Source organism: Gallaecimonas kandeliae (assembly GCF_030450055.1).
In the GTDB taxonomy this organism is placed as follows: domain Bacteria; phylum Pseudomonadota; class Gammaproteobacteria; order Enterobacterales; family Gallaecimonadaceae; genus Gallaecimonas; species Gallaecimonas kandeliae.
The window spans coordinates 3,258,107-3,312,598 of sequence record NZ_CP118480.1 but is presented as its reverse complement, the minus strand read 5'-3'; the positions used below and the strand labels follow the sequence as shown (position 1 = coordinate 3,312,598).

The 54,492-nt window shown below is 63.3% G+C and carries 56 protein-coding genes (2 of these 56 only partly in view); 35 read left to right on the top strand and 21 right to left on the bottom strand.

What is annotated here, in order from left to right:
• Positions 1 to 110, top strand: the 3' portion of a protein-coding gene (locus PVT67_RS16380) for an NADPH-dependent FMN reductase (protein ID WP_301495499.1). Its footprint begins 481 nt before the window's first position; the window shows 110 of its 591 coding nt (coding positions 482–591); its start codon lies beyond the left edge, outside the window; the stop codon is at positions 108 to 110.
• 263 nt (positions 111 to 373) lie between these two features.
• Entirely contained in the window at positions 374 to 2,335 is a 1,962-nt protein-coding gene (locus tag PVT67_RS16375) for a hypothetical protein (protein WP_301495497.1), read from the top strand.
• A gap of 26 nt (positions 2,336 to 2,361) precedes the next feature.
• Here PVT67_RS16375 and PVT67_RS16370 read toward each other — a convergent pair whose 3' ends face one another.
• Genes PVT67_RS16370 through PVT67_RS16350 form a run of 5 tightly spaced genes read right to left on the bottom strand, consistent with a single transcriptional unit; the run spans position 2,362 to position 5,033 of the window.
• Positions 2,362 to 2,808 carry a GNAT family N-acetyltransferase gene (locus PVT67_RS16370; protein ID WP_301495495.1) on the bottom strand — a complete coding sequence of 149 codons (447 nt, stop codon included), beginning with the start codon at positions 2,806 to 2,808 and terminating at the stop codon, positions 2,362 to 2,364.
• Positions 2,805 to 3,302 (bottom strand): NUDIX hydrolase, encoded by a 498-nt coding sequence (locus tag PVT67_RS16365; protein WP_301495493.1) that lies wholly within the window; start codon positions 3,300 to 3,302, stop codon positions 2,805 to 2,807. Before PVT67_RS16365 ends, PVT67_RS16370 begins: the two co-directional genes overlap by 4 nt.
• Positions 3,295 to 4,161: a phosphoribulokinase gene (locus PVT67_RS16360; RefSeq protein WP_301495491.1), complete on the bottom strand. Its 867-nt coding sequence runs from the start codon at positions 4,159 to 4,161 to the stop codon at positions 3,295 to 3,297. The genes PVT67_RS16365 and PVT67_RS16360 overlap by 8 nt, the downstream gene beginning before the upstream one ends.
• Positions 4,154 to 4,375 carry a YheU family protein gene (locus tag PVT67_RS16355; RefSeq protein WP_301495488.1) on the bottom strand — a complete coding sequence of 74 codons (222 nt, stop codon included), beginning with the start codon at positions 4,373 to 4,375 and terminating at the stop codon, positions 4,154 to 4,156. The genes PVT67_RS16360 and PVT67_RS16355 overlap by 8 nt, the downstream gene beginning before the upstream one ends.
• Positions 4,376 to 4,430: 55 nt before the next feature.
• Complete coding sequence (locus PVT67_RS16350; protein WP_301495486.1) at positions 4,431 to 5,033, bottom strand: LysE/ArgO family amino acid transporter; 603 nt, start codon at positions 5,031 to 5,033, stop codon at positions 4,431 to 4,433.
• 93 nt (positions 5,034 to 5,126) lie between these two features.
• Between PVT67_RS16350 and PVT67_RS16345 the strand changes: the two genes are divergently transcribed.
• On the top strand, positions 5,127 to 6,005 hold the full coding sequence (locus PVT67_RS16345; RefSeq protein WP_301495484.1) for a LysR family transcriptional regulator ArgP: 879 nt from the start codon (positions 5,127 to 5,129) through the stop codon (positions 6,003 to 6,005).
• Between the two features lie 101 nt (positions 6,006 to 6,106).
• Positions 6,107 to 7,168: a DUF3103 family protein gene (locus PVT67_RS16340; protein WP_301495482.1), complete on the top strand. Its 1,062-nt coding sequence runs from the start codon at positions 6,107 to 6,109 to the stop codon at positions 7,166 to 7,168.
• Between the two features lie 124 nt (positions 7,169 to 7,292).
• On the opposite strand, the gene PVT67_RS16335 is transcribed toward PVT67_RS16340, so the two are convergent.
• A complete protein-coding gene (locus PVT67_RS16335) occupies positions 7,293 to 8,270 on the bottom strand; it encodes a hydrolase (protein ID WP_301495480.1) in 978 nt (325 codons plus the stop codon).
• 281 nt (positions 8,271 to 8,551) lie between these two features.
• On the opposite strand from PVT67_RS16335, the gene PVT67_RS16330 reads away from it, so the two are divergent.
• Both PVT67_RS16330 and PVT67_RS16325 read left to right on the top strand, forming a co-directional pair.
• A complete protein-coding gene (locus PVT67_RS16330) occupies positions 8,552 to 10,273 on the top strand; it encodes a carbohydrate-binding module family 20 domain-containing protein (RefSeq protein ID WP_301495478.1) in 1,722 nt (573 codons plus the stop codon).
• A 47-nt stretch (positions 10,274 to 10,320) separates the two neighbouring features.
• On the top strand, positions 10,321 to 11,457 hold the full coding sequence (locus tag PVT67_RS16325; protein WP_301495476.1) for a PQQ-dependent sugar dehydrogenase: 1,137 nt from the start codon (positions 10,321 to 10,323) through the stop codon (positions 11,455 to 11,457).
• Here the strand turns inward: PVT67_RS16325 and PVT67_RS16320 are convergent.
• Positions 11,387 to 12,055, bottom strand: coding sequence for a glutathione S-transferase family protein (locus PVT67_RS16320; RefSeq protein WP_301495474.1), 669 nt, complete (start codon positions 12,053 to 12,055; stop codon positions 11,387 to 11,389). The genes PVT67_RS16325 and PVT67_RS16320 overlap by 71 nt on opposite strands.
• Before the next feature lie 49 nt (positions 12,056 to 12,104).
• Positions 12,105 to 12,974, bottom strand: a complete 870-nt coding sequence (locus tag PVT67_RS16315; RefSeq protein WP_301495472.1) for a LysR family transcriptional regulator — start codon at positions 12,972 to 12,974, stop codon at positions 12,105 to 12,107.
• 166 nt (positions 12,975 to 13,140) lie between these two features.
• Here PVT67_RS16315 and PVT67_RS16310 point away from each other — a divergent pair, with 166 nt between their 5' ends.
• Positions 13,141 to 14,406 (top strand): carbohydrate porin, encoded by a 1,266-nt coding sequence (locus PVT67_RS16310; protein ID WP_301495470.1) that lies wholly within the window; start codon positions 13,141 to 13,143, stop codon positions 14,404 to 14,406.
• Positions 14,407 to 14,434: 28 nt separating this feature from the next.
• On the opposite strand, the gene PVT67_RS16305 is transcribed toward PVT67_RS16310, so the two are convergent.
• The 3 genes from PVT67_RS16305 to PVT67_RS16295 form a co-directional block, all read right to left on the bottom strand.
• Positions 14,435 to 14,878 carry a hypothetical protein gene (locus PVT67_RS16305; protein WP_301495468.1) on the bottom strand — a complete coding sequence of 148 codons (444 nt, stop codon included), beginning with the start codon at positions 14,876 to 14,878 and terminating at the stop codon, positions 14,435 to 14,437.
• Between the two features lie 79 nt (positions 14,879 to 14,957).
• Entirely contained in the window at positions 14,958 to 15,338 is a 381-nt protein-coding gene (locus tag PVT67_RS16300; protein WP_336407769.1) for an MmcQ/YjbR family DNA-binding protein, read from the bottom strand.
• 47 nt (positions 15,339 to 15,385) lie between these two features.
• Positions 15,386 to 16,627 (bottom strand): TlpA family protein disulfide reductase, encoded by a 1,242-nt coding sequence (locus tag PVT67_RS16295; protein WP_301495466.1) that lies wholly within the window; start codon positions 16,625 to 16,627, stop codon positions 15,386 to 15,388.
• Positions 16,628 to 16,711: 84 nt separating this feature from the next.
• Here PVT67_RS16295 and pdxR point away from each other — a divergent pair, with 84 nt between their 5' ends.
• Positions 16,712 to 18,133: a MocR-like pyridoxine biosynthesis transcription factor PdxR gene (gene pdxR, locus PVT67_RS16290; RefSeq protein ID WP_301495465.1), complete on the top strand. Its 1,422-nt coding sequence runs from the start codon at positions 16,712 to 16,714 to the stop codon at positions 18,131 to 18,133.
• 39 nt (positions 18,134 to 18,172) lie between these two features.
• On the opposite strand, the gene PVT67_RS16285 is transcribed toward pdxR, so the two are convergent.
• Positions 18,173 to 19,789, bottom strand: coding sequence for an alpha-glucosidase family protein (locus PVT67_RS16285; RefSeq protein ID WP_301495463.1), 1,617 nt, complete (start codon positions 19,787 to 19,789; stop codon positions 18,173 to 18,175).
• A gap of 404 nt (positions 19,790 to 20,193) precedes the next feature.
• Here PVT67_RS16285 and PVT67_RS16280 point away from each other — a divergent pair, with 404 nt between their 5' ends.
• Together PVT67_RS16280 and PVT67_RS16275 are read left to right on the top strand one after the other, a co-directional pair.
• A complete protein-coding gene (locus PVT67_RS16280; protein WP_301495461.1) occupies positions 20,194 to 21,687 on the top strand; it encodes an MFS transporter in 1,494 nt (497 codons plus the stop codon).
• A gap of 9 nt (positions 21,688 to 21,696) precedes the next feature.
• Positions 21,697 to 23,346, top strand: coding sequence for an alpha-amylase family glycosyl hydrolase (locus PVT67_RS16275; protein WP_301495459.1), 1,650 nt, complete (start codon positions 21,697 to 21,699; stop codon positions 23,344 to 23,346).
• Here PVT67_RS16275 and PVT67_RS16270 read toward each other — a convergent pair.
• Positions 23,309 to 24,349: a LacI family DNA-binding transcriptional regulator gene (locus PVT67_RS16270; RefSeq protein WP_301495456.1), complete on the bottom strand. Its 1,041-nt coding sequence runs from the start codon at positions 24,347 to 24,349 to the stop codon at positions 23,309 to 23,311. The two genes, PVT67_RS16275 and PVT67_RS16270, sit on opposite strands and share 38 nt — an antisense overlap.
• Before the next feature lie 77 nt (positions 24,350 to 24,426).
• Here PVT67_RS16270 and glk point away from each other — a divergent pair, with 77 nt between their 5' ends.
• Together glk and PVT67_RS16260 are read left to right on the top strand one after the other, a co-directional pair.
• On the top strand, positions 24,427 to 25,401 hold the full coding sequence (gene glk / locus PVT67_RS16265) for a glucokinase (protein WP_301495454.1): 975 nt from the start codon (positions 24,427 to 24,429) through the stop codon (positions 25,399 to 25,401).
• Between the two features lie 81 nt (positions 25,402 to 25,482).
• Positions 25,483 to 26,682, top strand: a complete 1,200-nt coding sequence (locus PVT67_RS16260; protein WP_301495452.1) for an MFS transporter — start codon at positions 25,483 to 25,485, stop codon at positions 26,680 to 26,682.
• On the opposite strand, the gene PVT67_RS16255 is transcribed toward PVT67_RS16260, so the two are convergent.
• Together PVT67_RS16255 and PVT67_RS16250 are read right to left on the bottom strand one after the other, a co-directional pair.
• Positions 26,672 to 27,115, bottom strand: coding sequence for a GNAT family N-acetyltransferase (locus PVT67_RS16255; protein WP_301495450.1), 444 nt, complete (start codon positions 27,113 to 27,115; stop codon positions 26,672 to 26,674). The two genes, PVT67_RS16260 and PVT67_RS16255, sit on opposite strands and share 11 nt — an antisense overlap.
• 128 nt (positions 27,116 to 27,243) lie before the next feature.
• Positions 27,244 to 27,603: a GNAT family N-acetyltransferase gene (locus PVT67_RS16250; protein ID WP_301495448.1), complete on the bottom strand. Its 360-nt coding sequence runs from the start codon at positions 27,601 to 27,603 to the stop codon at positions 27,244 to 27,246.
• Between the two features lie 251 nt (positions 27,604 to 27,854).
• On the opposite strand from PVT67_RS16250, the gene nagX reads away from it, so the two are divergent.
• Together nagX and PVT67_RS16240 are read left to right on the top strand one after the other, a co-directional pair.
• Positions 27,855 to 28,949, top strand: a complete 1,095-nt coding sequence (gene nagX / locus PVT67_RS16245) for a transmembrane glucosamine N-acetyltransferase NagX (RefSeq protein WP_301495446.1) — start codon at positions 27,855 to 27,857, stop codon at positions 28,947 to 28,949.
• Between the two features lie 126 nt (positions 28,950 to 29,075).
• A complete protein-coding gene (locus PVT67_RS16240; RefSeq protein WP_301495444.1) occupies positions 29,076 to 29,423 on the top strand; it encodes a hypothetical protein in 348 nt (115 codons plus the stop codon).
• Here the strand turns inward: PVT67_RS16240 and PVT67_RS16235 are convergent.
• Positions 29,420 to 29,836, bottom strand: a complete 417-nt coding sequence (locus PVT67_RS16235) for a TIGR02444 family protein (protein WP_301495441.1) — start codon at positions 29,834 to 29,836, stop codon at positions 29,420 to 29,422. The two genes, PVT67_RS16240 and PVT67_RS16235, sit on opposite strands and share 4 nt — an antisense overlap.
• Positions 29,833 to 31,752 carry an ABC transporter ATP-binding protein gene (locus tag PVT67_RS16230; protein ID WP_301495439.1) on the bottom strand — a complete coding sequence of 640 codons (1,920 nt, stop codon included), beginning with the start codon at positions 31,750 to 31,752 and terminating at the stop codon, positions 29,833 to 29,835. Before PVT67_RS16230 ends, PVT67_RS16235 begins: the two co-directional genes overlap by 4 nt.
• A gap of 53 nt (positions 31,753 to 31,805) precedes the next feature.
• Here PVT67_RS16230 and PVT67_RS16225 point away from each other — a divergent pair, with 53 nt between their 5' ends.
• A complete protein-coding gene (locus PVT67_RS16225) occupies positions 31,806 to 32,006 on the top strand; it encodes a YheV family putative zinc ribbon protein (protein WP_301495437.1) in 201 nt (66 codons plus the stop codon).
• A gap of 55 nt (positions 32,007 to 32,061) precedes the next feature.
• On the opposite strand, the gene PVT67_RS16220 is transcribed toward PVT67_RS16225, so the two are convergent.
• A complete protein-coding gene (locus tag PVT67_RS16220; protein ID WP_301495435.1) occupies positions 32,062 to 32,268 on the bottom strand; it encodes a SlyX family protein in 207 nt (68 codons plus the stop codon).
• Positions 32,261 to 33,337, bottom strand: a complete 1,077-nt coding sequence (locus tag PVT67_RS16215) for a WD40 repeat domain-containing protein (protein ID WP_301495433.1) — start codon at positions 33,335 to 33,337, stop codon at positions 32,261 to 32,263. The genes PVT67_RS16220 and PVT67_RS16215 overlap by 8 nt, the downstream gene beginning before the upstream one ends.
• Before the next feature lie 86 nt (positions 33,338 to 33,423).
• Between PVT67_RS16215 and fkpA the strand changes: the two genes are divergently transcribed.
• From fkpA to PVT67_RS16200, 3 genes are all read left to right on the top strand, one after another.
• Entirely contained in the window at positions 33,424 to 34,233 is an 810-nt protein-coding gene (gene fkpA / locus PVT67_RS16210; protein WP_301495431.1) for an FKBP-type peptidyl-prolyl cis-trans isomerase, read from the top strand.
• Positions 34,234 to 34,358: 125 nt separating this feature from the next.
• Positions 34,359 to 35,093: a polysaccharide deacetylase family protein gene (locus PVT67_RS16205; RefSeq protein ID WP_336407768.1), complete on the top strand. Its 735-nt coding sequence runs from the start codon at positions 34,359 to 34,361 to the stop codon at positions 35,091 to 35,093.
• A 157-nt stretch (positions 35,094 to 35,250) separates the two neighbouring features.
• Positions 35,251 to 36,507 carry a S41 family peptidase gene (locus PVT67_RS16200; RefSeq protein WP_301495429.1) on the top strand — a complete coding sequence of 419 codons (1,257 nt, stop codon included), beginning with the start codon at positions 35,251 to 35,253 and terminating at the stop codon, positions 36,505 to 36,507.
• Between the two features lie 811 nt (positions 36,508 to 37,318).
• Here the strand turns inward: PVT67_RS16200 and PVT67_RS16195 are convergent.
• Complete coding sequence (locus PVT67_RS16195) at positions 37,319 to 38,134, bottom strand: hypothetical protein (RefSeq protein ID WP_301495427.1); 816 nt, start codon at positions 38,132 to 38,134, stop codon at positions 37,319 to 37,321.
• A gap of 543 nt (positions 38,135 to 38,677) precedes the next feature.
• On the opposite strand from PVT67_RS16195, the gene PVT67_RS16190 reads away from it, so the two are divergent.
• The 13 genes from PVT67_RS16190 to PVT67_RS16130 all read left to right on the top strand — a co-directional run bounded on the left by PVT67_RS16190 (position 38,678) and on the right by PVT67_RS16130 (position 46,511).
• Positions 38,678 to 39,409, top strand: coding sequence for a glucose 1-dehydrogenase (locus tag PVT67_RS16190; protein WP_301495424.1), 732 nt, complete (start codon positions 38,678 to 38,680; stop codon positions 39,407 to 39,409).
• A gap of 179 nt (positions 39,410 to 39,588) precedes the next feature.
• Entirely contained in the window at positions 39,589 to 39,915 is a 327-nt protein-coding gene (locus PVT67_RS16185) for a hypothetical protein (protein WP_301495422.1), read from the top strand.
• Positions 39,916 to 39,921: 6 nt separating this feature from the next.
• Entirely contained in the window at positions 39,922 to 40,470 is a 549-nt protein-coding gene (locus tag PVT67_RS16180; RefSeq protein WP_301495420.1) for a GNAT family N-acetyltransferase, read from the top strand.
• A complete protein-coding gene (locus PVT67_RS16175; protein WP_301495418.1) occupies positions 40,467 to 41,147 on the top strand; it encodes a hypothetical protein in 681 nt (226 codons plus the stop codon). Before PVT67_RS16180 ends, PVT67_RS16175 begins: the two co-directional genes overlap by 4 nt.
• Before the next feature lie 129 nt (positions 41,148 to 41,276).
• Positions 41,277 to 41,606: a cupredoxin domain-containing protein gene (locus PVT67_RS16170; RefSeq protein WP_301495416.1), complete on the top strand. Its 330-nt coding sequence runs from the start codon at positions 41,277 to 41,279 to the stop codon at positions 41,604 to 41,606.
• 12 nt (positions 41,607 to 41,618) lie between these two features.
• Positions 41,619 to 42,434, top strand: coding sequence for an FTR1 family iron permease (locus PVT67_RS16165; protein WP_301495413.1), 816 nt, complete (start codon positions 41,619 to 41,621; stop codon positions 42,432 to 42,434).
• Between the two features lie 29 nt (positions 42,435 to 42,463).
• Positions 42,464 to 43,156, top strand: a complete 693-nt coding sequence (locus tag PVT67_RS16160; protein ID WP_301495411.1) for a hypothetical protein — start codon at positions 42,464 to 42,466, stop codon at positions 43,154 to 43,156.
• Positions 43,157 to 43,274: 118 nt separating this feature from the next.
• The gene (locus tag PVT67_RS16155; protein WP_301495409.1) at positions 43,275 to 43,661 is read left to right on the top strand and encodes a hypothetical protein; all 387 of its coding nucleotides are present in this window, start codon (positions 43,275 to 43,277) and stop codon (positions 43,659 to 43,661) included.
• On the top strand, positions 43,658 to 44,185 hold the full coding sequence (locus tag PVT67_RS16150; RefSeq protein WP_301495407.1) for a MerR family transcriptional regulator: 528 nt from the start codon (positions 43,658 to 43,660) through the stop codon (positions 44,183 to 44,185). Before PVT67_RS16155 ends, PVT67_RS16150 begins: the two co-directional genes overlap by 4 nt.
• A gap of 95 nt (positions 44,186 to 44,280) precedes the next feature.
• A complete protein-coding gene (locus PVT67_RS16145; RefSeq protein WP_301495405.1) occupies positions 44,281 to 44,817 on the top strand; it encodes a phosphatase PAP2 family protein in 537 nt (178 codons plus the stop codon).
• A 138-nt stretch (positions 44,818 to 44,955) separates the two neighbouring features.
• Positions 44,956 to 45,315, top strand: a complete 360-nt coding sequence (locus tag PVT67_RS16140; RefSeq protein ID WP_301495402.1) for a hypothetical protein — start codon at positions 44,956 to 44,958, stop codon at positions 45,313 to 45,315.
• Positions 45,316 to 45,378: 63 nt separating this feature from the next.
• Positions 45,379 to 46,098, top strand: coding sequence for a cyclase family protein (locus PVT67_RS16135; RefSeq protein ID WP_301495400.1), 720 nt, complete (start codon positions 45,379 to 45,381; stop codon positions 46,096 to 46,098).
• Positions 46,099 to 46,127: 29 nt separating this feature from the next.
• Positions 46,128 to 46,511 (top strand): DUF3224 domain-containing protein, encoded by a 384-nt coding sequence (locus PVT67_RS16130; protein WP_301495398.1) that lies wholly within the window; start codon positions 46,128 to 46,130, stop codon positions 46,509 to 46,511.
• A gap of 62 nt (positions 46,512 to 46,573) precedes the next feature.
• On the opposite strand, the gene rsd is transcribed toward PVT67_RS16130, so the two are convergent.
• Positions 46,574 to 47,047 (bottom strand): sigma D regulator, encoded by a 474-nt coding sequence (rsd, locus tag PVT67_RS16125; RefSeq protein WP_301495396.1) that lies wholly within the window; start codon positions 47,045 to 47,047, stop codon positions 46,574 to 46,576.
• 105 nt (positions 47,048 to 47,152) lie between these two features.
• On the opposite strand from rsd, the gene nudC reads away from it, so the two are divergent.
• The 4 genes from nudC to PVT67_RS16105 all read left to right on the top strand — a co-directional run.
• Positions 47,153 to 47,959, top strand: coding sequence for an NAD(+) diphosphatase (gene nudC / locus PVT67_RS16120; RefSeq protein WP_301495394.1), 807 nt, complete (start codon positions 47,153 to 47,155; stop codon positions 47,957 to 47,959).
• 90 nt (positions 47,960 to 48,049) lie between these two features.
• Positions 48,050 to 50,305 carry a PepSY domain-containing protein gene (locus PVT67_RS16115; protein WP_301495392.1) on the top strand — a complete coding sequence of 752 codons (2,256 nt, stop codon included), beginning with the start codon at positions 48,050 to 48,052 and terminating at the stop codon, positions 50,303 to 50,305.
• A gap of 67 nt (positions 50,306 to 50,372) precedes the next feature.
• Positions 50,373 to 51,437: a uroporphyrinogen decarboxylase gene (gene hemE / locus PVT67_RS16110; RefSeq protein WP_301495390.1), complete on the top strand. Its 1,065-nt coding sequence runs from the start codon at positions 50,373 to 50,375 to the stop codon at positions 51,435 to 51,437.
• A gap of 102 nt (positions 51,438 to 51,539) precedes the next feature.
• A protein-coding gene (locus PVT67_RS16105; protein WP_301495388.1) for an EAL domain-containing protein crosses the window boundary here: on the top strand, positions 51,540 to 54,492 show its 5' portion. 1,073 nt of this gene lie beyond the right edge of the window; only the first 2,953 of its 4,026 coding nucleotides appear in the window; the start codon lies at positions 51,540 to 51,542; its stop codon lies off the right edge, out of view.

Below are 54,492 nucleotides of genomic sequence, written 5' to 3'. Positions count from 1 at the left end.
TGGAAAGCCTGATCCGCCGCAGCGCCACCAGCCTGCTGGACTACATCAACAACGCCGTCTGCCCCAAAGTCAGTTTGGAAGCCATATTGCGGGAGAGGGAGTCGGATTAGGTTTTTCCCTGTCGGGCAACTTGGGTAGTGGTTGGTCTATGGCCGGCTTGGGTTGCCTGTCGCCAATTCGTCGTAGTTGTCAGATGGCTTCTGTTGAGCGGATTTCACATGAGATCGTGCCGATGACGCCACTCAATTCAATCTCTGAAATATTGCCAGCATTGCTGCTCCTATTGCACACTATTTAGGTTGTTGGAGTGCTCCTGGCTCTTGAGAGCGAGGAAAGACTCAGAAATCCATCTTAATTAAAAGGAATACTTGCCATGAATGGCGCCTTTTCCCGTTTTTTCAGACTGGCATCTATTGCGACTTCACTTTTAATAACAGCTTGCGGTGGTGGCGGTAGCGATTCGAACTCAGGTAATGCCTCAATCCCTCTTCCTATCACTAACGATTTTAAAAATGTGGCTGAGGACGTTTCAGTTAGTGCTTTCTCTACATCGGAGAGCATGTTGGAGACGGGGCTGCTTGTTCAAAATCTTCTCACTGTAAGTGCAAGCTCGGCTTCAGATGGTAAGAGTGATTGCAGCAATGGTGGATTTTTTTCTTGGACCCATCAAGATGCAGATGCTGACGGGAAGCTTTCAGCCGGTGACAGCTTGATATTCAGTTTTCAAGGTTGTTACTTGAAGTCGCTTGACGATACCGCCGATGGGACTATGAAAATCACTCTGGACAGCTCTGACAGCCAGGGTAAGAACGCCAGTGGCCAGTTTGATATGTCACAGGCTGTCATTACATCTGGTAACATTGTTTTGTCCGGATTATTAGAGTTTAACGTGGCAAGTACTTCTATTTCACGTGTGACTTCCGTATCCGATAAAGATGGTCTGGTAATTTCATCCGGTAATCTGGCTCTGTTGAGTATCAATAATTTCTCAGTAGAGAAAGAAGAGGACTACAAGAATGCTATTTATACAATGGCCGCTGGTGGCACCGTTAGAGATGCATCAATAGGAACTGATTATAGCTTTACACAAACTAGCCCTTGGTCAGGTTATCTGGGAGAATTTCCTACTCATGGCAGTATGGAAATAAAATCCACATCGGGGGACACCGCAACCATTAATAGCTTGGGCGGTGATGGCTCCGGTATTGATTTTACTTTTGGTGACAAAAATTACCAGATCGGTTGGGATTCATACTCAGATGGTACGCTGTGGTCTCATGCAACTGACCGTCATCCAGAGGGAGTGGCTTTCAGAGCCAGTAACTTTGACTTTGTCGGTTATCTCGACGAGGAACAGTTTGGAAGCTTCCCTGAGAACGGTTCTCTGACAGCAATTTTCTCCCGCCCCATTAAGTCTGCTGGCAATGTTAGCGCCGCATTCTTTGCAGATGAAGCAAGCCTTAGAAGCGAAGTAATCACGCACATTAATGGTGCCAGTCTGATCATAGAACCAGCCTCGCCGTTAGTGCCGGGATATCACTACAGGACCCCCCAAATAGAAGTCAGTGCCGCTAGCGGTGCCTATAGCTACACGCCAGTCGAGAAAATACTCGTTACTGACAGTTTAGTGCCAGTCATCCAGACCCAAAGCCCGGCATATAGAGAGGGTGATCTACCAACACTTGATGCATCATCGAGCACCATAAATAAAGGTCAGCATATTAATTATCAATGGCGAGATCTTTCTGGTGCAGGGATCCAGTTTACATCCCCTTCAGCCGCTGTGACGCATTTCACGATACCGGTTGGTACGACCAAGGATCTGGAAATTGAATTGACAGTTAGTAATGAACTTGGTGATTCAGCTTCGATAAAGAAAACTTTGCACTATGTTTCTTCTGATGCCAATAACTATCTTGCTATCAGTGGTGAGCAAGGCAATAACATCTTACCGAACGAATATCACGTCATCACTACGAAAGATGATTTGCTACTATTCAGCAGTAGTAGTGCAAACCATGTATCGCTATTCAGTGTTTCTCCCACGTCATTCTTGGATTTTATTGCCCCGGCTGGTGATGTGTTGGAAATAGGAAGGTCTTACAAGGTGAATGCACTATATCCAGAGCAGCCTTCAAATGAAGCGGCGTTGGAATACCACGAAGAATCTGGACAGTGTAGTGATGGTTCTGGTAGCTTTATTATTTACGAACTTTCATTTAATGGCCCGCAAGTTGATAAGTTGGCTGCGAACTTCTATCAGAAATGCGGTAACTCTCCTGGCGGGGTATCTGGTGTAATTCGAATGAACTCAAATTACCCTCTTAATCCCTGATAAAAAACGCCGCATAGCGGCGTTTTTTATTGCTTCACCATATCAATATGCGGTATCCCATCCTCTAAATATTCCCCACCTTCGGCAACAAACCCATACCGCCCATAAAACCCCTGCAAATGCGCCTGGGCGCCCAGTTTAATCGGCAAACCAGGCCAGCGCTCATGGATAAAGGGCAAAGCCATGGTCATCAGGGTGTGGCCGAGCTTACGGTCCCTGGCCTGGGCCGCCGTCACCACCCGGCCTATCACCACCCGGCCGCCGTGCAGGGCCGGGTCCAGGATACGCAGGTAGGCCAGCAGCTCGCCTTCTTCCCAGCCCAGCAGGTGCCAGCTGTCACCGACCAGATCCTCGCCGTCCACCTCCTGGTAGGGGCAGTGCTGCTCCACCACGAAGACGGCGGTGCGCAGGGCCAGCAGGGCGTAGAGCTGGGGGACATCGAGTTCGCTGTGGTGGAGCAGCTGCCAATTCATAGGTAGGGGATGAATCCTTTGAAGCGGTGGAAGGCGTCCAGGGAGTCCGGGGTGAAGGCCGGGCCTGGGCTTTGCAGCACCTGGTCCAGGGGCAGCCAGACGAAGTCGGTCACTTCCATGTCCTGGGGCCGGATGGGGCCGTCGAAGCGGCAGCCGTAGGCGACGCCGAAGCTGTGGTTGCCGGCGCTTCGGTGCAGGAACTTGCCCAGCAGTTGCAGCGGCGCCTCCACCCCCAGCTCCTCGGCCAACTCGCGGCGGGCGCAGTCAAAATAGCTCTCCTGCCAGCCCACCACGCCGCCGGCGGCCAAGTCCCGCAGCCCCGGGCAGTAGCCCTTTTCCAGGGAGCGGGTCTGGACGCAGAGCCTGTCCTGGCTGTCCAGCACGAAGATGAAGGTGGTGCGGTGAATATGGTCACCGAAGGGAAAAAGCCTACGCGCCACCCTGTCCAGGGGCTTGTCGAATGGATCGACCCTGACCATCCACTCCTCAGCCATAACGCTCTTCCAGCAGCTTGCGCACCAGGGGCCGCAATATCAGTTCCATGGCCAGACCTATCTTGCCGCCCGGCACCACCAGGGTGTTCATGCGGGAGATGAAGCTGCCGTGGATCATCTGCAGCAGGTAAGGAAAGTCCACCTGGGGCATGTTGCGAAAGCGCACCACCACCAGGGTCTCGTCCGCCGTCGGTATGGCCTTGGCGGAGAAGGGGTTGGAGGTGTCCACCATGGGCACCCGCTGGAAGTTGATGTGGGTGCGGGAGAACTGGGGGGTGATGAAATTGAAGTAGTCGTCCATGGAACGGACTATGGACTCGCGCACCTTCTCGCGGCTGTGGCCCCTTTCCTCGGTGTCGCGGATGATCTTCTGGATCCACTCCAGGTTGACGATGGGCACCATGCCGATCAGCAGGTCCACATGCTGGGCCACGTCCACGTTGTCGGTCTTGACCCCGCCGTGCAGCCCTTCGTAGAAGAGCAGATCGGTGTTCTCCGGCAGGCCCTGCCAGGGGGTGAAGGTGCCGGGCAGCTGGTTGTGGGGCACCGCCTCGTCGAAGCTGTGCAGGTACTGGCGGGTCTCGCCTGTGCCGTGCTTGCCGTACTGGGCAAAGACCTGCTCCAGCCGCTCCAGATCGTTGGCTTCCTCGCCGAAGTGGCTGACGAAGCGCCCCTCCTCCCTGGCCCGCCTGATCGCCGCCTGCATCTCCTGGCGGGTGTAGCGGTGGAAGGCGTCACCGTTGATGAAGGCGGCGTTGACCCCTTCGGCGGCGAAGATGTGCTGGAAGGCCAGGCTGGTGGTGGTGGTACCGGCGCCGCTGGAGCCGGTGACGGCAATGACGGGGTGGCGTCTAGACATGGGGGATCTCGTCCTTGGATACGATGTTGACCGTTTCGTGATGCTCGGACCACAGCAGCAGCGCCTCGCCCCGCTCCAACTGGCGCTTCACGGCCGCCACCTTGTCGGCCAGGCTCACTTCCGCCTCGCCGTAGTCGGTGCCTTCGCGCAGCACGAAATGCTCGATCAGGTTGTCCAGGGTGTCGGTAGCCAGGGACTGCCAGGGCACTATCATAAGCGGCCTCATCAAAGGGGGCCTTCCAGTGTAGCAAGAATGGCGTTGCAGCCAATCAGCTTCGCAGCAACATGACTCCCAGGGCCGTCATCAGCACTGTGGTGAAGGCGTCTATGCATTGCCAGGCGCGGGGCCTGGCCAGCAGCGGCGCCAGTTTGCTGGCCAGCAGGCTGAGGCCATAGAACCAGAGGATGGAGGTGCTCATGGCGCCGAAGGCGAAAGCCCATTTGGCCTGGCCCTGGTCGCTGGCCAGGGTGCCGATGATAAAGGCCGTCTCCAGGAACACCTGGGGGTTGGCCAGGGTCACGGCCAGGGCCGTCACCAGCGCCTGGCGGCGGCTCAGGCGCCGCTGTGGCAAGGCGTTGAGGCTGTGCAGATCCCGGGCCCTTTTGGCCGCCTGCCAGGCGAGGTAGAAAAGGTAGAGGGCGCCGACGATCTGCAGGATACGCACCAGGGTCGGCATGGACTGCAGGAAGGTGGCCAGGCCCAGCACCCCCAGCAGGATGAAGAGCAGGTCGAAGAAGGTGCAGACCGAGGCCACCATCCAGTGGTACTGGCGCTTGAGGCCCTGGGTCAGCACGAAGGCATTCTGGGCGCCGATGGCGATGATCAGGCCCATGGCGGTCAGCAGGCCCTTGGTGAAGACAAGAATAAACATGCGTATATGCCTAAAAAATATTCTGGCTGCCAGCCTAGCCGGCCTGGGTTATTATAGAAAGCAATGTGATCTAAACATTCATTAAATTAAATCATGCAGCTCGATCCCAAGCACCTGGCGGCCCTGGCCGCCGTCGTCGAACAGGGCTCCTTCGAACAGGCGGCCCGCTGGCTCAACCTGACCCAGGGCTCCATCTCCCTGCGCATCCGTGCCTTGGAAGAGCGTCTCGGCGGGCCAGTGGTGGTGCGCAGCCAGCCCATCCGCCTCACCGAACTGGGCCAGGTGCTGTACCGCCATTACCAGGAGCTGCAGCTGTTGTCGGCAGAGCTGGCCTCGCGCCTGCCCCAGCTCAAGGAAGAGCGGCCGCGGATCCGCATCGCCCTCAACGCCGATAGCCTGGCCACCTGGTTCCTGGACGCCGTGGTGCCGGTCAAGGACAAGCTGCTGGTGGACCTGCAGGTCTCGGACCAGGACATCACCCACGAGAAGCTCAAGGACGGCGAAGTGCTGGCGGCCGTCTCCGCCTTCGGCCAGGCGGTGCAGGGCTGCAACGCCAACTTCCTGGGGGCCATGCCCTACACGGCTATCGCCAGCCCCGACTACGCCGCCCAGTACTTCCCCGAGGGCCCCACCGCCGAGGCCTTCCGCCAGGCCACGGCCATGGTCTACGGCCACCATGACCGGCTCTTGTTGCAGTTCCTCAACCCCTGGGAACTGAAGGACGGCGACTTCCCGGTGCATACCATGCCGGCCGCCCAGAGCTTCGTGGACGCCGCCATCAAGGGCCTGGCCTGGACCCTGGTGCCCCTGTGGCAGGCCCAGGAGGCCCTGGATTCGGGCAAGGTGGTGGAGCTGACCCCCAAGCACCGCATCAAGGTCCGCCTCTACTGGCACCACCGCCGCCTGGACGCCGGCCCCCTCCAGGCCCTCACCGAGGCGGTGATGGCCGCCACGGCGCCGCTGCGCCAGTAAGCATTAACAACTTTGTCACCTGGCCCCTTGCCCTGTTGCTGGTCGGGCCAGGCCGGCACCCTGGGGATCCCTCTCCCATCACGGAACGATGGAGATATCCCATGAAGAAAACTGTACTTTTGACCCTACTTGGCGGCCTCTACGCCGTCCCCGCCCTGGCCGCCGACGCGGACCGCCAACTGGCCCTGGACTTGGCCAGGAGCCTGCCCCAGTGGCAGCCCAAGTCGGTGAGCCGCGACTACGCCGTGCCCCTCGAGCAGCTGGTGCAGAAGCGCCACCTGGACAGCCTGTCCCTGGAAGCCAAGCACCGGGACCAGGTCGCCTTGGCCCAGCGCGGCCTGGGTGGCAAGCTGGACAACCTGTTGCAGGTGCGGCTGGCCCACCCGTCCATGAAGGCGGCCCTGGACAAGGGCCAGACGCCCCTGGTGGCCTATGTCCCTGACGGTGACGAGTCCCGGTGGAGCGCCATCGAAGCCTTCGACGCCGAGGGCAACAGCTACATGCTGGACGTGCACCAGCTGCCCAAACGCCCCGTCTTCGTGGTCGGCCAGGACGGCCACAAGGCCCAGGTGGCCGGCCTCAAGCTGGTGCGCCAGGCCCTGGTCGACGCCGGCCTCAGTACCCCCATGACCAGCGAGACGACGGCGCCCCTGTCCACCACCCTTATCAAGTCGGTGCATGCCAACGACGACCAGGAGCCCTGGCTGCTGGGCGCCGCCGAGGTCTATGCGGTGGTGGCGGGTATCGATCCCTTCGCCGACAAACCCAGGGTGGACATAGTGGACATGCCCTATCTGGACTACGACGGTAAGACCTATTACCCCAACCAGGTGCTGGTGTATTGGGACAGGTACCGCTGGGGCGCGGCCGACGTGGTCTTCTTCGAGCAGGACTCCAACTACAGCTACCAGGAACTGGCGAGCCTGCTGGTGCAGGTGCTGGGCCAGGCCCTGGCCGCCGGTGGCGTGCCAGAGGCCCTGCCGTTTGCCGGCCTCGGCCAGAAGATCATCGAGGCCATGCCGTCCAACTGGTTCACCAACGACGACGACTACCTGGACGCCTTCTACACCCTGGAGCAGAACCAGGTGTACAACAACTACCCGGGGGCGTCCGGCAACATCACCCTCAACCTGGTGCCCAAGACCATCTACCCCACCCAGTGACAAAAAGCCCGCGCAAGCGGGCTTTTTTCTGGGCCTGCTTTTCCAGCGATGCCGCTTGAGGAAGTCAGGGATCCGTTCTTCCAGCCCGTTAATGGTGGGGCCGCCCGGCCTGCTTATTGACGGCTCAGCGATGTTGCTCGAGGAAATCGGGGATCCGTTCTTCCAGCCAGTAACGGGGCCGCCAGAGGCTGCCTGAGACGAAGCCGACGTGGCCGCCCTGGCGGCTCAGCTCCAGGCGCACATCGCTGCTCAACTCGGCCTCATGGGGGATGGCGCTGGGACAGATGAAGGGATCGTCCTCGGCGTGGAGGATCAATGTCGGCCTGGCAATGGCGCCCAGCAGGGGTTTGCTGGAGGCCCGGCTGTAGTAGTCCTGGACGCCGGCAAAGCCGTGCAGCGGCGCCGTGAAGGCGTCGTCGAAATGCTGGAAGTCGCGGAATAGGGCCGGATCATGGAGGTTGGGCAGGGCCCCGGCCAGGGCCGGATCCTGGGTCTTGCGCTCCAGGCTTTCCCTGAGGCTCTTCAGCAGGTGGCGCTGGTAGAAGCGGGACAGGCCCTGGCGGATACGCCTGCTGCTGGCGGCCAGATCCATGGGAGCCGACACCGCAACGGCGGCGGCAAGCTGGCTGGCATCGCCGTCTTCCCCCAGCCATTTCAGCAGCACGTTGCCCCCCAGGGAATAGCCCACCGCCATCAGTTTGGTGGCGGGGAAGCGGGCCTTGAGCAGGGCGGCCAACCAGCGCGGGTCGGCGCTGTCGCCGCTGTGGTAGGCCCGAGGCAGCTTGTTGGGCACGCCGCCGCAGCCGCGAAAATGCATCACCGCCACTTGGAAGTTCCGGGCCAGCAGGGCCGTCATCAAGCCCTGGACATAAGGGGAGTTAACCGAGCCTTCCAGGCCGTGCAGCACCAGCACCAGGGGGCGTTCGGGATCGTCGGCCAGCGGCCTTGGGGTACAGAGGGCCAGGCGGTCGCCGTCCGGGGTGTCCAGCCACTCGCTGCGGGTGGCCACCCAGGGCTTGGATCTGTGCAGGGTCGGGAAGACGGTCTGGGCGTGGCAGTTGCCCAGCCCCAGGGCAGGGGAAAAATGGCTTTCCAGGATCATCAGCGGCCAACTCCAATGGCGAGGCTGAACACCTTACCGGCCTTTGGCCGGCAAGGCCAAACCCAATAAGCGATTGCCACCACCTGCGGCCAGGCCAACCCTTCTTTATGCCAGGGTTGGTGCCTTGGTGTTTATGAAAACGTATTCAATGGGCCTTGCCCTGGCACCTTTTTCACTTTCCCTTAACGTCAAAGTTACCTCTCCCGAGGCGTCGGCCCCTGGCCGGCGATGCAGCAGATAACGATGATAAAGAGGACATCCTTGTGAGAATCAAAGCATCAATGATCCTGGCCACCTGGCTGGGGCTGGCTTCGGTGCAGGCCCAGGCCGGCGTTTTCGTCCACCTCTTCGAGTGGAAATGGACGGACGTGGCCCAGGAATGCGAACAGTTCCTGGGGCCCAAGGGCTACAGCGCCGTCCAGGTGTCACCCCCCAACGAACACATCCAGGGCAGCCAGTGGTGGACCCGCTACCAGCCGGTGTCCTACCAGCTTGAGAGCCGCGGCGGTACCGCCGCCGAGTTCCAGGACATGGTGAGCCGCTGCAAGGCGGCCGGTGTCGACGTCTACGTGGACGCCGTCATCAACCACACCGCCGCCGGCAGTGGTACAGGTTGGGCCGGCTCCAGCTACGACAGCACCAACCTGAGCTACCCCGCCTACAGCGCCAACGACTTCCACAGCGCCTGCGACATCCAGAGCAGCGACTATTCCAGCGACGCCTGGCGGGTGCAGAACTGCCGGCTGGTGGGGCTGCCGGACCTCAACACCGGCAGCAGCTATGTGCAGCAGACCCTGGCCAATTACCTCAATGGCCTTACCGCCATGGGGGTGGCGGGCTTCCGCATCGACGCCGCCAAGCACATGGCGCCCTCCGACCTGGCCGGGATCTACAGCCGTTTGAACGGCTCGCCCTTCATCTTCCAGGAGGTCATAGACCTGGGCGGTGAAGCGGTCAGCGCCAACGACTACACCGGCATGGGCAAGGTCACCGAGTTCCGCTACTCGGCCAACCTCGGCAACGTCTTCCGCTACCAGAAGCTCAGCTATCTCAACAACTTCGGCAGCGCCTGGGGCTTCGTCGGCGACCAGTCGGCCATCGTCTTCACCGACAACCACGACAACCAGCGCGGCCATGGCGCCGGCGGCAGCGACGTGCTCACCTATAAGGACGGCAACCTCTACACCCTGGCCAACGTCTTCATGCTGGCCTACCCCTACGGCTACCCCAAGGTGATGTCCAGCTTCTACTTCACCGACACCGACGCCGGCCCCAACGGCGCCACCGTCTGGAACAACGGTTCGCCGAGCGGCTGCTACAGCACCTTCGCCTGTGAACACCGCTGGCGGCCCATCGCCAACATGGTGGCCTTCCGCAACGCCACCGACGGCAGCCCCATGAGCAACTGGTGGGACAACGGCAACAACCAGGTAGCCTTCGGCCGCAGCGGCAAGGGCTTCGTGGTGATCAACCGCGAGGCCGCCGCCCTCAACCAGAGCTTCAGCACCGGCATGGCCGACGGCAGCTACTGCAACGTCATCGATGGGGACCCGGAGAACGGCTGCAAGGACGACAGCGGCAACAGCCACTACGTCACCGTCAGCGCCGGCCAGGCCAGCTTCAACGTGCCGGCCATGAGCGCCGCCGCCATCTACCTGGGGGCCAGCTGCAGCGGCAGCAACTGCGGCGGCTCTGGCGGCAGCGGCAGCACAGTGGCGGTGAACTTCACTTGCAACAACGGCACCACCTACCAGGGCCAGAGTGTCTATGTGGTGGGTGACATTGCCGCCCTCGGCGCCTGGGACCCGGCAGCGGCCGTCAAGCTCTCCCCCAGCAGCTACCCGACCTGGACCGGCAGCATCAGCCTGCCCGCCGACACGGCCGTGCAGTGGAAGTGCCTGAAGCGGGACGAGAGCGACCCCAGCGCCGGCATCGAATGGCAGGGCGGCAGCAACAACAGCTTCAACAGCGGCCAGACCCAGGCGGTCAGCGCCAGCTTCTAAACTACAAAGGCGGCCCAGGCCGCCTTTTCTTTTGCCGAGGAATCCTTATGAAAGCCCTGGCCTTGCTGCTGTTGTTGCCCGCCCTGGCCTTGGCACAGCCCAAGGTGGAGCTGGAGGTGCTGGCCAGCGGCCTGGAGCACCCCTGGGCCCTGGCCTTCCTGCCTGACGGCAGGCAACTGGTGTCGGAGCGGCCCGGGCGGCTGCGTATCATCGATAAGGGCAAGGTGGGGCCGCCCATCCAGGGGCTGCCGAAGGTGGCGGCGGTGGGCCAGGGTGGGCTGCTGGACATAGCCCTGCACGGCGGCTGGCTCTACTTCAGCTACGCCGAGCCCGGGCCCAGGGGCGCCAACGGCACCGCCGTGGCCAGGGCCCATCTTCGAGGGGGGAGGCTCACCGATCGCGAGGTCATCTTCCGCCAGATACCCAAGGTGCGCTCCAGTGCCCACTTCGGCTCGCGGCTGGCCTTCGCCCCCGACGGCCGCCTCTTCATCACCCTGGGGGAGCGCTACAGCAGGCGCAACGAGGCCCAGAACCTGGCCAACAGCCTCGGCAAGGTGGTGCGGCTGGAGCCGGACGGCAGCGTCCCCGCAGACAATCCCTTCGCCGGCCACAAGGGGGTCAGGCCCGAGATCTGGTCCTTTGGCCACCGCAACGTCCAGGGCGCCGCCATCAACCCCTGGACAGGCCAGCTTTGGACCCATGAGCACGGCCCCCAGGGCGGCGACGAGCTCAACATCGACCTGCCCGGCCGCAACTACGGTTGGCCCATCATCACCTACGGCGAGGAATACGGCGGCGGCAAGATAGGGGAGGGCAGCGTTAAGGCCGGCATGGAACAGCCCATTTACCATTGGACGCCCTCCATAGCCCCGTCCGGCATGGCCTTCTACACGGGGGATGCCTTCCCGGCCTGGAAAGGCAGCCTCTTCATCGGCTCGCTGAAGTTCGGCTACCTGGTGCGCCTGGCCCTCGAGGGCGACCAGGTGCTGGCCGAGGAGCGGCTCTTCGGCAAGGAGATAGGGCAGCGGGTGCGGGATGTGCGCCAGGGGCCCGACGGCCTGCTCTACCTGCTTACCGACGAGGACGACGGCCGCCTGCTGCGGCTCAGGCCCGCTACAACAGCAGGGGGCCGCCCTTCTCCAGCGCCTGCTGGTAGTGGGGATCGCGCCGGCAGCGGGCGATGAAGGCGCGGATATTGGGGTAGGCGTCCAGGTCGGTGCGGCTGGCGGCCGCCTCCAGGGGGAAGCTCATCTGGATGTCGGCGGCGGAGAAGTCCCCGGCGCCGGGGCCGGCGAACCAGTCCCGCCCTTGCAGCTGGCCCTCGATGTAGTCGAGATGGTTCTTGAGCTGGGGCGCCAGGAACAGCGCCTGGACCTTGGCCATCAGGCTGCGGGCCAGGGGGCGGACGAAGAAGGGCATGGGCCCTTGTGGGATGCGGCCGAACACCAGCTTCATCACCAGCAGCGGCATCAGGGAGCCCTCGGCGTAGTGAAGCCAATAGCGATACTGCTGCAAGGCCCCGGCGTCCTGGGGGCGGAAGCGGCCCTGGCCGTACTGGTCCAGCAGGTATTCGAGGATGGCGGCGGATTCGGCCACGACCAGGTCGCCGTCCACCAGCACCGGCGACTTGCCGAGGGGATGCACGGCCTTGAGCTCGGCGGGGGCCAGCAAGGTCTTGGGGTCGCGCTGGTAGCACTTGAGGGCATAGGGCAGCTGCAGGGCTTCCAGCAGCCAAAGGACCCGCTGTGAACGGGATTTTTCCAGGTGGTGAAGGGTCAGCATTGTCGCTCCTTGGGTGGACTGCTGCGTACGCGCCGCCCTGACTCTTGGATCAGGAGGCCTCCAGCAGGAAGTCCACGAAGGCGCTGTTGGCCTTGGACAGGTAGCTGTCCTTGCGCCAGGCGATGGACAGCTCCAGCCAGAGCGGCTGGGCGAAGGGCACCGACACCAGCTCAGGCTCGTCTGCCACGGCCATACGCAGCAAGGTGGAGATGCCAAAGCCGTGGCGCACTATGGATTTGATCAAGGGAATGAGGTTGGTCTGGAACACCACCTTGGGTTCACGGCCGGCCTCGCGGGCCAGGCGGTCCATCACCTTGCGATGGAAGTAGCCCTCTTGGAACATCACCAGCTCCTGGTCGAAGAAGTCCTGGATGTCGACGCTGGGCTGGGCGGCGAAGGGGTGGTCCTTGGGCACAGTCACCAGCATTTCTTCGGTGAGGAAGACCCTGGCCTCCAGCTCCTCGGGCAGGAATTCCGAGGCGATCACCGCCAGATCCAGATCACCCGCCTCCAGCATCTGTTGCAGCTCCCAGGTGCCCCCCTCGATCACCGAGAGGTTGAGGTTGGGATAGCGGTGGCGAAAGGCCATCAGGATCGGCGGAAAATGGTAGGAGCCCAGCATGGACGGGATCCCCACCCGCACCTCGCCTGTGCCCAGCCCCTTGAGTTCCTCCATCTCCCGTTCGGCGTCCAGCAGGGCCTTGAGGATGCGCTCGGCGTGGGGCAGCAGGCGCCGGCCCTCGTCGGTGAGCTGCACCTGCCGGTCCTGGCGGTGGAAGAGGCGCAGCCCCAGTTCGTCCTCGAGCTTGCGCACGGCCATGCTGACGGCCGGCTGGGCCACCCCCAGCTGCTGGGCGGCGGCGGTGAAGCTACCGGTGCTGGCCACCTGGTGGAAATAACGCAGCGCCTTGATATCCATAAGCCCTCCTTCGACACCGCATCCTAGCAAGGGGAGCCGCGGCCCTGCCAGGGGCCAGCGGCGCCGCCGAGGCGGGCCTGGTGACCGCTGGGCCCTTTGCCTCTTGAGGCGCCGCTGCCTTGCCACTAAAAAGGCCTGCTCTGCCAAACAGCCACAAGCAATATTGATGAAGCATTCCCTTTCCCTGGCCGCCTGCGGCCTGAGCCTGCTGGGCGCCGCCGCCCAGGCCGATGATTTCGACGCCGGCCAATACCTCTTCGGCGACTGGGGCGGCAGCCGTGCCGCCCTCCATGACAGAGGCATAGACCTCAACCTCGGCTATACCTTCGAAGGCGCCGCCAACCTCAGCGGCGGCCAGCGCCACAGCCAGAGCCATGCCGACCAGACGGTGCTGGGTGCCCGTTTCGACCTCGGCAAGCTCTGGGGCCTGGACGGCGGCCTCTTCCACTTCACCCTGGCCAACCGCGGTGGTGAGGCCGAGAACCTCAACGCCAAGGCCGGCATCGGCGAGCTGATGGAGTCCATGGAGGTCTACGGCCGCGGCCGGGTGACCCGCATCGCCGAGTTCTACTACGAGCAGCGGCTGGGGGAGTTCGACCTCAAGCTGGGGCGGATGAACATCGGCGCCGAGTTCGGCGACTTCGAATGCGAATTCACCTACCTGGGCTTCTGCGGCTCCCAGCCCGGCAACTTCAACGGCACCCTCTACAACTGGCCCATCAGCCAGTGGGCGGCCGTGGCCCGCTACCAGCTGGCCCCCGACTGGTCCCTCAAGGGCGGCATCTACCAGATGAACCCCAGCTGGCTCGAGAACGCCCAGCGCCTCAACTTCGGCAACCCCAAGGGCACCCAGGGCTACAGCCTGCCCCTGGAGCTGGCCTGGACCCCCAGCCTCAAGGGTCTGCCCGGCAGCTACAAGCTGGGCTACTGGCATGACAGCGTCGGCGGCGCCGATCTCTTTGAAGATCAGAACGGCCAGCCCCTGGCGCTAAGCGGCGAACAAGGCCGCCGGCACGGCAGCAAGGACGGCGCCTACTTCGTCTTCGACCAGCAGATCACCGCCGCCGGCGGCGACAAGAGCCGCGGCCTGAGCCTCTTCGCCATGGGCACGGTCAACGACAGGGACATCACCACAGTCGACCGCTCCCTGGCGTTCGGCCTCAACTACCAGGGGCCCTTCGCCGCCCGCCCGCAGGACAAGTGGGGCCTGGCCGCCAAGTACCTGCACGTGAGCCGCCGCCTGGCCGATAGCCAGCGGCTGCAAGGGGCGCCTGTGCAAGGGGAAGAGATGGTGCTGGCCAGCTACTACAAGTTCCAGTTGACCCCTTACCTGGTCCTGAGGCCGGAGATCCAGTACCTGCGCCATCCCGGCGGCCTGGATGAAAACGACGACGCCTGGGTGGCGGCCCTCAAGGGCAGCGTCAGCTTCTGACAAAAAAGCCGGGCATTGCCCGGCTTTTTCATGGCTTTCGCCAGAGCAGCAGCACCAGCATCACCAGGGCCACCAGGTTGAGGTGGACGTTGTTGGTGGCGGCCTGCTGGACGCCGGCCAGCCAGGCGGGCTCCAGGTGCAGGTTGAGGCCGGCGCCCCTGAAGGTGCCGAACCACTGGTAGTAGAGGTCGATGTTGAGCAGGCTGCGGTAGCCGTATTGCCAGCCGCCGTAGGCGAAGGCCACCAGTTGCAGGGCCTGGTTGACGGCGCTGCCGGCCAGGGCCCAGCCCTGGCTGCGCAGCAGCCCCAGGCCGAGGGCGGCGTTGAAGGCGGCAAGGCCCGCCCAGCGCAGCCATTCGCCGCCGCTGACCTCCAGGCCCAGCCGCTGCTGCAGGGGGCCCAGGGCCAGGAAGGCCAGGGCGCTGAAGATCTGGTAGAGCGCTACCAGGCGCTGGGTCTTGGTCGGGAACATGGTCGCTGTTGTCATGCTTGGCAGAGGGCCAGTCTACCTTGGCCAGATCGGCTGCCAAGAAGGCTTTTGCTTCAAGATGTTACAAGCCGTACTTGGCCTGGAAAGCCAGGCGGTCGGCCTTCTTGAGGCCGGCCACCACCAGGGCGAAGGAGGCGTCCACCATCCGCTCCAGCTCGCCTGCCGGCACGCTGCCGTCCAGCAGCACCGTGTTCCAATGCAGCTTGTTCATGTGGTAGCCGGGTTTGACGGCGGGGAAGATGTCGCGCAGGGCCTGGGCCTCGAAAGGGTCGCACTTGAGGTTGACGCTGTCATGGCCCTGGAAATGGCCCAGCAGGGCGAACATCTTGCCGCGCACCTTGTAGACGGCGATCTCCGGCCCGAAGGGGTAGTCCTCCTGGGCCTCGGGTTTTTGCAGCAGGTAGTGGCGAAGGGCCTGGCTGTCCATGGCGTTCCCGTTCAAGGCAAAGCCCCATCTTAGCGGGGGCTCTGCCTTGGGAAAAGCCGCCCTTAGAGCAGGGTCTGGCTGGTGGGGGGGTAGCAGAGGCCGCCGTCGGCGCAGCCGCGGTAGCGCACCGCCAGCTGGTCACCGGCCTTGAGCGGCACCTTGACGCTCAAGCGGTGGCGGTAGATGTGGCTGGTGCCGAAGTAGGGGTCCTGGTGGGACAGGGCCTTTGGGAGGCTGGGGCTCACCAGGGCGCCGTTGACCCGCACTTGGAGCTGGTCCTGGTAGAGGTAGTAGCCGTCGGCGATGTCCCAGGTCAGCACCAGTTGGTCCGCGTCCCGTTGGCTGCTGAGCTTGAAGGCCTGGCCGGCCTTGAGGAAGACGGGCTTGACGGCGCTGAGCTGGCTGGCCACGGCGGCCTGGTCGTCGAAGTCGGTGATCCTGGCCAGGACCTTGCCGTCCTTGACCCAGAGCAGGGCCGGGATGTCCCGTACGGCGAAGTGGTTGAACAGCAGGCCCTGTTCGTCCACCTGTATCGGCTGGCGCAGCCCGAACTTGTCCCGAAATTCCTGCACCGACTTGTCGTCCGTCCAGAGGTTGTTGACCAGCACCTGCCAGGGCCTGTTGGGCAGCCTGGCGGCCAGGCTGTTCAGGCCCTGCTGGGCGCGGCTGCAGCGTTGGGCCATGGCCGGCCTGCTGTCCTTGAGGTACCAGTCGCACCAGGTGGCGGTGAAGAAGAGCAGGTGTTCACCCTGCTGCCAGGGGGCCAGCAGCCCGGCGCTGGCCCGGTTGTCCAGTGCCGCCATGGCCACGGGCGGGCTGGCCTTGCCGGCGGCCAGCAGCGCCAGTTGCTGGTCCAGCTCGGCGTCGGCTTCGTGGGTGCTGTAGACCAGCCGGCCCTGGCGGTCGAACAGCAGGCTGTAAGGGGTGCCCACCAGGCCCAGGGCCACGCCCAGGGCGCCGTCCTCGTCGAGCCAGAGGGGCATCTTGAGGCCGAAGCGCTGGACAACCTTGCGGATCTGGGCGGGCTCCTCGTTGATGTTGATGTTGAGGGCCACCAGGTTCAGCTTGTCCTTGTACTGCTGGTAGGCGTGCTCGAAGTGGGGCATCTGCGCCATGCAGGGCTTGCACCAGCTGGCCCAGAACTTGATGTAAGTGGGCCTGTCCTGGGGCAGGCTGGCCAGGGTCACCTGCTGCTGGTCGGAAAAGCGTGTGAGGGGGATGTCCTGGTAAGCCCTGTCTTGTGCCAGGGCCGCCGCGCTTGAGCAGATGCAGAGGGCGGCCAGGAGGCGTTGCCAAAAGGTCATGGGAATTGCCTCGTCTTAAGGATTGGATGGCGCCAGGATGCCATTTATATTGGCCCTTCAAGAGTTCCAATAACTGGAAATGTCATGGATCCAATCTTTGGCCTGCACCTGCAATTGGACCGCCAGGGCCCCGAACTGCTGCGGCTGCAGCTGCATCGCCAGCTCAGCCAGGCCATTTTCGAGCAGCGCCTCAAGGCCGGCACCCTGCTGCCCCCCAGCCGCGAGCTGGCCCGCCAGTTGGGGGTGTCGCGCAATACGGTGCTGCAGGTCTATGAGCGCCTGGCCAGCGAGGGCCTGCTCCAGAGCAAGGTCGGCAGTGGCACCCAGGTCTGCGACATTAAGGGCCGCTTCCCAAGCAACGCCGCACCGCCCGATGCCGGCCGCTGGATCCGCCCGCTCTGGAAGGGGATGACGCCCTTCGATGCGCAGCGGGTGGAGCCGGTCCGTTTTGATTTCGCCCTGGGCCGGGCCGACGTCCACAGCTTCCCCTTCGACAGCTGGCGCCGCTGCGTCAGCCGGGCCCTGCGCCGCTTCGAGACCCAGGGTCTGGTCACGGACAGGGCCGGTTACCCGCCGCTGCGCGAGCTCATCGCCTCCTTCGTGTCCCAGTCCAGGGCCGTGTCCTGCACCGCCGAGGGGGTGCTGGTGTGCAGCGGCGCCCAGCAGGCCTTCAACCTGATCGCCAGCTGCCTGGTGGAGCCGGGCCGGACCCTGGTGGCCGTGGAGGCCCCCTGCTACCCCATGGCGCGCCGCGCCTTCGAGGCGGCCGGGGCGCGCATAGTGGAGGTGCCTGTGGACGAGGAAGGCCTGGTGGTGGAGGCCCTGCCGGCCGGGGTGGATCTCGTCTACGTCACCCCTTCTCACCAGTTCCCCACCACTGTGGCGATGTCGGCCAGCCGGCGCCTGGCGCTGCTGGAGCTGGCCAGGGAGCGGGATTTCCTGGTGGTCGAGGACGACTACGACGCCGAGTTCCAGCTGGGTGGCCAGCCCATCGACGCCCTCCAGACCTTGGACAGGGACGGCCGGGTGCTCTACGTGGGCACCTTCTCCAAGTGCATGTTCGGGGATCTGCGTCTCGGCTTCTTGATAGCGCCGGACTGGCTGCTGCCGTCCCTGGTGCTGGCTCGGCAGGTGGCGGACATGCAGGGCGCCATTGTGACCCAGGTGGCCCTGGCCGATTTCATCCGCCAGGGGGCGCTGCGCCGCCATGTCAGGGCCATGCGCCGGCACTACCAGGCCAAGCACGACGCCGTCTGCGCCGCCCTGGCCGGCAGCGCCCACCTGAAACCGGTGCCGCTGCTGGCCGGGGTCCATATGGCCCTGGCCGCCAAGGGCAAGCTGGACCTCAGGGCCCTGGCCGCGCGGGCCCAGCAGGCCGGCATCAACCTCTGCCACAGCAGCCTGTTTGGCGACGGGGCCGACCTGCTGCTGTTGGGCCTGGGGCCCATAGCCCTGGAGCAGATACCGCCGGCCATGGCGGCACTCGAAGCCCTGGCGAGCCAATAAAAAACGGGCCCGAGGGCCCGTTTTTTATTCCGAGGGGGTTCAGCCCAGCTCGGCGAAGAAGCTGCCGTAGCTCGGCAGGCGCAGGGCCTTGCCTTCGGCCAGGCCTTCGAGCAGGCCGTGGCCGGACAGGGGCTTGAGGCCGCCTTCGATGGGCAGGGTCACTTCCACCTGGGCGTCGCTCAGGTTGAAGGCCACCAGCACCTGCTTGCCTTCATGCTCACGGACGAAGGCCAGCACCGGCTCGGGGCAATCCAGGAAGCGGATCTCGCCCAGCACCAGGGCGGCCTGGGTTTTGCGCCAGGCCATGAAGGTGCGAAAGCTCGCCAGGGTGGAGTCGTGCTGGCCTTCCTGGAGGGCCACCGCCTTGCTGCGGTGGTCGTCCGGTACCGGCAGCCAGGGCTTGGCGGTGCTGAAGCCGCCGTGCTCGCCGCCTGTCCAGGGCATGGGGGTGCGGCAGCCGTCGCGGCCCTTGAACTGGGGCCAGAAGGTGATGCCGTAGGGATCCTGGAGATCCTCGAAGGCGACGTCGGCTTCCGCCAGGCCCAGCTCTTCGCCTTGGTAGACGCAGACGGAGCCGCGCAACGAGCAGACCAGGGCGGTCAGCATGCTGGCCATGTGGGCCGGCGGCGCGGCGCCGCCCCAGCGGGTCACGACCCGCTGCACGTCGTGGTTGGAGATGGCCCAGCAGGGCCAGCCCTGGGTCATCTTGGCTTCCAGGCCCTCGACGGTGCCGCGGATATAGGCGGCGGTGAAGTCGTCGGTGAGCAGCTCGAAGCTGTAACCCATGTGCAGGCGGCGGCCTTCGGTGTACTCGGCCATGGTCGCCAGGGAATCCTCGGAGGAGATCTCCCCCAATGTGGTGGCGCCGGGGTACTGGTCCACCAGGGCCCGCAGTTCTTCCAGGAAGGGCAGGTTCTCGGGTTGGGTGTTGTTGTACCAGTGGTACTGGAAGGCGTAGGGGTTGTCCGGGCTGAAGCCGCGGCCGACCCGCTTGTCCTTGGGCTTGGCCGGGTTGTCACGGAGCTGCTTGTCGTGGAAGCAGAAGTTGATGGCGTCCAGGCGGAAGCCGTCCACACCCTTGTCCAGCCAGAACTTGACGTTGTCCAAGGTCGCCTTCTGTACTTCGGGGTTGTGGAAGTTCAGGTCCGGCTGGGAGGACAGGAAATTGTGCAGGTAGTACTGGCAGCGCCTCGGCTCCCAGCGCCAGGCCACGCCGCCGAAGAGGCTCAGCCAGTTGTTGGGCGGGGTGCCGTCCTCGTTGGCGTCGGCCCAGACGTACCAGTCGGCCTTGGGATTGGTCTTGTCTTCGCGGCTTTCCTTGAACCAGTCGTGCTCGACGGAGGTGTGGGACAGCACCTGGTCGATCATCACCTTGATGCCGCGCTGGTGGGCGCCGGCCAGCAGGCGGTCGAAGTCGGCAAGGTTGCCGAACAGGGGATCCACGTCGCGGTAGTCGGCGATGTCGTAGCCGAAATCGGCCATGGGCGACTTGAAGAAAGGCGAGATCCAGATGGCGTCGACGCCGAGGGAGGCGATGTAGTCGAGCTTGTCGATGATGCCGGGCAGGTCGCCCACGCCATCACCGTTGGTGTCCTGGAAGCTGCGGGGATAGATCTGGTAGATGACGGCGCCGCGCCACCATGGTTGTTGACTCATAGCCACCCCAATTTGCTTTGGTGAAGGGGCCCGCTTAAGGGGCTCTGACGATTGCTCCGCAGCTTACGTGGGGCGCCTGGGAGGGACAACCACCCTGCATACGTATGCAGGTTAAAAAGTTGACGGAAAGGTAAAGTCGCTGGGGTAACGTTGAGGTCACCCAGGACGGGTGGGAAGGGGTCCTGAAAACCTGAAAAACCGCCTTGACGATGAGCCCGGTGAGCTCTGACTGGAGCCGTTTTGCGGCAAGGAATATGCTGTGAATACGTATGCAGGTCGTTGTCCGCGCCTTGGGGCTCGGGTCACCATGGCGTAAACGTCAAGATGGCGGGCTTGCGCCCGGGCTTATCGGGGGGCCGGACGCCCCGAGCAGGGTCGAGCAGACCCCAACGAGGAATAACGACATGACCAACAAACCGCAGCTTTCCTTCTGGCAGATCTGGAACATGTGTTTCGGCTTCCTGGGGATCCAGTTCGGCTTCGCCCTGCAGAACGCCAACGTCAGCCGCATCTTCCAGACCCTGGGCGCCAAGGTGGACGACATCCCGGTGCTGTGGATAGCGGCGCCCCTGACCGGCCTGCTGGTCCAGCCCATAGTGGGCTACTTGAGTGACCGCACCTGGACCCGCCTCGGCCGCCGCCGCCCCTATTTCCTGGCCGGCGCCATCCTGACCACGCTGGCGCTCTTCGCCATGCCCAACTCCCCGAGCCTCTGGATAGCGGCGGGGCTGCTGTGGATCATGGACGCCTCCATCAACATCTCCATGGAGCCCTTCCGCGCCTTCGTCGGTGACCAGCTGCCCCCCAGCCAGCGCCCCACCGGCTATACGCTGCAGAGCTTTTTCATCGGCATAGGCGCCGTTGTGGCCTCCATGCTGCCCTGGATCCTCGCCAAGTGCGGTGTCAGCAACGTTGCCGACGCCGGCGCCATCCCCGATACGGTCCGCTACGCCTTCTACTTCGGCGGCCTGGTGCTCTTCCTGGCCGTGGGCTGGACAGTGGTTTCCACCCGCGAATACGCCCCCGAGCAGCTCAGCACCTTTGCCGGTCAGCACGCCAAACCCGCCAAGCTGGACGCCTCCGCCGCCCGCCAAAGCGGCCTCAAGTGGCTGGCCCTGGGCCTGGCCGGCGCCGCCGGCGTCTTCTACTTTGGCCTCGAAAGAGAGCTGTACCTGCTCTGCGGGGGGCTCGGCTTTTACGGCCTGGCGCTGCTGGCCCTCTCCATCCACAAGAGCCAGGGCATGTTCGGCAACATCATGACCGACCTCTACGCCATGCCGGACGCCATGCGCCGCCTGGCGGTGGTGCAGTTCTTCTCCTGGTTCGCCCTCTTCGCCATGTGGATCTACACCACTTCTGCCGTGACCCAGATCCACTTCGGCAGCACAGACCCCAGCTCCGCCGCCTACAACGACGGCGCCAACTGGGTAGGGGTGCTCTTCGCCGCCTACAACGGCTTCGCCGCCGTCGCCGCCATGATAATCCCCTTGATGGTGCGGGCCCTGGGGCTGCGAGTCAGCCACCTGATCAACGTCTTCCTGGGCGGTGCAGGGTTGCTGTCCATCGCCGTCATCAAGGATCCTGACTGGCTGCTGCTGTCCATGGTGGGGGTGGGCTTCGCCTGGGCCTCCATCCTGTCCCTGCCCTATGCGCTGCTGTCCGACAACCTGCCGGCGGAGAAAATGGGCATCTACATGGGCATCTTCAACTTCTTCATCGTCATACCCCAGCTGCTGGCGGCCAGCGTCCTCGGCTTCCTGCTCAAGAGCTTCTTCGGCGACCAGCCGATCTACGCCCTGGTGATCGGCGGCGTCAGCCTCTTCATCGCCGGCCTCTGCGTGCTGCGGGTGCAGGAGCCTGAAGTGGAAGGCAACGGCGTGCTGGCCACCAGCAAGTAAGGAGTGCCCATGCGTTTAGCCCCCCTGGTCCTGGCGCTGCTGGCCGGCGGCGTACAGGCTGTTGACTACTACGGCACCAGCGAGCCCTTCGCCAAGAACGCCATCTACTTCGTGATGACGGACAGGTTCGTCGACGGTGACCCGGGCAACGACCACCGCCACCAGGGCGGCAAGCACCCGACCTTCGACATCCAAGTGCCGGGGCCGAACGGCGAGAGCGCCAACATCGGCTACCTGGGGGGGGACTTCAAGGGCATCCTCAACAACGCCGGCTACATAGCGGGCATGGGCTTCGGCGCCGTCTGGATAACCCCTATCGTCGACAACCCCGATGAGGCCTTCACCGGCGGCAGCCCCGTCACCTGGGGCAGCGCCTTCACCGACAAGGGCAAGACCGGCTACCACGGCTACTGGGGCGACAACTTCTACCAGGTGGACGAGCACCTGGAGAGCCCGGATCTCTCCTTTGCCCAGTTCACGAAGGCCATGAGGGCCAAGGGCCTGAAGACGGTGCTGGATATCGTCGTCAACCACGGCTCCCCCGCCTACGACATGCCGGTCAAACAGCCCAAGTTCGGGCAGATCTTCGGCCCCGACGGCAAGCTCATCGCCGACCACCACAACCTGCCTCCGGCGAAATTGGACCCCAAGGACCCACTCACCGCCTTCTTCCACAACAAGGCGGAGATGGTGCAACTGTCCAACATCAACGAGGACAAGCCGGCCGTGCTGGACTACTTCGTGGGGGCCTACGAGAAGTGGATAGGGGAGGGCGCCGACGCCTTTCGCATCGACACCATCAAGTGGGTCTCCACCGCCTTCTGGAAGAAATTCTCGGACCGCATCCGCGCCAGGCACCCGGGCTTTTTCATGTTCGGCGAGGCCTACGACTACGATCCCAAGGGCATAGCCCCCTACAGCTGGCCACAGAACGGCGCCATCAGCGTGCTGGATTTCCCCCTGAAGGCGGCCCTGGACAAGGTCTTCGCCAAGGGCAAGGGCTTCGAGACATTGGCGCCTGAGCTCTTCCTCAAGAGCGGGCCCTACCAGAACCCCTACGAGCTCACCACCTTCTACGACAACCACGACATGCCGCGCATGGACGCCACAGACAACGGCTTCATCGACGCCAACAACTGGTTGTTCACGGCCCGCGGCATCCCCGTCATCTACCAGGGCTCGGAGGTGGGCTTCATGCGCGGCCGCGGCGAACACGCCGGCAACCGCAACTACTTCGGCCAGGCCCGCATCGACGGGGCGCCCAAGAGCCCCATCTACCAGCACCTCAAAGCCATAGCCCAGCTGCGCAAGGCCAATGTCGCCCTGCAACAGGGGCTGATGCTGCCCATCAGGCTGCAAGGGGACGAAGCACAGTTCCTGCGGGTCTACCAGAAGGGCGCTGTCCACCAGCAGGCGTTGGTGCTGCTCAACAAGGGTGACCAGCCGCTTGAGGCCAAGGTCGGCCAATACCTGCAAGCAGGGGCCTGGCGCGACGCCCTCTCAGGGGAGGTCGTGGATATCCAGGGTGAATTGCAGGCCCAGGTGCCGGCCCACGGGGTGCGGGTGCTGCTGCTGGATGCCCCGGTGCGGGACCAGGCCCTGGCCAAGGCCCTGGATGAGCTTATGGCCCGTCCTGTTCTCCACCCGAGCGGCGGATAACGGGTTCGGCAGGGATCTTGGCGCTTTCCACCGGCAGGTTGTGAATGAGCCTGACCAGGGACTGCACCAGCATCTCGCCGGCCTTCTTGGTGTTCTGGCGCACAGTGGTGAGGGGCGGGCTGGCGAAGGCCGCCATCTGGATGTCGTCAAAACCTGCCACCGCCACCTCTGCCGGCACCTTGAGGCCCTTGTCGGCCAGGGCGTGCATGGCCCCCAGGGCGATAAGGTCGGAGGCGCCGAAGACGGCGTCGAAGGCGACGCCGCTCTCCAGCAGGGCGCAGACGGCCTCGTAACCGGCCTGCTCTGTGGTGATGGCGTCCAGCTGCAGCGCCGGATCCGGGCTGATGCCGGCCTCTTTCAGGGCGGCGCAATAGCCCTGGTAGCGTTCGAAGAATTCGGGATAGTGGTTGGAGGCGTGGCCCAGGAAGGCCACCTTGCTGCGGCCCTGGGCCAGCAGGTGGCGGGTCATGTCCCTGCCGCCCTGGAAGTTGTCACAGCCGATGGAAATACCCGGCTGGTTGGGCAGCACTGCGCCCCAGCGCACGAAGTGGGTGCCCTGGGCCACCAGTTGTTCTAGCTTTTCCTGGTACTCCAGGTAATCGCCGTAGCCCAGCAGTATGATGCCGTCGGCCTTGTTGCTGTCTTCGAAGTCGGCATGCCAGTTGTCGGAGAGCTGCTGGAAGGAGATCAGCAGATCGAAGCCGGCCTGGGCGCAGGCGCGGGTGATGGAGCCCAGCATCGACAGGAAGAAGGGGTTGATCAGCGAATCGTCCGGGGTGGGGTCTTCGAACAAGAGCAGGGCCAGGGTGCCCGAATGCTGGCTGCGCAGGTTGGAGGCGTTCTTGTCGACCTTGTAGTTGAGTTCCCTGGCGATGGCCTGGATGCGCTCGCGGGTCTCCTGGTTGACCAGCGGGCTGCCGCGCAGGGCGCGGGACACGGTGGACTGGGAGACGCCGGCCCTGTGGGCTATGTCAAAGGAAGTGGCCTTGCCTTTATTTCGCATGGGATGGTCTTTGGGTTTCACAGGAACGCCAGGGATCTGTAAATTACCACGATTTTCCGAGAGAAGAAGACGTAGAGATGGTTACCAAGACAGCACCTTTTGTCGTGGCCGACATCGGCGGCACCAATGCCCGCTTTGGCCTGGTCGTGGGCAAGGACGGAGACCGCTACGAGATAGTGGCCCAGGAGCGCTTCCCCAGCGGCGATTTTGCCGACATGCAGGCGCTGGTGGCCCATTACCTGGCCCTGGTGGCAGGCCATGCTCCCAAGCACGTCTGCCTGGCCGTGGCCGGCCCTGTGGGGGGCGATCAGGTGCACCTGACCAACCTCGGCTGGCACTTCTCCATCTCCGAACTCAAAGAGAGTCTGGGCCTCGAGCAGCTGGAAGTGATCAACGACTTCGTGGCCTACGCCAACTCCATTCCCCTGCTGCCCGCCGAGGCGGTGGTGCAGGTGCGCAGCGGCCAAGCCGTGGAGACGGCGCCCATCGCCGTGCTGGGCCCAGGCACTGGCCTGGGGGTCGCCTGCCTGGTGCCGAGCGGCAAGGGCTGGAACGCTATCGGCTGCGAAGGGGGCCACATCGCCCTTGGCGCCGCCACCGAGCGCCAGCGCCAGGTGCTGAACGTGCTGGCCCAGCAGCTGGATTTCGTCTCCGCCGAGAAGGTGCTGTCCGGCAGCGGCCTGCCCAACCTCTACCGCGCCGTCGCCACCCTGAGGGGCGAGACACCCAGGGATCTCAGCGCCGCCGATATCTCCGAGCTGGCCCTGGACGGCGAGCCTACTTGCTTCGAGACCTTGAGCCTCTTCTGCGAATGGCTGGGGGGCGTGGCCTCCGACATCGCCCTGGCCCAGGGCGCCCGCGGCGGCCTCTATCTCGGCGGCGGCATACTGCCACGCTTCCTGGAGTTCTTCCTGAAGAGCGATTTCGTCAAGGGCTTCACCCAGAAAGGGGTGATGACAGGCTATCTCTCTGAGATCCCGGTCTTTTTGGCCATCGAGACCCACTCGGCCCTGACCGGCGCCGCCGCCTGGCTGGATTCGCATAAGGTTTGATTATCAAACCCATAAAGTGAATATATTTTATTGATGTAGTTGCCCGCCTTATCATGGCTTCCCCACTGTGGAGATGTGACCATGATAGCGGCGGGCACCAAGGCCTTTTGGCAGGCCACCCTGGCATTGAGCCTGGGCTCTTTCCTGATCTTCGCCAACCTCTACCTGACCCAGCCGTTGCTGCCCATGCTGGCGGCCCAGTTCGGTGTCTCCCCCCTCACCGCCTCCTACAGCTTCACCCTGAGCACCCTGATGCTGGGGCTGTCGTTGCTGCTCTACGGGCCTTTGTCCGATGCCCTGGGCAGGCGCGCCATCATGCTGGCCACCATGGCCGGCGCCGTGCTCTGCACCCTGGCGCTTTCCCAAGTCAGCAGCTTCGGGGCCCTGCTGGCGCTACGGGCTTTGCAGGGCTTCTTCCTCGGCGGCCTGCCGGCCATCGCCATCGCCTACATGGGGGACGAGATGAGCAAGCCGGCCCTGGTGTCGGCCGTGGGCTTTTATATCAGCGCCAACAGCCTGGGGGGGATCAGCGGCCGCCTGCTGGGGGGCTTCTTGGGGGACGGCCTCGGCTGGCCGGCCGCCTTCGGGGTGGTGGGCCTCGGTAGCCTGCTGGTGCTGGCGGTCTTCGCCTGGCTGCTGCCGCCTTCCCAAGGCTTCGAGGCCAAGCCGCTGCACCTTAAGCGCATGGCCGGGGATCTGCTGGGGCATCTCAAGAACAAACTGCTGCTGCTGAGCTACGCCATCGGCGGCCTCAACTTCTTCATCTTCGTCAACCAGTACAGCTTCCTGACCTTCAGGCTCAGCGCCGAGCCTTACGCCCTGCCGGCCCGCTACCTGGGGTTGCTGTTCCTTACCTACCTCAGCGGCACCCTGGGCTCGGCCCTGTCCGGGCGCCTGGCGGCGCGCTTCAGCCAACCGCTGGTGATGGCGCTTGGCATAGCGCTGATGATGGTCGGCAGCCTGGTGAGCCTGGCGACGCCGCTCTGGGCCATCATGGCCGGCTTCCTGGTGAGCGCCTTCGGCTTCTTCCTCTGCCACGCCAACGCCTCCAGCTGGGTCAGCCACAACGCCCGCCAGGCCAAGGCCAGCGCCTCTTCCCTCTACCTGGTGTTCTATTACCTGGGGGCCAGCCTGGGCGGCACCTACCTGGCGCCCTTCTGGCACCAGGGCGCCTGGGCCGGGGTAGTGCTGGGCTCCCTGCTGATATTGGGGCTGACCTTCAGCCTCTGCCTGGTGCTGCAGCGCAGCACCCAGCCCAGGGGAGAGCTGCTCAGCAGCTGAAGTAGTTGTTGGCGTTGCCGGGCACCATCAGCACTGCCGGCTGACCGGTGCGGCTGTCCAGCAACTCGCGGACGGGGCGAAAACCCTGGCGTTTGAAGAAGGCCGTGGCCTGGGGGCCGGCGCAGAGGTGGACTTGCAGGTCCCGGCGTTGGACCCTGGCATAGGCCAGCAAGGCCTTGCCGATACCCCTGCCTTGGGCACTGGGGGCGACGCAGAGGGCGGCGAGGCTGTTGCCCTTGAGCAGTACGAAGCCCAGCACCTCCTGCTCCCCGAACAGCCATACCTCGCTCTGGGGCAGCAGTTCCCTTTCCAGCCATTCCTGCTCCCGCTGCCAGGCATCCATGCTCAGCCCCGGCTCCAACTGGCTGGCGCCACTGTGCCAGAGTCGCAGCACGGCGGCGCTGTCCTCTGGACCCTGTAGGTTTCGGATCATTACTACATCACTCCTTCCAAGATGATCCCTGCCGCCATTTAGGGGAGGAAGGCGGTGTATTTCAACGGCCGTACGTCAGGAAGTGTGTCAAAGGCGGCCTGTGGAAACAGCCTGTAACCAAAAACCATTTAGCCGCTGAAGTAGCCCTGGCTAGGGGCGGCCACCATCATCAGCCGGGGCCTGCCGCTGCGCTCGTCCAGCTGTTTGGCGATGGTCCTGAAGCCGCGGCGGCGCAGGAAGGCGATGCCTTGTTGCTGTACATAGGGGCAGAGCCGCAGCAGGTCACGCTGGACCTGGGCGAAGGCCAGCAACGCCGAGCCTATGCCGCGGCCCCGGGCCCCGGGAGCGACACAGAAGCCGTACAGCTGGTTTTCCCCCAGCAACATGGCGCCGCGCACCTCGCCGTCGTCGAAGATCCAGGCTTCCCCCTGGGGCAGGACGCCTTCACTCAACCAGCAAAGCTCCTGCTCCCGGCTTGCCAGGTCCATGAAAGCCAGCGCTTGCTTTGACGCGGCCCGCCACAGGCCTGGACGGCGTTGAGGTCCCGCGCCGTCTGCATCATACGGATCATCTGCCTTCTCCACTTGCCTGGGAATGCCTCCATCCTAGGGCGGCAAGAGGCCAGCAAATGGGGAGCCAGGGTTAAGAAGTGTCAGGGCATTGGGGAAGGAAATGTCAGGCTTGCAATGAAAAGACAGCGCTGTCACTCTGGTCTTTCCGACTCCAAGAAGAGGCTGCCATGTCCACAGCCCCCAAGGCCCGCCTGTTGGCCGTCGACGCCCTGCGCGGTTTCGACATGTTCTGGATCCTCGGCGGCGAGCTCTTGTTCGGCGCCCTCTACCGGCTCACCGGCTGGCCGCTCTGGCCCCCGCTGGAGGCCCAGATGCAGCACTCTGCCTGGCACGGCTTTACCGCCTACGACGGCATCTTCCCGCTGTTCATCTTCCTGTCCGGCGTCACCCTGGGGCTGGCGGGGCAGTCGCTGCGGGGCCGGCCCTGGGCCGAGCGCAAGGTCGCCTACCAGGGGGCATTGCGCCGCCTCGGGCTCTTGCTGCTGCTGGGCATTCTCTACAACCACGGTTGGGGCACCGGCCTGCCGGCCCACTGGGACGAAGTGCGCTTCGCCTCAGTGCTGGGGCGCATCGGCCTGGCCTGGTTCTTTGCCGCCCTGATCAGCTGGCACTGGGGCTGGCGGGTACAGTTGGCCGTCTCTGCCGTGCTGCTGCTGGGTTACTGGGCCATCCTTGGCGGCCATTGGGACGACCCGGCAACTACCCCCAACGCCTGGGTGGACCAACAGCTGCTGCCGGGGATCCATTACCACCAGATGCCGGCCGATCCCGAGGGGCTGCTGTCCACACTGCCGGCCATCGTCAACGCTTTGCTGGGGGGCCTGGCCGGGCGCTGGCTGAAGCGGGCGCCAGGGGAGGGGGCCAAGGTCGGCGGCCTGGTGCTGGGCGGCCTGCTGGCCCTGGCCCTGGGCTACTGCTGGTCGTCCTGGCTGCCGCTGAACAAGACCCTCTGGACCTCGAGCTTCGTGCTGGTGACCTGCGGCTGGAGCGCCCTGCTGCTGGCCCTCTTCTATGCCTTGGTGGACGTACTGGGCATGAAGCGGCTCGGCACCTTCTTCGCCGTCATCGGCGCCAACGCCATCTGCATCTACCTGGCCTCCAGCCTCTTCGACTGGCCGCACCTGGTGAGCAGCATCGCCGGCCAGTGGATAGCGGCCTTGCCGGCCGGGGCCCAGCCCCTGGCCGCGGCCCTGGGGCTGCTGGCCGTGCAATGGCTGGTGCTGGCCTGGCTCTACCGGCGCCGGATCTTCATCAAGGTCTGATATGAGAAAAACTGATGGGTGCGGGCAAGAAAGTTAAGGCTGAACATCACGGGGCTGTCATGGGGCTTGCCTAAGCTGTGCGCAGTTTCGGTTGACCTACCTTTTTTGCCTATTTTGGAGCCCATGATGAAAGCCAGCATCTTCGCCGTTCTCGCCCTTGCCGCCGTCGCCCAGGCTAATGCCGACCAGGTGACTTATTCCAACAGCCAGTACTGCGCCGAGGCCAAGGCCGGCCAGGAAAGCCGTTACCTGCAGGCCTACGCCGCCAAGCTGGGCTCAACCCCCAGCCGCCATGACTGCGCTGTGCTGCTGACCCAGCCCGCCGAAGTGGCCAAGGCCCAGTGGGACTTCCAGGGCAACAAGCCCTACCAGGGCTCTGTGGTGCGCCTGTCTGTGATGACCGTCACCAAGCTGCGTGCCCTGCCGGCCGGCGAAAGGAAGCAAGCCTTCGACGAGGCCCTTTCCGCCTTCTAAGGCAGCTGGTAAAGCGCCTTGAGACGCGGCAGGTTCTTCGGACCTGCCGCTTTGTTTTGGGGGTAGTCCTGGGCGCTCTTGTCCCGGCCCACCAGGGCCTGGTACTGGCGTTGGGCCTCTTTTTCCAGGCGCAGCTCCATGGTCTTGAGCTCCTGGTAGCGCTCCTCGCCGACCTCTGCTTTGAGGGACAGGCGCAGGGCCCGGAAGGGCCCCAGCCACTGGGCCTGGATGCGGCGGCTCTCGGCCAGCAAGGCCAGCCAGGTGGCCTGTTCCAGGAACAGCTCTTCCTCGTCCAGCCAGGCGGCCAGCAGGTAGAGGTTCACATCCAACTCGTGGCTGTCCTGCCAGGCCAGCAGCTGCTGCTCCCACTGGGGGTAGTGCAGCAGGCAGTAGTCCCAGAAGGTCTCGCTCATGAGAACTGCTCCTCGAAGGCGTTATCCAGGGCCTCCAGTTCTTCGGTAAGTCCCATCCAGTCCAGCTCCACCGTCTCCAGTTCGGCCTTGAGGTCGCCTTGCTCCTTGAGGAGCTGGGTCAGCTCCGCCTTGTTGGCGGCCTCGTAGATGTCGGCCTCGCCCAGGCGGCTCTCGATGGCGGCGAGCTTTTCGGACAGCTTGCCCATGGCCTGGTCGAGCTTGTCGAGCTTCTGCTTGAGGGGCCTGGTCTTGGTCCTGTGTTCAGCCTCCAGGCGCTTGCGGTCCTTGCGGGACGCGGCCGAGTGGCCCTTGGCCTCCGCCTCTTGCAGGCCCTGGTTCTGGGCCCTGTCCTGCTCCTTGAGCCACTTGTGGTAGTCGTCGAGATCGCCGTCGAAGGGGGCCACCTGGCCGTGGGAAACCCGCAGGAACTGGTCGGTGGTGGTGCGCAGCAGGTGGCGGTCGTGGGAGACGATCACCATGGCGCCGTCGAAGTCCTGCAACGCCAGGGTCAGGGCCTCGCGCATCTCGAGATCCAGGTGGTTGGTGGGTTCGTCCAGCAGCAGCAGGTTGGGGCGCTGCCAGACGATCAGGGCCAGGGCCAGGCGCGCCTTCTCACCGCCGGAGAAGGGCGCTATGGGTTCCAGGGCCTTGTCGCCGCGAAAATCGAAATGGCCGAGGAAGTCCCGCAGTTCCTGCTCGCGGGCCTGGGGGGCCAGGCGCTGCAGGTGCAGCAGGGCAGAGGCGCCCGCGTCCAGGTATTCCAGCTGGTGCTGGGCGAAATAGCCCACCTTGAGGCCCTGGGCCGGGGTGATGTCGCCGCCAAGGGGCTCGAGCTCGCCGGCCAGGAACTTGATGAGGGTGGACTTGCCGGCGCCGTTGGGGCCCAGCAGGCCGATGCGCTCACCGGGTTGCAGCCGCAGGCTGACGTTCTCCAGGATAGCCTTGTCGCCGTAGCCGAGGCGCACCTTGTCGATGGCCAACAGCGGCGAGGGCAGGGTGGCGGCGTTCTCGAACTGGAAGCTGAAGGGGCTGTCCACGTGGGCGGCCTGCAGCACCTCCATGCGTTCCAGGGCCTTGATACGGCTCTGGGCCTGGCGGGCCTTGGTGGCCTTGGCCTTGAAGCGGTCGATGAAGCTCTGCAGGTGGGCGCGCTGGCTCTGCTGGCGCTCGAACATCGCCTGTTGCTGGGCCAGGCGGGCGGCGCGCTGGCGCTCGAAGCTCTCGTAGTTGCCCGTATAGGCGTTCAACTGCCGGTTCTCCACCTGCACTATGTGGGTCACCACTTCGTCGAGGAAGTCCCGGTCGTGGGAGATCAGCAGCAGGGTGCCCTTGTAGCCCAGCAGCCAGTCGGCCAGCCAGAAGACGGCGTCCAGATCCAGGTGGTTGGTGGGTTCGTCCAGCAGCAAGAGATCCGAGGGGCAGATCAGCGCCTGGGCCAGGTTGAGGCGCATGCGCCAGCCGCCCGAGAAGTCCGATACCGGCCTTTGTTCGTCCCCTGCCTTGAAACCGAGGCCGTGGAGCAGGGCGCCGGCCCGGGCGCGGATGTCGTAGCCGCCGGCCGTTTCCAGCTCGCCCATGATGCGGGCCATGGCCTCGCCGTCGTCCTTTTCCTGGGCCTTGGCGAGCCTGGCTTCCAGGTCACGGTAATGCTGGTCGCCGTCGATCACATAGTCGATGGCGGGCTTTTGCAGGGCCGGGGTTTCCTGCTTGACCGAGGCAATGGTCCAGTTGGCGGGGAGCCTCGCGTCGCCGCCGTCCAGCTCCAGCTCACCGCGCAGCAAGGCGAAGAGGGTGGACTTGCCGCAGCCGTTGGCCCCCACCAGGCCGACCCGCTGGCCGGCGTGGACTGTGAGGTTGGCTTGTTCGAAGAGTTTCTGCCCGCCGCGGATCAATTGCAGGTCTTGAAGGTGTATCATGTGTGGCCTACGTCTGCCGTGATGTCGGCAATGCTACAAGGTTGGGAGTCAGTATGGCAAAGCGTCGTTTCATCGCCGGAGCCAAGTGCCCTCAGTGCCAGGAGCAGGACAGCGTCCAACTGGTCATAGAGAACAATGTCGAGCGCATCGAGTGCGTGGCCTGCGGCTACAAGCAGACCCAGGCCAGCCGCGACGCCGAGAGCGCCGCCAAGGGCGACAAGGAACAGATCATCGGCATCTTCAAGCCCCAGTAAGAGCCCCTTGCCCCTGCCCCTGGCAGAAGGCCCCGCAAAGCGGGGCCTTTGCGTATCAGTAATGGGGCGGCGGCGTTTCCTCGTGCTCCCCCGCCACCTGGCTGCCGTGCAGCCCCTTCATCTTCCTGGCCAATTGGGCCAGCTGCTGGCGCTGCTTCTCCACAATTTGCTGCAGGGCCGCCATCTCGTCGGACAGCTCGTGCAAAGCCGCTTCCTGGAAGGCCAGGCGGCTTTCAAGGTCGGCAAAACGGTCTTCAGTCATGGGGCTTCTCCAAGGGCCAGGCTTCAATGAGGCCGGCGGAGCTTACCGAATAGACCCTGTCCTTGGCAAAGCCGGCGCCATAGACCACGGCGGAACGCGGCCTGTAGTCCTCGGCCACTCCTACCCGCAGCTCCCAGCGCCGCTGGCCCGTTGCCAGATCCCAGAGCATCAGCTCGCGGCCGGCGCCGCCGGTGAGCAGCAGTTTGTCGTCGCTACTGAAGCGGGCCGTGGTGAAGAGTTGCTGCTTGGCCTTGGTAGCCAGTTTGAGCTTGATTTTGCCTGTCCTGATGTCCCAGATGCTGGCCTCGTTGCTGGCGTCGTCCACCAGGGCGTAGCGGCCGTCGGCCGTCATGGCCACCATCACGACTCTGCCATCGGCAGGGAACTCTCGCACCACTTGGCCGGTCTGACTGTTCCACAGCAGGGCACGATGGTCGTTGCCGCCGGACAGCACATAGAGGCCGTTGGCGGACATGGCGATGGAATTGACCTTCTGGCGGTGGCCGAGGAACTCCAGGCGGCGGCCCGTGATGCGGTTGAAGTGCACCACTATGCCGTCGGCCCTGGCAAAGGCGATGAAGTTGCCGCCGTCGCTGACGGCGACGTCGCGAATGCCCTGCACTTGGCTGGCGCCGGGCTCGTCCACGCGGGCCTTGCCCTCCAGGCTGGAGGCCTGCCAGAAACCGAGGTTCTGGCCGTCCTTGACCTGCCAGAGGGCCAAACGGGTCTGGTCTGCCGTCACCAGGTAGTCGCCGTTCTCGGAAAAGCGGGTCAGGGTCACCGGCAGGGGCTCTGGAGGCAGGCGCTCGTCGGGCTTGTAGCCGCCGCGGGTCAGTTCGGCCTGGCTGGGTGGGGCGACGTTCATCTGTAACCTGTAGAGCGCCTTGTTGCTTTCCAGGTCCCAGACCAGCACCCCTTCGGGGTCGCCGCTGATGGTGGCCAGGTGGCCGTCCTCGCTGATGTCGCCGCTGTAGGCGCCGTTGCCTGTGGCCTGGATGCGGGTCAGGGGCTTTTCCTGGGGTGCGCAGCCAAACAGGAACAAAATGCACACAAAAAGGACTCTGGCCATGGATTCAATCTTGCCGGGATTTGTGTTTAGTATAAAGACTTTACCAAAGACGAAAGGGGATGGTCCCTTTTCCATGAGGAGTAACTATGAAACCCTGGTTTAAACTGGCGGTGATCCCTGCCTTCGTTCTGGCAGTGACAGCCTGTCAACAAAAAGAAGAAAAAACCGACAAGGCTGCTGACGCCCCGGTCAAACTGGAAACCGACCAGTCCAAGCAAGCCTATGCCATCGGTGCCAGCATCGCCGAGTACATCAGCAAGACCATGACCAAGCAGGAAGAGCTGGGCATCAAGCTGGACAAAGAACTGGTTGTCGCCGGCTTCACCGACGGTATCCACGGCAAGAACCAACTGGACAAGAAGACCATCACCGCCCAGCTCCAGGCCCTGGACAAGGAAGCCTCCGAGAAGATGGCCGCCAAAGCCAAGGCTGAAGCCGAGAAGAACAAGGCTGCCGGTGAGAAATACCTGGCCGACAACGCCAAGAAAGAGGGCGTGAAGGTCACCGCTTCCGGCCTGCAGTACGAAGTGCTGAAAGAAGGCACCGGCGAGCATCCCAAGGCCACCGACAAGGTCACCGTCAACTACAAGGGCACCCTGATCGACGGTACCCAGTTCGACAGCTCCTATGACCGCGGCGAGCCGATCACTTTCGCCCTGAACCGCGTCATCCCCGGTTGGACCGAAGGCGTTCAGCTGATGACCGTCGGCTCCAAGTACCGCTTCGTGATCCCCGCCAACCTGGCCTACGGCGAGCGTGACATGCAGACCATACCGCCGAACTCCACCCTGGTGTTCGAAGTGGAACTGCTGGGCATCGGCGATCAGAAGCCGGCCGACAAGACCGAAGACGCCAAGAAGACTGAAGCCGCCAAGGCTGCCGACACCGGCAAGTAAGCTGCTGTCTTTCAAGAAAAACCCGGCTCAAGGCCGGGTTTTTTTGTGCCCGGACTGTTAAGGCCTTGTTTCCTCTTTTGGCCTTAAGGTCGCTGCCAATGGACCACAATAAAGGAGCCGACGGAGTGAGCAGGAGGACCATCCTAATGCGCCTGGGTACGGCATTGCTTTTCTTGTTGCTGCTGTTGTTGGGCCTGTTCGGGGCCTGGCAGCTGGCCCGCAGCCGGCATTTCCAGCTGTTCGGCGACTTGGTGGACAGGGTGGACACCGACCAGAAGGTCGTGGCCCTGACCTTCGACGACGGCCCCAGCCCGGGCTATACCCAGGCCCTGCTCAAGACCCTGGCCGCCCAGGGCGTCAAGGCCAGCTTCTTCCTGGTGGGCTCGGCCATAGAAGCCCACCCCCTGGAGGCCAAACTCATAGCCAAGGCCGGCCACCAACTCGGCAACCACAGCTACAGCCACCAACGTATGGTGTTGATGAGCCCCGCCGCCGTAAAAGAGGAGCTGGAGCGCACCAATGCCCTGATCCGCCAGGCCGGTTACCAGGGCCCCATCTACTTCCGGCCTCCTTACGGCAAGAAGCTCTGGGTGCTGCCCTGGTTCCTGGCCCGCCACGACATCCTCTCCGTCACCTGGGACCTGGAGCCGGACAGCCACCCCAAGGTGGCCGGCAACAGCGCCGCCATCGCCCGTTACGTGGTGGACCATGCCCGCCCCGGCTCCATCATCTTGCTGCACGTCATGTTCGGCTCCCGCCAGGCGTCCATGGCGGCCGTGCCCGCCATCATCCAGGGGCTCAAGGCCAAGGGGTATCGCTTCGTGACCCTGAAGGAGTTGGTCGCACTGAGGAAGTCATAGGCGCCTTGCCGCCAGCTTCCCATCACCACTTTTTGTTACAAAGAAGACCGGCCGGCAGCTGCAATATTCTTGTGGGTAAATGGTGCTATCCCTATGATGGAAATGGTTTTTTATTCAGCCTCGCCCGTGGCGGCTCATGGCATAGGGATATGACAAGATGAAAAAAACAGTCCTGGCGTTAGCCATTCCCCTGGCCGCAGCGGTCGGCCTCTACCTTTACCCATCCCATGACCAGGCCCAGGCAACGACAGAGCAGGCCTGGCACGCGTTTTCCGAGCTGCTGCACAGCGAATACGCCTACCAAGAAAGGGCGGATTTGGATGGCCTGCTTGGCCAGTTTCAGCCCAGGGCCCTGGCGGCCAAGGACGAAAAGGCGCTGGTGGATGTGATGCAGCAGCTGACCCGCCATTTCCAGGATCCGCACCTGAACGTCGGCCCCTATGACGAACAGGACTACAGTGTCATGCCGACAGGCTCCGATGTCTGGGCCCATCAGCAAAATGGCCGTTTCCTGGTCGAGGACGTCAAGTCGGGCTCTGCCGCCTTCCTGGCCGGGATCCGGCCCGGCGATGAGATCCTGTCCGTGGACGGTAAAACCGCTGTCGAGGCCGCCGCCGAGGTGTTTGGCCGGCGCGCGCAAGAGATGAGCCAGAAACAGCTTGATTACGGCCTTAACGTTGCCTTGGGGGGCCGCCGCAACCAGGAGAGGACCCTGGTGCTGGCGCGAAACGGAGAGCAGCAAACCCACCAACTGGCGGCCAGCTACCAGGCCATCAACCGGTTCAAGGACGGGGCGCCGCTGTCCTTCAAGCGCCTCGGCGAGCTGGGATACATCCGTTTTAATAACAGCCTCGGCAGGGATGACACGGCAAAGCTCTTCGACAAGGCGATCAGCGAGTTGACCGACACCCAGGCCCTCATCTTGGATCTGCGTAATACCCCCAGCGGCGGCAACACCGGCGTGGCAGAGCCGATCCTGGGCCACTTCATCACGGCGCGCCGTCCCTACCAGGCCTACCGGGTCCAGAAACCTGGCCTGCCTTACAACCAGGCGCCGCTCCAACAGGCCTACGCCGACCCAAGCCAACCTTTCTACGGCAAACCCGTGGTGGTACTGGCTGGACGCTGGACCGGCAGCATGGGTGAGGGTATGACCATCGGCATGGAGAGCCTGGGGGCCGAGGTCTTCGGCGCGCCCATGGCCCATCTGCTGGGTGGTATCAAGGCGGTGACCCTGAAAGGCACTCAGATCCGCGTCGAGCTGGGTTTCGAGCGCATGTACCATCTGGATGGCCGCTTCAGGGAAGATTACCTGCCGCCCCACCTGCAGATCCCGGCCGATACCGATGCTTTGGGGGCCGATCCTGCCTTGGCGGCAGCCAGGGCCTATCTGACCCAGACGGCTGCGCTGTGAAGGCTTGGCTTTCGCAACGGCGCTTAGGCAGTAAGTTGTGCCTATCTGGCTGGTGATCTTGGGTTAGTTGGGGCTTCTTATCTAACGTTGATTTTTACCGGATAGTCTTTTTAGCTGGGGGCGCCCCTGCACGCGCAGTCCTTTTGTTTCGGCAACCGTCAGCAGGGCTGCCCACTCAAAACCATTCCCCCTGGACACCGCCGCTGCGCGGTCCCTTCGCCTCAGCGGCTTTAAGGGGGGGAGCAAAGGCAGCTTCGTTGTAGTTTGGGATTGTTAGTCGGATTCTGCGTCATCATAGTCTCCGGCTTTCCTAAATTTTTCACTCTTCATATTTTACATTGAAGACTGATCTGAGTGCCATTTTAAGCTATGAGATACTTTTTATTTAGAGGTAATGATTAATTTTTTTCGTTCGCAAAGTGGTTGTAAAAATAAAGAAAGCGGATGCTTTTACAGAAATGTTAATTCAGAAGAGGTGTGCATTTATGTAAATGTTTTGTCGTTGTAGCATGAAAAATAAGAGGCATCCGCTCTGTTATTTTTCTTCTGGAACTCTACGTGAAAAAGCCCTCTGAAGGGCTTTGAATTTCACTGAGATAAATACACGTTCTTAACGTCTAAAGGATTTTGTAATCGTGACTATGAAATATAACCAGCCAATGGGGGGAGCAAATAAACAAAGAACTAAGTTCCACAGTATATTTCTGGTAGAAGCTACCCTCTTTCTCTTAAGAATGTATAAGGACAGGGTTGTCGCAATACTGGCGAGCAATATAGCGATTGTAATGTGATTTACTGATATAGGCATAGCTCAGTTTGGTTTTTTTACAAAACAGCCATCAGCGTCGCAGTCAGTTATCTGTGTCGTTCCTGTTGGAGTACCGCCACTTACCCTTATTACTGTGATGCCAAATCTTGCAGCTAGGTTAAGAAAGTCATTCAAGCGATCAGCAGAGGTGAATGTAAACGTGTCGTTTGAACGCTGGTTAAATTGATCTTTGTTTAAAGGGATGATGTTCCCATCTTTATCAATGAGCTTGAAAATAGTAAATTGAAGGTCTCCATCCGCATTGATACCGCTTATAGCCATTGTTGCGATGCTGCCATCGGAAAAACTCAAATCAACAACAGCTGTCACACCAATTAGTTTACCTGCCATTCCCACAATAGCTGACGTATAGTCACTCCAAGCGGAACCTAGGGTCTGAGAGGAATTGTAGTAATTCGTCACATCGACTAAAAGGCTCGAATGGCCAACTAGGTCATAGCCCTTACTAACTATGCTAGAAGGGACCTGCCTATTAGCGTCGAAAAAATCATGGACTCTTGAATATGCCGCTGCAGCACTTTGCGCAAATTTCAAGTCCTCATTGGTAGTGGGTATTTGGCTCGTATTATAAATTACGGGTGAGCCTGGCTCTCGCTCCGCAACAGCCTTGAATGTCATGATCTGCCCAGTCCATGGATTGAACACCTTAGCTGTTCCACCATAGTCACCAACGGCGGTCATAGCTCGCATTTCGAATTGGTTGTAATTTGAACAAAATTCACAAACTACAAACTCCGATGCAGCAGCGCGGCCCGCAAATAAAGTAACGAAAATCGACAGTAAAATCCTTAGTTTCATGACAACTACTTAACTTTGAGGGTGGGGAATTTACCTTGCCGTGCCGTGTTGGTCAAGTATTGCCTACTTGTTTAATTTTGTTGAGCTAAGGCTGCCCGACTGGGTCCGTTTTCCTGCCTTGTCGGCGGGTTAGTGATGAGTGTCTGTTAAAGCTGGAAAGGTCTAGGTCTTGCTTGTGGAGCCTTTGAGCCCATTAAGCGAAGATTGAGCGTAACGTGGGCGGTGCCTTTGCCTACTTTGTGCGCCAATATCGTCTGGAACGATATTGAGCATCGGAGCCTGTGACGATGGCCCGAAAGGCGAGGCCAGGGATGGGCCGAGTAAAACAAAGTAGGCCGCCCGCCGGGGCGGGACCCGGCATATAAAGCAACTATCAAGTTAGAGATGAGGCTGAAGTCAGTACTCCATATTGTCTCCGGTGCCGAGGTGTGGAGGTAAGACGATCCCTGTGCCCCGAGGGAGCGGAATGTCCCAACTCAAGGCAAAGTGTTCACATCACCAGCCGAGATTGGTACAACCTCCTCTATCTAAAAGGAGAAGGCGATGGACAAGAACGTCATCATCACAGGCGCCAGCCGCGGCATAGGGGCGGCAACGGCCAAACTGCTGGCGGCCAAGGGCTATGGGGTCTGCATCAACTACCGCAGCCGCAGCCAGGATGCCGAGCAGGTTTTGGCGGCGATCCGGGCCGCCGGAGGCCGGGCCATGGCCTTGGCTGCCGACGTGTCGGTGGAAGAAGAGGTCACAAGGCTCTTCGAGGCCGCCGAGGCGCAACTGGGGCCCGTTACCCACCTGGTCAACAATGTCGGCATTCTTGCCACCCAGTCGCCCCTGGTCGATATCAGCCTGGAGCGCTTCAACCACATTCTTACCACCAACGTCACCAGTTGCTTCCTCTGTAGCCGGGAAGCCGCCAGGCGCTTCGAGGCGGGCGGGGCCATCGACAATGTCTCTTCGGCCGCGGCCAGGACGGGGGCGCCCAACGAGTATGTGGACTACGCCGCCTCCAAAGGCGCCATGGACAGCCTGACGTTGGGGTTGGCTAAAGAGCTGGCCCCCAAGGGGATCCGCGTCAACGCCGTGCGCCCCGGCCTTATCCACACCGAGATCCATGCCGACGGAGGTGAGCCGGGCCGGGTGGACAGGCTGGCGTCCCGTATACCCCTGGGGCGGGGCGGTGACCCTGAAGAGGTGGCCAATGCCATCGCCTGGCTGCTGTCCGATGAAGCCTCTTTTGTCACCGGCTCCCTCCTCGACGTGGCCGGGGGCTTTTGAGGGGCGCGGCAAGGCGGTGTGGCGCCTTCTGCAAGGCGCACTCGCAGGGCGCTGCGGCTCAGGAAAGCGCTTGGACCTTGGCCGGTGCCGGCCAAAGTTGTGTCTATTAGCCATTCGGGATATAAAACCTTCAACCCAAGGAGCTTTAAGGCTATTGCCTTTGTTTGAAAAGGATTTTTATGCTCTCCATCTTCCTTACCGCCGTTGCCATCTACATCACCGTCCGCATCCTGGAAAAGGATCCGCAAGCCATGGATCTGGGGACCGTCTTCATGATGGTGTTGATCCCGGCCATAGTGATGATCCTCGGCAACGCCGCCATCGGTTTACTGGGGCTGCCGGCCCTGCTGTCCCTGGCCGTACTTGCCCTGTCAGTCTTGCTGGTCTTCCTGCTGTCCAAGCACTTTTTCCAATGGCAATGGGGCAAGGCGTTGATCCTGTCCGTTGTCTACTTGGTGACGCTTTCTGGTTCATCGGTCCTGGTGTCCGGCCTTTTTGCCAGCTAGGCCTCTATGCTGATTAAACTGGCCTCAAGAGAAGACGCCCCCTGCCTGGCCCGCTATTACGCCGACAACGCCGAGCACCTCAAGCCCTGGGAGCCGCTGCGCGAACCGGGCTACCACAGCCTGGAAAGCTGGGCTGCGCGGCTGGCGGAATGGGAGCAGGATCAGCGCGAGGGCAGGGCGGCCTACTTCCTGGCCTTGGACGGCGAGCCGAAGGAGTTGGTGGCGGTCTGCAACCTCACCAACATAGTGCGGGGCCCTTTCCAGGCCTGCTATATGGGTTTTTCGGTCGCGCAAAAGCGCCAGGGAACAGGGCGTATGAAGATGCTGGCCAGGCACGCCATCCGCCACGCCTTCGAGGAGCTGAAACTCAACAGGGTGATGGCCAACCACCTGCCCCGCAACAGCCGCTCGGCGGCGCTGCTGGCAAGCCTCGGTTTCGAGCGGGAAGGGCTGGCGCGCCGTTACCTCTGCATCAACGGCCGCTGGGAAGACCATGTGTTAAATGCCCTCCATAACCCCGCCAACCTGGACACCGATAACAAGGACGAGCCATGAACAAGACCCTCGCCATCGCCCTGCTGTCCCTGCTGCTGGCCGCCTGCGCCGGCACCCCCAAGCGGCCCCTTGGTGCCAGCGACTATGACCACGACCTCAAGGCCCCCCAGTCCACCGAGGATTTCGTGCTCACCGAGAAGAAGGTCTTCGACCAGCCCGAACTGGGGGTGATGCTGCGCTACGCCAACAAGGACTTCCCCGAGGACAACATCAGCCTCTATGTCTACCCCATCAACCGCATCAGCTGGGCTAACAGCAGCGAGGCCTTGGAAGGGGAAATGGACAACGCCGTCAAGGACATCGACGGCGCCGTCAGTTACGGCCTTTACCAGTCCCGCACCCCGGAGAAGCGCAGTGACTTCAAGGTTGGGGCCCTGCTGGGCCGCAAGGCGGCGCTGACCCTGACCTCCAAGAAAGGCGTCCTCTACTACTCCGACATCTACCTGTTCATGGCCAAGGACAAGTTCATCAAGTTCAGGACCAGCTACGACAGCCGCACCACCAACCCCTGGTCCGGATCTGGTGACCAGGTGGTCCAGGAACTGCTGCCGGGTATCCAGGTGCCGCCCGAGTCGGCCTACATGAAGGCGCAGCGGGAACAGCGCAAGCAGAAGCTGTTGGAACTGTTCCGGCAGATCATCAAGCAGGCCGAGCAGCAGGGCAAGACCCAGCATTGAGACAGGGCCCCCTGTCAAGGGAGGCTGACAGCGGGGGCATTGCCTGGTGCATCACAGATCTCTAATTGAGACTTGATTGCATTTGCGACTGAGATACAATTGGCGCCACCATTCCAATGGGAGCTGCCGATGTCCGTGCGCACCATATTCCTGGCCTCTTGCCTGTCCCTGCTGTCTTCGCTGGCCTTCGCGGCCATGCCGGAACTCTCGATCTCCATCAAGGATCACAGGTTCGAACCTGCAGAGCTGCAGGTGCCCGCCGGCCAGAAGGTCAAGCTGATCGTCCACAACCTGGACGCCACCCCTGAAGAATTCGAGAGCTACGAGCTGAACCGGGAAAAGGTCATACCGGGCAACAGCAAGGCCTTGGTATTCATCGGCCCCCTGGCGCCGGGCGAATACCCCTTCTTCGGCGAGTTCAACCAGGACAGCGCCCAGGGCCGCCTGGTCGCCAAGTAAGGGGACGCCGCCATGTTCAGTTCTGCCGTCATCGTCTTCCGTGAAGTGCTGGAAGCGGCACTGGTGATCACCATAGTGCTGGCCGCCACCCAAGGGGTGTTGAACCGCGCCCGCTGGATCCTGGGCGGCATCTTCGCCGGTGTACTGGGGGCCTGCCTGGTCGCCGCCGCCGCCGAGCAGATCGCCATGGCCTTCGACGGCATAGGCCAGGAGCTGCTCAACGCCGGTATCCTGTCGGCGGCGGTGCTGATGCTGGCCTGGCACAACATCTGGATGTCACGCCACGCCAAAGAACTGGTCTCGCACCTCAAGCAGGTGGGCAGCAACGTGGCCAGTGGCCAACTGCCCCTCTATGTCCTCGCCACGGCCGTGGGCCTGGCGGTGCTGCGTGAAGGCGCCGAGGTGGTGCTCTTCCTTTACGGCATCGCCGCCGGCGGCAGCGACCCCTTGTCGATGATGAGCGGTGGCCTGCTGGGCCTGGCCGGTGGCGCCGCCATGGGCGCGCTGATCTATTTCGGGCTGCTGCGGATCCCCACCCACAAGCTGTTCAGCGTCACCAGCTGGATGATCTTGCTGCTGGCCAGCGGCATGGCGGCCAGCGCCGCCGGCTACCTGGCCCAGGTGGGCTGGCTGCCTTCACAGCGCCCGCTCTGGAACAGCAGTGCCCTGCTGTCGGAACGCTCCGTCCCGGGCCAGCTGATGCATATCCTGGTCGGCTATCAGGAGCGCCCCACCGCCGTCCAACTGGCCGCCTACCTGGCGACCCTGGCCAGCATCGCCTTCGGCATGTATCTGGTGCGCCCCAGGCTGCAGAAACCGACTCCCTAACATTCATTTTTTGACTCAGGAACTTAGAGATGAAGAAGGTCTCCCTCTTGGCCGGGCTTGCGGCTGTCATTTTCGCCAACAGCAGCGTTGCCGGTGTGGACAGGGTTTATGATCCCTATGTCGAACAGGGTGAGAAAGAAGTGGAGGTGCGCGGCGTCCACAACCTGACCGGCGACACCTTCCACGAAGTGAAGATGGGCGGCGGTTACGGCGTCAACTCGCACTGGTTCGTCGAGGGCTACCTCAACGCCCAAAAGGAAAACGACGGCGGCGACTTGAAGATCAAGGAAGCCGAGCTGGAAAGCAAATTCCAGCTGAGCGAGCAGGGCGAATACTGGGCCGATTTCGGCATGCTGGTGGAGCTGGAGCGCAGCCTTGAGCACGACGTCTGGGAACTGAGGACAGGTCCCGTGATGCAGAAGCAGTTCGGCGACTTCGTGGCCACCGCCAACATCATGTTCGAGAAGACCTTTGGTGGTGAAGAGGAAGAGAGCGAAATGGAAACCCAGGGCGCCTTCCAGCTCAAGTACCGCCTGAGCGAGGCCCTGGAGCCTGCCCTGGAATACTACACGGACGACGACACCCAGGCCCTGGGCCCCGTCTTGCTGGGGGCCAACAGGCTGGGGCAGAACAAGGTTAAGTGGGAACTGGGCGTGCTCTTCGGCATGGACAAGAAGACCGAGGACGCCACCCTGCGCTGGCAGGTCGAATACGAGTTCTGATGCCTCCCCTGAAAAAGGCCGCCGCAAGGCGGCTTTTTTGTTGGTATAGCGGCCTTGACCTGACGGCTACCGTCACCTTTAGGCTATGCCTTCCTTAATGCCTTTTGGGGACGCAAAGATGACCGATAACGACTTCCTGGCCGCCTTTGAGGCCGGCACCCTGCCGGGGGAGGCCTTCGATCACAGGGCCCACCTGCGTCTCGCCTGGCTTTACCTGCGGCGCCTGCCACAGGCGCAGGCCGAAGCCGCCGTCTGCGCCGGCATCCAGGGTTTTGCCGAACGCCTGGGGGCGGCGGACAAGTTCCACCTGACGTTGACGATGGCCCTGGTGCGGCTGGTGGCGGCCGCGCCCCTGGCGCCGTCCTTCGAGGCCTTCCTGGCCGGGAGCCCGGCGCTGCTGGCTGACGCCAAGGGCCTGCTGGCCCAGCATTACTCGGCTGAGTTGCTGGCGAGCCTGGACGCCCGGCACGCCTTCTTGGGCCCGGATCTGGCGCCGCTGCCGTGAGGCCACTGACCCTGGGACGCCTGGCCAGGCTGAGTGGCCTGGCCCGCAGCTCACTCCTGCATTACGAGGCGCTGGGCCTGCTCGAGCCCCAGGGCCGCAGCCCCGGCGGCTACCGCCTCTACGGGGAGCCGCAACTGGCAAGGCTCAAGGCCATCCGAGCCTACCGGGAGGCGGGCCTGTCCCTGGCGGCCATACAGGCGCTGCTGGCGGCGGACGGCCCCGCCTTGGACGCGGCAGCGCTCTTGCAGCGGCGGCTCTTGGGGCTTAGCGAAGAGATCCAGGCCCTACGCCAGCAGCAACACCTGTTGGCGCAGCTGCTGGCCAATCCGGCCTTGCGGGGCCCCGGGCCCCTTTCCAAGGCCAGCTGGAGCAGGCTGTTGCGGGAGGCGGGTTTCAGCGAGGCCGACATGCAGGCCTGGCACCGGGGCTTCGAGCAAAGCGATCCCCAGGGGCACAAGGCTTTCCTGGCCTCCTTGGGGATTGAAGAAAACGAGATAGCCTTGATCCGGAGCTGGGCAATTTGAGCGGCCTTAAGGCCCCCTTAAGGCCGTTTCTGTCTTATGCTCTTTCCCTTAAGATGGCGCCCGTGCGCCTAACTACAACGAAAGGACAGGGATAGATGAAATACAAAGTGGGCCTGGCGCTGCTGCTGAGCTGTTACATGGGCGCCGCCAGCGCCAAGACCACCACCGAAAAGCTGGGTGACGTGCTGCAACTGGCTGTCCCGGCGGCGGCCTTTGCCGGCACCGCCTTCTACGAGGACGGCTACGACGGCATGATGCAGCTGGGCGAGTCCGCCGTCACCTCCGAGGTGGCCACCCTGGCCCTCAAGAACACGGTTCGCCGCCGCCGCCCCAACGGCCACTGCTGTGATTCCTTCCCCTCCGGCCACACTTCCATCGCCTTCATGGGCGCCGCCTTCATCCAGAAGCGCTACGGCTGGGAGTACGCGCTGCCGGCCTACCTGGCTGCCAGCTATGTGGGCTACAGCCGGGTGCTGGCGGACAAGCACTACACCAGCGACGTGGTGGCCGGGGCCGTTGTCGGTACCCTGAGCAGCTTCTACTTCACCAAGCCCTACGAAGTGGCTGGCGCCCAGGTCACCCCTGTGGTGGGGGCCGGTTACTACGGCTTCAACATCAGCAAGCGCTGGTAAGCGCCAAAGGCCCGCCTCCCGGCGGGCTTTTTGATCGAAGCAAGGCAAGGCCCAGTGCTTGCCCCTGCCTGCCGCTATTGCCCCGGCCTGCCGGGCTGGCTAGGCTGAGACCATGTTCCTGACGCTACCCTTATTGCCGTGAAGAAAAGCCTTATTTCCCTGGCCCTGCTGCTGGCCCTGCTCTATGCGGGCCTGGCCGCCTATAAGCACCTGAGCCCCAAGGCGGTGCTGCGCAACGACAGCGACCAGCGCTTCCAACAATTGGTGGTGGAACTGCCCACCAGCCGCTTGGTGTTCGGTCCCATCTACCCCCACAGCGAGCAGCACATCTACTTCAGCCGCCAGGAAAAGGCCGGCCTGGTGCGCTATCGCCTGGAGCGGGATGACAAGGCCGTGGCCCAAGGCCAGCTGCCTTACGACGGCGCCGGGGAATGGGGCCGAACCCTGAACTTTAATATCGCGACCGACGGCAGCCTCAGCGCCGAGCAGGCCAGGTAAGGGGCCTTTAACAGCGGCCCTGGCTCCAGTAAGGTCGGGGAGCGCCCGATCCTTGGAGAGACCATGCCCTACTACCTCGGCCACCCTTGCCATAACCAGCTTCCCGCCCTATGGGGCGAAGGGCAGCCCTTCGAGCGCCAGGCTCTCTATCGCAAGCGCGAAGGCCAGTTGCCCCCCATCAACTACGACAGCCACCTGTTCAAGCCCCACAGCCTGACCCACCTCGAGACCAGTGCTCACATCGACAACGCTGGCATGACGGTGGATGCCGTCTTCAGCCAGCGGGCCAGCTCCCTGTTCGGCCCCTGTCTGGTGCTGCGGTTGCAGGGGGACGGCTTTCGCTCCCTGGGCAACGGCATCAGCCATTGGGAAGTCAGCCTGGCGGAGCTCAAGGCCGCCCTGGTGCCCCATGAGCTGCCTTCCCCCTTGAGATTGCTGCTGACGGTGGACGACTATCCCCTGGACCAGGCGGGCTTCCATGACCCGGCCAAGGTGCTGACCTTGAGCGAGGACGCGGCCCGCTACCTGGTGGACCAGTGCGGCCTGGTGCTCTACGGCACTTCCTGGAAGTCCAGCGATTTCAAGCCGGGGGCGCCAGACAGGCCCGTCCATGCCATCCTCTTCGAGAAGGCGCTGATCTGCGAGTGCCTGGACTTGCGGGCCGTGCCCCAGGGCCGCTATTTTCTGAGTGTGGCGCCCCTCAACGTGCCGGGCGCCTCCGAAACCATGGTCAACCCCGTGCTCTACAGCCGGCAGGAGATAGCCCAGGCCCTGGCGGGCTAAGGCAGCTTCAGCGACACAAGGAGAAAGTGATGCAAAAGGTGACAGGCGAGTTCGACGTCAAGATGATCCCCCAGGATGACGGCGATGCCGCCGTCGGACGCATGCTGTTGGAAAAGCGCTACCAAGGCCCCCTGGAAGCCGAGGCCAAGGGCCAGATGTTGGCCCACCGCACCGCTGTGCTGGGGTCGGCCGGCTACGTGGCCATGGAAAAGGTGACCGGCAGCCTGGAAGGGCGCCAGGGCAGCTTCGTGCTCCAACACTGCGGCATCATGGACAGGGGCCTGCCCAGCCTCAGCGTGACAGTAGTGCCAGACTCGGGAACGGGAGAATTGGAAGGGTTGACCGGGAGCCTGGACATCAAGATCGAAGGCGGCAGGCATTACTACCGCTTCGAATACCAGCTACCGGCCTGAAGCCGAGGCCAGCCCGGGGCTGCCCCGGTGCTGTCCGCCAGGTTGTGGCACCGGGAGGGCACTCAGGCCGGCTGGGTCTGGTGCTCGTGAAGGGTGGCGATCAGCTTGTCTTCCAGTTCGAAGCGCTGCTCCAAGGCCTCGCCCAAGGTCGACAGGTCCTTATCCAATCCCAGCAACTGCTCTTCGTCCTTGATGTCCAGGTACTTGTCGTTGAAGTCCAGCACCACCTGGGTGGTGTCGGTGATCATCGGGTAGAGGCGGTTGGCCAGGGCCAGGCTCTCGCCACCGCGCTTCTCACAGCGGGAAACCACCTGTTCGAAGATCTCGAAGTGGCCTGCCGACACGTAATCGAGCAGAATGGCGCAGAAGCTTTCCAGTTGGCTGGCGTCCGGCAGGGGTGAATGCCCGTTGGGCGACGAGTGGGCGGCCAGCTTGCAGTAGCTGACCAGGAGTTGCTGGCGTGTGGCCAGCCAGCGGTCTATAACGTCGCTGGCTCCGCCCCATTTCTCTTTGGCTTGTTCTAACTGGGTGAACATAACGGTCTCCCTTCTGGATGCCTATGGCGGGTACGGCTCGCCATACAGTTACCATCTAATGAGAAAGGGGGGCCGGGATCAACACTTTTCCACAAGGAATGCGAGATGTCCGAGCTGTACCTGTCTCTACATAGCCACAGTGAAGAAGCGGTTTGGTTGCTGGTCAGGGGTGACCAGCTGTGGCTCAAGGATGGCGCCCTGCCGGTGGGTGACAAGGCTATGCTGCCTTCGTTCGAACCCGAGGGGCCCCTGGTCAAGGTGGGCACCTGGGAAGGGCGCACCGCCTGGTTGCTGGAATGGCCCGACCGCAATGCCGAACCGGATTTCGGCGAGTTCAGTGGCCTGAGGCCCTTGCTGGCGCCAGGCCAGGAAGCCCTCTTCCAACTGGCCGGGCGCGGCATCCAGTTGGCCAATTTCTTCCGTACCCACCGCTATTGCGGCCAGTGCGGCGCCCGGATGCGGGTGGTGCAGGAGGAGATCGCCACCCACTGCGATCTGTGCCAGCACCGCTGCTACCCCAGGCTGTCGCCGTCCATGATAGTGGCGGTCAAGAAGGGCCGGCAGTTGCTGCTGGGCAGCTCCCCCCGCCACAAGAACGGCATGTATTCGACCCTGGCCGGCTTCACCGAGCCTGGCGAGTCCATGGAAGAGACGGTGCGCCGCGAGGTGATGGAAGAAGTGGGGCTCAGGGTCCACAACATCCGTTATATCTGCTCCCAGAACTGGCCTTTCCCCCACTCCATGATGGTGGGCTTCATCGCCGAGTTCGAGAGCGGCGACATCTGCATCGATCCGGTCGAGCTCACCGACGCCCGCTGGTTCGACATCGACGCCCTGCCGTTGATCCCCCCGGCCGGCACCATAGCCCGCACCCTGATCGATCACGCCATCGCCGAGATCCAGGCCGGCTAAAATCGCTGCTTGATTCAGGAAAAACCGTCTTTTCGCAGGCGGTTTTTTTGTTTATCATTTGCCAATGAAAATCATTCTCAAGTGCATCTGATGCGAGCCCTCGTCCAACGCTACAGTTTTCGTCTCCATCAATGGCTGGGCCTGGCCAGCGCCGCCGTCCTGCTGGTGGTGGGCCTGACCGGGGCCCTGTTGGCTTTGCGCGACGACATCAGCGCCCTCTGGCCCAGCGACAAGGTGGCGGTCGGCGGCGCCCGCTTGACCCCGCCCCAACTGCTCCCGCTGCTGGCCCAGCCCGGCAAGCGGCTGAGCCGCCTCTACCAGGGCCCGCCCGACGAGCCGGGCCTGGTCCTCTACAGCGGCGCCGACGGTTTTAGCTGGCAGCGCTTCAATCCCTACAGCGGCGCGTTGCTGGGGCCCAGGGCCAAACTGGATGATTTCTTCGATCAGGTGCAGGCCCTGCACCGCTGGCTGCTGCTGCCGAGGAGCGCCGGCAGCCTGATCACCGGCACCGCGGCCTTGATGGCCATAGGGCTGCTGATTGCAGGCATCATTCGCCGTGCCCCCGACCGCCTCGGCAACTGGCGCGACTGGTTGCTATGGAAGAAGGGGACCCGCGGCCGCCAATCCCTCTGGCAATGGCATGCCCTGCTGGGTACCTGGCTCTTCGTGCCCCTGCTGCTAATGGCCCTGACGGCGCCCTGGTTCGCCTTCGACTGGTACCGCAGCGGCCTGACCGGCCTATTGGCCTCGACGCCGCCAGCCAGGCCCCAGGCCAGCAAGGGGCCTTTGGATCTGGAGGCGGCCTGGCGGGGTTACCTCGAGGTCCAGCCGGGCGGGAACTACAGCAGCTGGATGCTGCCCCGCCATCCCGGCGAGCCGGTGCAGGTGCGTTATCTGGAGCCGGGCGCCCCCCACAGTAACGCCTACTCCAGGATCAGCCTGGACGGCGCCACCGGCGCCGTGCTGGCGCAGCGGCGCTATTCGGAGCTCAAAGGTGGCGACTACTGGCTGGCCAATGTCTACGCCCTGCATACCGGCCTCTTCTTCGGCCTGCCGGGGCGCCTGCTCTGGTCCCTGTCGGCCCTGGCCTTCGCCTCCTTCGCCGTTACCGGCTGCTGGCTCTTCCTGCAACGCCGTAAGAGGCCAAGGGAGAATGGCGAAGGGGAAGCCCTGACCCTGGTGGCCTACGCCAGCCAGAGCGGTACCGCCGCCGCCCAGGGCCAGCGGCTCCTGGCCTGGCTGCAAGGGCAGGGCCATGCCGCTCATCTCAAACCCCTGGGCGCCCTGGAGCCGGCGCAGCTGGCCGGTTACCGGCAATTGCTGGTGCTGGCGTCCACCTACGGTGAGGGCCAGGCCCCCGACAGTGCCCTGGTCTTCCAGCAAAAGCTGGCCCAGGCGGCCCTGCCCCTGGCCGGAGTCAAGGTGGCGGTGCTGGCCTTTGGCGACCGCCAGTACCGGCAGTTCTGCGCCTTCGGCCACTGGCTGGCGGCAAGGCTGGGGCAGCTGGGGGCTGAGCCCTTGTTGCCGGTGGCGGAGGTGGACAGGGGCAGCGACGCCAGTATCGCGGATTGGCAGCGGGCCCTGGCCGGGAAGCTGGCCCTGGCGGCGCCCGCCGAAGACCTTGGTTGGCAGCAGGGATTGGTGCTGGCAAACCGTTGCCTCAACCCGGGAGGTGACAGGCCCGTCCATGAGCTTCAGTTGGCCCTCCCAGGCAAATACCAGCCGGGCGACCTCTTGGAGGTGCTGCCGGCGCCGGGGGCGGCGCCTCGCAGCTATTCCATCGCCAGTGCCGAGGGCCAAGTGCGGCTGATGGTTCGGCAACGGATCTTGGCGGATGGCCGCCTGGGCCTGGCCTCCGGCCTGCTCTGCCAGGCCAAAGCGGGCCAAGGCTTGCAGGTGCGGCTGCGCAGCCATCCCGGCTTCCGGCTGCCCGAGGGGGACTCGCCGCTGCTGTTGCTGGGAGCCGGCACTGGCCTGGCCCCATACCTCGGCTTTCTGGAAGCCCGCCGCGCCAAAGGCCATAAGGCCCCTTGCTGGCTTATCTACGGCGAGCGCCGGGCGGAAGACCATTACTACCGGGAGGCGCTGGCCTCACACCTGGCGGAGAGTAGCCTGAGCCGGCTGGATCTTGCCTGGTCGAGGGACCAGGGCCTGTACGTGCAGGATATCCTCGCCGGGCAGCTGACGCTGCTGGATAGCTACCTGGCCAAAGGGGCCCATCTTTATGTGTGCGGCGCCATAGGCGGCATAGGCAAGGGCGTGCAGGAACTGCTGCTGTCACACCTGGGGGCCGAGGGCCTGGCGGCCCTGGTGGCCGAGGGCCGTTATCACCGGGATCTCTATTGATATGGGCCAAGTCTTTGGCCCTCACTGCTGGTACAATGCGGCCGTCCTGAATCGATAAGGCGGCACCATGCGCGAGCTGAAAAACGACCGTTACCTCAAGGCCCTGCTGAAAGAACCCGTGGACCGCACCCCTGTGTGGATGATGCGCCAGGCGGGCCGCTACCTGCCCGAATACAAGGCCACCCGCGCCCAGGCCGGCAGCTTCATGGATCTGTGCCGTAACGCCGAGCTGGCCTGTGAGGTGACGCTGCAGCCGCTGCGCCGCTTCCCCCTGGATGCCGCCATCCTCTTCTCCGACATCCTCACCATTCCCGATGCCATGGGCCTGGGCCTTTACTTCGGCGAAGGGGAGGGGCCCAAGTTCGAAAGGCCCATCCAGAGCGCCGCCGACGTCGCCGCCCTGGCGGTGCCGGACCCGGAACAGGAACTGGGCTACGTGATGGAGGCGGTGCGCACCATCCGCCGCGAGCTCAAGGGCGAGGTGCCGCTGATCGGTTTTTCCGGCAGCCCCTGGACCCTGGCTACCTACATGGTGGAAGGGGGCTCCACCAAGACCTTCTCCAAGATCAAGAAACTGATCTTTTCAGAGCCAGCCGTCGCCCACGCCCTGCTGGACAAGCTGGCGGATGCCGTCATCCTCTACCTCAACGCCCAGGTCAAGGCCGGCGCCCAAGCGCTGCAGATCTTCGACACCTGGGGCGGCGTGCTGTCAGGCCCGGCCTACCGGGAGTTCTCCCTGCGCTACATGCAGAAGATCGTCGACGGCTTGCTCCGCGAGCATGAAGGCCGCAAGGTGCCCGTGGTGCTCTTTACCAAGGGCGGCGGCCTCTGGCTGGAGGACATCGCCGCCACCGGCTGCGACGCCGTCGGTCTCGACTGGACAGTCGACATCGGCGATGCCCGCCGCCGTATCGGTGACAAGGTGGCGCTGCAGGGCAACATGGACCCCTCCATGCTCTATGCCCCCCCTGCCGTCATCGAAGCGGAAGTGGCGCGTATCCTGGCCAGCTTTGGCCATGGCAGCGGTCATGTCTTCAACCTGGGCCATGGCATCCACCCTGACGTGGACCCTGCCCATGCCGGCGCCTTTATCGAGGCCGTAGGCCGGCTTTCGGGGCCCTATCACCGCTGATGCCAAAGCCCCCTGCCCAGGGGGCTTTTTGTTGACAGTTGTTTGTTATGCGTCCAAGTCTTGCCAATACTGAAGATCCCCCCAGGGAACAAGGAAGGCAGGATGCGGCGGATCTCCCTCACCAACAGAGTGGCATTGCTGGCGGTACTGAGCATGCTGGTCACCGGCATACTGGTACAGTGGCTGATCTTCTCGGAGATGGAAGCCAGCGTCACCCAAGCCCAGAAGCAGCTGTTGAAGGCCAAGGCCAACAACCTGCAACAGGCGTTGGATGGTTACCGGGATGATGTGGTACTGCTGGCCAGCCTCGACGAGGCCAAGAACTGGCTGGCGGACCAACAAGTGGCCGAGCAGCCCCCGGCCGGTGTGGTCAAGGCCATGCTGACCCTGATGGAACGTACCCCCGATTTCTTCCAGGCCCGGATCCTGAGCGCCGACGGCCATGAGTTGGTGCGCCTCGACCGGGAGGAAGATGGCCGCCTGCAGCGGACCGATCAGCGGGCCCTGCAATACAAGGGGGACAGGGACTACGTCCTCAACAGCCAGAACCTGGGGGCCGGCGCCGTCTATACCTCGCCCCTCAATCTCAACCGCGAATTCGGCAAGATCCAGATCCCCTACCAGCCCACAGTCCGGGTGGTCAGCCCCATCATGGACGGCCATCGCCGCCTGGGCCTGGCCGTACTCAATGTCGATTTCCGGTACGACCTCAACAGCTACCTGCTCGACGAGCAGGACCAGTCCTTCAGCTACCTGGTGGATGAACAGGGCAACATGCTGGTTTCTCCCGTGCCCGACGAAAGCTTCGCCGTGGATCTAGGGCGGGAGTTGAAGCTGACCGACAAGTTTCCCAGCCTGCGTACCGTCCTGGCCCCCGGTTCAGGGGGATTGCTGGAGCAGAAGCAGGAGATGGCCAAGGGCGGCGGCCGCTATTTCTTCATCACCCGCATCGACTACGGCGGCGCGGGGGATAACCATTATTGGTTCCTGGTCAGGGCCCTGCCCAAGAATTTCCTGCTGGCCGACGCCATGCGCTTTCGCAACACCTTCTTCCTGCAACTGCTAACGCTGATGTTGGTGATGTTCGTGCTGCTGACCCTGGGGGTCAGGCGGCTGCTCCATCCCCTTCAGGCCCTGGGTGTAGCCACCAACCAGGCGGCCAGGGGCAACTACTCGCCCCAGCTGCCCAAGGCCAGCTCCAAGGAGATCCAGCGGCTCAGCGATGACTTCAGCCACATGCTGGCCCGGCTCAAGGAGCGGGAGGCGGAGCTGACCCACACCAAGGACAGGTTCGCCCTCTTCCTGGCCAAGGTGCCTTGCGAGGTGGCCATCTTCGACCAGGGCATGCGCTACATCGCCGCCAGCGACGACTGGATAGCCAGCCATGATCTGGCCGGCGTCAACTTCAAGGGCAAGAGCCTCTACGAGCTGGACCCCGGCATCCAGGAGGAATGGCGCACCATCCATGCCCGCTGCCTGCGCGGCGAGGTGCTGAGCCGGGCCGAAGACAGCTTCCTGGTGGACGGCGAGGTGCTCTGGCTCAAATGGGAAGTGCTGCCCTGGTTCGACAGCGACCAGTTGGGGGGCCTCATCGTCTTCCAGGAAAACATCACAGAGCGCAAACAGCTGGAAGCCAGCCTGCAGGACAGCGAGGCGCTGCTGCGCACCACCATCGAGAATGCCCCGGACGGCATGGCCGTGGTGGGGGCCGATCTGCGCTGGCAGGAAGTGAACCTGGCCCTGTGCCGGGAGTTGGACAAGCGCAAGGAAGATCTGGAGGGCACTCCTGTGACCACCCTCCTGGCCGGCAAGGACAAGGAGGCGCTGCGCCAGCAACTCAACCGCTTGCGTTTCGACGACTGCAAGCTGGTCAGCCTGGACCTGGCCTTTGGCCAGGAACTGGACGACGAACTGCTGCTCCATGCCCATATCTCGGCCGTCAAAGGCAAGGGCGGCCAGCTGCGCCACTATGTGTTCCAGATGCAGAACGTGACCACCATCAGGCGCATGGAGCGCCAGCAGCGGGACTTCGCCGACCGCCTGGCCCTGGCCACCCGCGCCGGCCATATCGGCATCTGGGAGTACAACCCCGTCACCGGCCAGCTGAGCTGGGATCAGTTGATGTACAGCCTCTACCGGCTGGACATCGACCCCCAGGCCGACCTGATGGCACGCTGGCGCACGGCTGTGGTGGAAGAGGATCTGCCTGTTGTCCTTAAGCAACTGGACAACACCCTCAGCCTGGGTTCCCCCTTGGATGCCCAGTTCCGTATCCACTGGCCGGACGGCAGCCTGCGCTATATCCGTGCCATGGCCGAGGCCGAAGTGGACGAGGGGGGCAGGGCCGTCAAGGTGGTGGGTTGCAACTGGGACATTACCGAGTCCAAGGCGGCCGAACAGGCCCTCCATGAAGAGAAGGAGCGGCTCAGCCTGACCCTGGAATCCATCGGCGATGCCGTGGTCTGTACCGACGCCGAAGGCAAGGTCACGGATCTCAACCACGTGGCCGAGGATCTGCTGGGCTGGCCCCTGGCCGAGGCCATCGGCAAACCCTTCGACGCCATCTTCCAGCTCTGCCGGGAACGCAGCGACGAGGTGCTGCCCAACCCTGTACTGGAATGCATAGCCCAGGGCGCCGTCCAGCACCCCCTGCAGGACGTGGTGATGGTCAACCGTCAGGGCAAGCGCTTCGACCTCATCCACTCCGCCGCCCCCGTACGGGACGGCGAAGGGCAGGTAGTGGGGGCCCTGATGGTGTTCCAGGACATGACCCGCACCAAGGTGCTGCAGCGGGAGCTCAGCCATGCCGCCGCCCACGATGCCCTCACCGGCCTGCTCAACAGGGCCCAGTTCGAACAGCAGGTGGAGAACTGCATCGACAGGGTGCACCGCAACGGCAAGGCGGCCCAGCTTTGCTTCTTCGACCTGGACCGCTTCAAGATCCTCAACGACAGCGCCGGCCACAGCGCCGGTGACGCCCTGCTGGTGGAGCTGGGGCTGATGTGGCGCCAGCTGATCCGCAGCGACGACATCCTGGCCCGCCTCGGCGGCGACG

Excerpts from the sequence above, each read along its gene's own strand:
- PVT67_RS16375 (WP_301495497.1), top strand. The coding sequence starts at position 374 with ATGAATGGCGCCTTTTCCCGTTTTTTCAGACTGGCATCTATTGCGACT.
- PVT67_RS16370 (WP_301495495.1), bottom strand. The coding sequence starts at position 2,808 with ATGAATTGGCAGCTGCTCCACCACAGCGAACTCGATGTCCCCCAGCTC.
- PVT67_RS16365 (WP_301495493.1), bottom strand. The coding sequence starts at position 3,302 with ATGGCTGAGGAGTGGATGGTCAGGGTCGATCCATTCGACAAGCCCCTG.
- PVT67_RS16360 (WP_301495491.1), bottom strand. The coding sequence starts at position 4,161 with ATGTCTAGACGCCACCCCGTCATTGCCGTCACCGGCTCCAGCGGCGCC.
- PVT67_RS16355 (WP_301495488.1), bottom strand. The coding sequence starts at position 4,375 with ATGATAGTGCCCTGGCAGTCCCTGGCTACCGACACCCTGGACAACCTG.
- PVT67_RS16350 (WP_301495486.1), bottom strand. The coding sequence starts at position 5,033 with ATGTTTATTCTTGTCTTCACCAAGGGCCTGCTGACCGCCATGGGCCTG.
- PVT67_RS16345 (WP_301495484.1), top strand. The coding sequence starts at position 5,127 with ATGCAGCTCGATCCCAAGCACCTGGCGGCCCTGGCCGCCGTCGTCGAA.
- PVT67_RS16340 (WP_301495482.1), top strand. The coding sequence starts at position 6,107 with ATGAAGAAAACTGTACTTTTGACCCTACTTGGCGGCCTCTACGCCGTC.
- PVT67_RS16335 (WP_301495480.1), bottom strand. The coding sequence starts at position 8,270 with ATGATCCTGGAAAGCCATTTTTCCCCTGCCCTGGGGCTGGGCAACTGC.
- PVT67_RS16330 (WP_301495478.1), top strand. The coding sequence starts at position 8,552 with ATGATCCTGGCCACCTGGCTGGGGCTGGCTTCGGTGCAGGCCCAGGCC.
- PVT67_RS16325 (WP_301495476.1), top strand. The coding sequence starts at position 10,321 with ATGAAAGCCCTGGCCTTGCTGCTGTTGTTGCCCGCCCTGGCCTTGGCA.
- PVT67_RS16320 (WP_301495474.1), bottom strand. The coding sequence starts at position 12,055 with ATGCTGACCCTTCACCACCTGGAAAAATCCCGTTCACAGCGGGTCCTT.
- PVT67_RS16315 (WP_301495472.1), bottom strand. The coding sequence starts at position 12,974 with ATGGATATCAAGGCGCTGCGTTATTTCCACCAGGTGGCCAGCACCGGT.
- PVT67_RS16310 (WP_301495470.1), top strand. The coding sequence starts at position 13,141 with ATGAAGCATTCCCTTTCCCTGGCCGCCTGCGGCCTGAGCCTGCTGGGC.
- PVT67_RS16305 (WP_301495468.1), bottom strand. The coding sequence starts at position 14,878 with ATGTTCCCGACCAAGACCCAGCGCCTGGTAGCGCTCTACCAGATCTTC.
- PVT67_RS16295 (WP_301495466.1), bottom strand. The coding sequence starts at position 16,627 with ATGACCTTTTGGCAACGCCTCCTGGCCGCCCTCTGCATCTGCTCAAGC.
- pdxR (WP_301495465.1), top strand. The coding sequence starts at position 16,712 with ATGGATCCAATCTTTGGCCTGCACCTGCAATTGGACCGCCAGGGCCCC.
- PVT67_RS16285 (WP_301495463.1), bottom strand. The coding sequence starts at position 19,789 with ATGAGTCAACAACCATGGTGGCGCGGCGCCGTCATCTACCAGATCTAT.
- PVT67_RS16280 (WP_301495461.1), top strand. The coding sequence starts at position 20,194 with ATGACCAACAAACCGCAGCTTTCCTTCTGGCAGATCTGGAACATGTGT.
- PVT67_RS16275 (WP_301495459.1), top strand. The coding sequence starts at position 21,697 with ATGCGTTTAGCCCCCCTGGTCCTGGCGCTGCTGGCCGGCGGCGTACAG.
- PVT67_RS16270 (WP_301495456.1), bottom strand. The coding sequence starts at position 24,349 with ATGCGAAATAAAGGCAAGGCCACTTCCTTTGACATAGCCCACAGGGCC.
- glk (WP_301495454.1), top strand. The coding sequence starts at position 24,427 with ATGGTTACCAAGACAGCACCTTTTGTCGTGGCCGACATCGGCGGCACC.
- PVT67_RS16260 (WP_301495452.1), top strand. The coding sequence starts at position 25,483 with ATGATAGCGGCGGGCACCAAGGCCTTTTGGCAGGCCACCCTGGCATTG.
- PVT67_RS16255 (WP_301495450.1), bottom strand. The coding sequence starts at position 27,115 with ATGATCCGAAACCTACAGGGTCCAGAGGACAGCGCCGCCGTGCTGCGA.
- PVT67_RS16250 (WP_301495448.1), bottom strand. The coding sequence starts at position 27,603 with ATGGACCTGGCAAGCCGGGAGCAGGAGCTTTGCTGGTTGAGTGAAGGC.
- nagX (WP_301495446.1), top strand. The coding sequence starts at position 27,855 with ATGTCCACAGCCCCCAAGGCCCGCCTGTTGGCCGTCGACGCCCTGCGC.
- PVT67_RS16240 (WP_301495444.1), top strand. The coding sequence starts at position 29,076 with ATGAAAGCCAGCATCTTCGCCGTTCTCGCCCTTGCCGCCGTCGCCCAG.
- PVT67_RS16235 (WP_301495441.1), bottom strand. The coding sequence starts at position 29,836 with ATGAGCGAGACCTTCTGGGACTACTGCCTGCTGCACTACCCCCAGTGG.
- PVT67_RS16230 (WP_301495439.1), bottom strand. The coding sequence starts at position 31,752 with ATGATACACCTTCAAGACCTGCAATTGATCCGCGGCGGGCAGAAACTC.
- PVT67_RS16225 (WP_301495437.1), top strand. The coding sequence starts at position 31,806 with ATGGCAAAGCGTCGTTTCATCGCCGGAGCCAAGTGCCCTCAGTGCCAG.
- PVT67_RS16220 (WP_301495435.1), bottom strand. The coding sequence starts at position 32,268 with ATGACTGAAGACCGTTTTGCCGACCTTGAAAGCCGCCTGGCCTTCCAG.
- PVT67_RS16215 (WP_301495433.1), bottom strand. The coding sequence starts at position 33,337 with ATGGCCAGAGTCCTTTTTGTGTGCATTTTGTTCCTGTTTGGCTGCGCA.
- fkpA (WP_301495431.1), top strand. The coding sequence starts at position 33,424 with ATGAAACCCTGGTTTAAACTGGCGGTGATCCCTGCCTTCGTTCTGGCA.
- PVT67_RS16200 (WP_301495429.1), top strand. The coding sequence starts at position 35,251 with ATGAAAAAAACAGTCCTGGCGTTAGCCATTCCCCTGGCCGCAGCGGTC.
- PVT67_RS16195 (WP_301495427.1), bottom strand. The coding sequence starts at position 38,134 with ATGAAACTAAGGATTTTACTGTCGATTTTCGTTACTTTATTTGCGGGC.
- PVT67_RS16190 (WP_301495424.1), top strand. The coding sequence starts at position 38,678 with ATGGACAAGAACGTCATCATCACAGGCGCCAGCCGCGGCATAGGGGCG.
- PVT67_RS16185 (WP_301495422.1), top strand. The coding sequence starts at position 39,589 with ATGCTCTCCATCTTCCTTACCGCCGTTGCCATCTACATCACCGTCCGC.
- PVT67_RS16180 (WP_301495420.1), top strand. The coding sequence starts at position 39,922 with ATGCTGATTAAACTGGCCTCAAGAGAAGACGCCCCCTGCCTGGCCCGC.
- PVT67_RS16175 (WP_301495418.1), top strand. The coding sequence starts at position 40,467 with ATGAACAAGACCCTCGCCATCGCCCTGCTGTCCCTGCTGCTGGCCGCC.
- PVT67_RS16170 (WP_301495416.1), top strand. The coding sequence starts at position 41,277 with ATGTCCGTGCGCACCATATTCCTGGCCTCTTGCCTGTCCCTGCTGTCT.
- PVT67_RS16165 (WP_301495413.1), top strand. The coding sequence starts at position 41,619 with ATGTTCAGTTCTGCCGTCATCGTCTTCCGTGAAGTGCTGGAAGCGGCA.
- PVT67_RS16160 (WP_301495411.1), top strand. The coding sequence starts at position 42,464 with ATGAAGAAGGTCTCCCTCTTGGCCGGGCTTGCGGCTGTCATTTTCGCC.
- PVT67_RS16155 (WP_301495409.1), top strand. The coding sequence starts at position 43,275 with ATGACCGATAACGACTTCCTGGCCGCCTTTGAGGCCGGCACCCTGCCG.
- PVT67_RS16145 (WP_301495405.1), top strand. The coding sequence starts at position 44,281 with ATGAAATACAAAGTGGGCCTGGCGCTGCTGCTGAGCTGTTACATGGGC.
- PVT67_RS16135 (WP_301495400.1), top strand. The coding sequence starts at position 45,379 with ATGCCCTACTACCTCGGCCACCCTTGCCATAACCAGCTTCCCGCCCTA.
- PVT67_RS16130 (WP_301495398.1), top strand. The coding sequence starts at position 46,128 with ATGCAAAAGGTGACAGGCGAGTTCGACGTCAAGATGATCCCCCAGGAT.
- rsd (WP_301495396.1), bottom strand. The coding sequence starts at position 47,047 with ATGTTCACCCAGTTAGAACAAGCCAAAGAGAAATGGGGCGGAGCCAGC.
- nudC (WP_301495394.1), top strand. The coding sequence starts at position 47,153 with ATGTCCGAGCTGTACCTGTCTCTACATAGCCACAGTGAAGAAGCGGTT.
- PVT67_RS16115 (WP_301495392.1), top strand. The coding sequence starts at position 48,050 with ATGCGAGCCCTCGTCCAACGCTACAGTTTTCGTCTCCATCAATGGCTG.
- hemE (WP_301495390.1), top strand. The coding sequence starts at position 50,373 with ATGCGCGAGCTGAAAAACGACCGTTACCTCAAGGCCCTGCTGAAAGAA.